Origin of the sequence: Pseudoxanthomonas sp. SE1 (assembly GCF_029542205.1) — a bacterium.
Taxonomy (GTDB): Bacteria; Pseudomonadota; Gammaproteobacteria; order Xanthomonadales; family Xanthomonadaceae; genus Pseudoxanthomonas_A.
The window spans coordinates 540,344-598,014 of record NZ_CP113783.1 but is presented as its reverse complement, the minus strand read 5'-3'; the positions used below and the strand labels follow the sequence as shown (position 1 = coordinate 598,014).

43 protein-coding genes, 2 pseudogenes and 1 riboswitch (1 of these 46 cut by a window edge) are annotated in these 57,671 nt (G+C 67.8%); of the genes and pseudogenes, 16 read left to right on the top strand and 29 right to left on the bottom strand.

Annotation, left to right across the window (positions count from 1 at the left end; all coding sequences use genetic code 11):
• Positions 1-27, top strand: partial view of an inorganic diphosphatase gene (ppa, locus tag OY559_RS02730; RefSeq protein WP_055937232.1) — the final stretch only. It extends 528 nt beyond the left edge of the window; 27 of the gene's 555 nt are visible here — the last part of the coding sequence; its start codon lies off the left edge, out of view; it ends in the stop codon at positions 25-27.
• 61 nt (positions 28-88) lie between these two features.
• Here the strand turns inward: ppa and OY559_RS02725 are convergent, their stop codons facing one another.
• The 8 genes and pseudogenes from OY559_RS02725 to thiC form a co-directional block, all read right to left on the bottom strand.
• Positions 89-1,939: a sulfotransferase gene (locus OY559_RS02725; RefSeq protein ID WP_277728593.1), complete on the bottom strand. Its 1,851-nt coding sequence runs from the start codon at positions 1,937-1,939 to the stop codon at positions 89-91.
• A gap of 148 nt (positions 1,940-2,087) precedes the next feature.
• Positions 2,088-4,946 (bottom strand): TonB-dependent receptor plug domain-containing protein, encoded by a 2,859-nt coding sequence (locus tag OY559_RS02720; RefSeq protein ID WP_277728592.1) that lies wholly within the window; start codon positions 4,944-4,946, stop codon positions 2,088-2,090.
• Positions 4,947-5,004: 58 nt separating this feature from the next.
• The gene (locus OY559_RS02715; RefSeq protein WP_277728591.1) at positions 5,005-5,913 is read right to left on the bottom strand and encodes an AraC family transcriptional regulator; all 909 of its coding nucleotides are present in this window, start codon (positions 5,911-5,913) and stop codon (positions 5,005-5,007) included.
• A 150-nt stretch (positions 5,914-6,063) separates the two neighbouring features.
• A pseudogene (locus tag OY559_RS02710) lies at positions 6,064-8,406 on the bottom strand (winged helix-turn-helix domain-containing protein); the annotation flags it as partial.
• A 265-nt stretch (positions 8,407-8,671) separates the two neighbouring features.
• Positions 8,672-9,358: an ion channel gene (locus tag OY559_RS02705; RefSeq protein WP_277729897.1), complete on the bottom strand. Its 687-nt coding sequence runs from the start codon at positions 9,356-9,358 to the stop codon at positions 8,672-8,674.
• Positions 9,359-9,374: 16 nt separating this feature from the next.
• Complete coding sequence (locus OY559_RS02700; protein ID WP_277728590.1) at positions 9,375-9,542, bottom strand: hypothetical protein; 168 nt, start codon at positions 9,540-9,542, stop codon at positions 9,375-9,377.
• Positions 9,539-10,138, bottom strand: a complete 600-nt coding sequence (locus OY559_RS02695) for a DUF4136 domain-containing protein (protein ID WP_277728589.1) — start codon at positions 10,136-10,138, stop codon at positions 9,539-9,541. Before OY559_RS02695 ends, OY559_RS02700 begins: the two co-directional genes overlap by 4 nt.
• A gap of 93 nt (positions 10,139-10,231) precedes the next feature.
• Positions 10,232-12,118, bottom strand: a complete 1,887-nt coding sequence (thiC, locus tag OY559_RS02690) for a phosphomethylpyrimidine synthase ThiC (protein WP_277728588.1) — start codon at positions 12,116-12,118, stop codon at positions 10,232-10,234.
• 148 nt (positions 12,119-12,266) lie between these two features.
• A riboswitch (TPP riboswitch) is annotated at positions 12,267-12,367 on the bottom strand.
• A gap of 100 nt (positions 12,368-12,467) precedes the next feature.
• Between thiC and OY559_RS02685 the strand changes: the two genes are divergently transcribed.
• On the top strand, positions 12,468-14,414 hold the full coding sequence (locus OY559_RS02685) for an alpha/beta hydrolase family protein (RefSeq protein WP_277728587.1): 1,947 nt from the start codon (positions 12,468-12,470) through the stop codon (positions 14,412-14,414).
• Here the strand turns inward: OY559_RS02685 and OY559_RS02680 are convergent, their stop codons facing one another.
• Positions 14,415-15,266: a phosphate/phosphite/phosphonate ABC transporter substrate-binding protein gene (locus OY559_RS02680; RefSeq protein WP_277728586.1), complete on the bottom strand. Its 852-nt coding sequence runs from the start codon at positions 15,264-15,266 to the stop codon at positions 14,415-14,417.
• A 7-nt stretch (positions 15,267-15,273) separates the two neighbouring features.
• Positions 15,274-17,115 (bottom strand): dihydroxy-acid dehydratase, encoded by a 1,842-nt coding sequence (ilvD, locus tag OY559_RS02675; RefSeq protein WP_277729896.1) that lies wholly within the window; start codon positions 17,113-17,115, stop codon positions 15,274-15,276.
• 367 nt (positions 17,116-17,482) lie between these two features.
• On the opposite strand from ilvD, the gene ilvC reads away from it, so the two are divergent.
• The 8 genes from ilvC (at position 17,483) to leuB (ending at position 26,499) form a co-directional block, all read left to right on the top strand.
• A complete protein-coding gene (ilvC, locus tag OY559_RS02670) occupies positions 17,483-18,490 on the top strand; it encodes a ketol-acid reductoisomerase (protein WP_277728585.1) in 1,008 nt (335 codons plus the stop codon).
• Positions 18,487-20,235, top strand: a complete 1,749-nt coding sequence (gene ilvG / locus OY559_RS02665) for an acetolactate synthase 2 catalytic subunit (RefSeq protein WP_277728584.1) — start codon at positions 18,487-18,489, stop codon at positions 20,233-20,235. Before ilvC ends, ilvG begins: the two co-directional genes overlap by 4 nt.
• Positions 20,219-20,491, top strand: coding sequence for an ACT domain-containing protein (locus tag OY559_RS02660; protein WP_277728583.1), 273 nt, complete (start codon positions 20,219-20,221; stop codon positions 20,489-20,491). The genes ilvG and OY559_RS02660 overlap by 17 nt, the downstream gene beginning before the upstream one ends.
• Before the next feature lie 72 nt (positions 20,492-20,563).
• Positions 20,564-21,700: a threonine dehydratase gene (locus tag OY559_RS02655; RefSeq protein ID WP_277728582.1), complete on the top strand. Its 1,137-nt coding sequence runs from the start codon at positions 20,564-20,566 to the stop codon at positions 21,698-21,700.
• Complete coding sequence (locus tag OY559_RS02650) at positions 21,697-23,250, top strand: 2-isopropylmalate synthase (protein ID WP_277728581.1); 1,554 nt, start codon at positions 21,697-21,699, stop codon at positions 23,248-23,250. The genes OY559_RS02655 and OY559_RS02650 overlap by 4 nt, the downstream gene beginning before the upstream one ends.
• A 168-nt stretch (positions 23,251-23,418) precedes the next feature.
• Positions 23,419-24,840, top strand: a complete 1,422-nt coding sequence (gene leuC, locus OY559_RS02645; protein ID WP_277728580.1) for a 3-isopropylmalate dehydratase large subunit — start codon at positions 23,419-23,421, stop codon at positions 24,838-24,840.
• On the top strand, positions 24,840-25,421 hold the full coding sequence (gene leuD, locus OY559_RS02640; protein ID WP_277728579.1) for a 3-isopropylmalate dehydratase small subunit: 582 nt from the start codon (positions 24,840-24,842) through the stop codon (positions 25,419-25,421). Before leuC ends, leuD begins: the two co-directional genes overlap by 1 nt.
• Positions 25,411-26,499, top strand: a complete 1,089-nt coding sequence (gene leuB, locus OY559_RS02635) for a 3-isopropylmalate dehydrogenase (RefSeq protein WP_277728578.1) — start codon at positions 25,411-25,413, stop codon at positions 26,497-26,499. The genes leuD and leuB overlap by 11 nt, the downstream gene beginning before the upstream one ends.
• Before the next feature lie 20 nt (positions 26,500-26,519).
• Here the strand turns inward: leuB and OY559_RS02630 are convergent, their stop codons facing one another.
• From OY559_RS02630 to OY559_RS02620, 3 genes are all read right to left on the bottom strand, one after another.
• On the bottom strand, positions 26,520-29,486 hold the full coding sequence (locus OY559_RS02630) for a ligand-binding sensor domain-containing diguanylate cyclase (protein ID WP_277728577.1): 2,967 nt from the start codon (positions 29,484-29,486) through the stop codon (positions 26,520-26,522).
• Positions 29,487-29,567: 81 nt separating this feature from the next.
• Entirely contained in the window at positions 29,568-32,738 is a 3,171-nt protein-coding gene (locus tag OY559_RS02625; RefSeq protein ID WP_277728576.1) for an efflux RND transporter permease subunit, read from the bottom strand.
• 4 nt (positions 32,739-32,742) lie between these two features.
• Positions 32,743-33,882: an efflux RND transporter periplasmic adaptor subunit gene (locus OY559_RS02620; protein WP_277728575.1), complete on the bottom strand. Its 1,140-nt coding sequence runs from the start codon at positions 33,880-33,882 to the stop codon at positions 32,743-32,745.
• 79 nt (positions 33,883-33,961) lie between these two features.
• Here OY559_RS02620 and OY559_RS02615 point away from each other — a divergent pair, with 79 nt between their 5' ends.
• From OY559_RS02615 to OY559_RS02605, 3 genes are all read left to right on the top strand, one after another.
• The gene (locus OY559_RS02615; protein ID WP_277728574.1) at positions 33,962-34,633 is read left to right on the top strand and encodes a TetR/AcrR family transcriptional regulator; all 672 of its coding nucleotides are present in this window, start codon (positions 33,962-33,964) and stop codon (positions 34,631-34,633) included.
• Between the two features lie 147 nt (positions 34,634-34,780).
• Complete coding sequence (locus tag OY559_RS02610) at positions 34,781-35,437, top strand: protein-L-isoaspartate O-methyltransferase family protein (RefSeq protein ID WP_277728573.1); 657 nt, start codon at positions 34,781-34,783, stop codon at positions 35,435-35,437.
• Between the two features lie 20 nt (positions 35,438-35,457).
• Positions 35,458-36,804: a TolC family outer membrane protein gene (locus tag OY559_RS02605; protein ID WP_277728572.1), complete on the top strand. Its 1,347-nt coding sequence runs from the start codon at positions 35,458-35,460 to the stop codon at positions 36,802-36,804.
• 176 nt (positions 36,805-36,980) lie between these two features.
• On the opposite strand, the gene OY559_RS02600 is transcribed toward OY559_RS02605, so the two are convergent.
• Both OY559_RS02600 and waaA read right to left on the bottom strand, forming a co-directional pair.
• Positions 36,981-38,201, bottom strand: a complete 1,221-nt coding sequence (locus tag OY559_RS02600) for a CaiB/BaiF CoA transferase family protein (RefSeq protein WP_277728571.1) — start codon at positions 38,199-38,201, stop codon at positions 36,981-36,983.
• Positions 38,198-39,499, bottom strand: a complete 1,302-nt coding sequence (gene waaA / locus OY559_RS02595) for a lipid IV(A) 3-deoxy-D-manno-octulosonic acid transferase (protein ID WP_277728570.1) — start codon at positions 39,497-39,499, stop codon at positions 38,198-38,200. Before waaA ends, OY559_RS02600 begins: the two co-directional genes overlap by 4 nt.
• 39 nt (positions 39,500-39,538) lie before the next feature.
• Here waaA and lpxL point away from each other — a divergent pair, with 39 nt between their 5' ends.
• The gene (gene lpxL, locus OY559_RS02590) at positions 39,539-40,471 is read left to right on the top strand and encodes an LpxL/LpxP family Kdo(2)-lipid IV(A) lauroyl/palmitoleoyl acyltransferase (RefSeq protein WP_277728569.1); all 933 of its coding nucleotides are present in this window, start codon (positions 39,539-39,541) and stop codon (positions 40,469-40,471) included.
• On the opposite strand, the gene OY559_RS02585 is transcribed toward lpxL, so the two are convergent.
• The 6 genes from OY559_RS02585 to OY559_RS02560 all read right to left on the bottom strand — a co-directional run bounded on the left by OY559_RS02585 (position 40,462) and on the right by OY559_RS02560 (position 45,373).
• A complete protein-coding gene (locus tag OY559_RS02585) occupies positions 40,462-41,367 on the bottom strand; it encodes a lysophospholipid acyltransferase family protein (RefSeq protein ID WP_277728568.1) in 906 nt (301 codons plus the stop codon). The two genes, lpxL and OY559_RS02585, sit on opposite strands and share 10 nt — an antisense overlap.
• A complete protein-coding gene (locus OY559_RS02580; RefSeq protein ID WP_277728567.1) occupies positions 41,357-42,679 on the bottom strand; it encodes an O-antigen ligase family protein in 1,323 nt (440 codons plus the stop codon). The genes OY559_RS02585 and OY559_RS02580 overlap by 11 nt, the downstream gene beginning before the upstream one ends.
• On the bottom strand, positions 42,651-43,790 hold the full coding sequence (locus tag OY559_RS02575) for a glycosyltransferase (protein ID WP_277728566.1): 1,140 nt from the start codon (positions 43,788-43,790) through the stop codon (positions 42,651-42,653). The genes OY559_RS02580 and OY559_RS02575 overlap by 29 nt, the downstream gene beginning before the upstream one ends.
• 36 nt (positions 43,791-43,826) lie before the next feature.
• The gene (locus OY559_RS02570; protein WP_192200053.1) at positions 43,827-44,024 is read right to left on the bottom strand and encodes a zinc-finger domain-containing protein; all 198 of its coding nucleotides are present in this window, start codon (positions 44,022-44,024) and stop codon (positions 43,827-43,829) included.
• Positions 44,025-44,182: 158 nt separating this feature from the next.
• Complete coding sequence (locus tag OY559_RS02565; protein ID WP_277728565.1) at positions 44,183-44,761, bottom strand: YceI family protein; 579 nt, start codon at positions 44,759-44,761, stop codon at positions 44,183-44,185.
• A 24-nt stretch (positions 44,762-44,785) separates the two neighbouring features.
• Positions 44,786-45,373, bottom strand: coding sequence for a malonic semialdehyde reductase (locus OY559_RS02560; protein ID WP_277728564.1), 588 nt, complete (start codon positions 45,371-45,373; stop codon positions 44,786-44,788).
• A 117-nt stretch (positions 45,374-45,490) separates the two neighbouring features.
• Between OY559_RS02560 and OY559_RS02555 the strand changes: the two genes are divergently transcribed.
• Positions 45,491-46,471, top strand: coding sequence for a mitochondrial fission ELM1 family protein (locus tag OY559_RS02555; protein WP_277728563.1), 981 nt, complete (start codon positions 45,491-45,493; stop codon positions 46,469-46,471).
• Between the two features lie 18 nt (positions 46,472-46,489).
• Here OY559_RS02555 and glnE read toward each other — a convergent pair whose 3' ends face one another.
• From glnE to OY559_RS02535, 4 genes are all read right to left on the bottom strand, one after another.
• Positions 46,490-49,303 carry a bifunctional [glutamate--ammonia ligase]-adenylyl-L-tyrosine phosphorylase/[glutamate--ammonia-ligase] adenylyltransferase gene (gene glnE, locus OY559_RS02550; RefSeq protein ID WP_277728562.1) on the bottom strand — a complete coding sequence of 938 codons (2,814 nt, stop codon included), beginning with the start codon at positions 49,301-49,303 and terminating at the stop codon, positions 46,490-46,492.
• Between the two features lie 188 nt (positions 49,304-49,491).
• Positions 49,492-50,160, bottom strand: coding sequence for a lipoyl(octanoyl) transferase LipB (lipB, locus tag OY559_RS02545; protein WP_277728561.1), 669 nt, complete (start codon positions 50,158-50,160; stop codon positions 49,492-49,494).
• Positions 50,148-50,426: a DUF493 family protein gene (locus OY559_RS02540; RefSeq protein WP_277728560.1), complete on the bottom strand. Its 279-nt coding sequence runs from the start codon at positions 50,424-50,426 to the stop codon at positions 50,148-50,150. Before OY559_RS02540 ends, lipB begins: the two co-directional genes overlap by 13 nt.
• A gap of 100 nt (positions 50,427-50,526) precedes the next feature.
• On the bottom strand, positions 50,527-51,444 hold the full coding sequence (locus tag OY559_RS02535; protein ID WP_277729895.1) for a CsgG/HfaB family protein: 918 nt from the start codon (positions 51,442-51,444) through the stop codon (positions 50,527-50,529).
• Between the two features lie 260 nt (positions 51,445-51,704).
• Between OY559_RS02535 and OY559_RS02530 the strand changes: the two genes are divergently transcribed.
• Positions 51,705-52,577: an EamA family transporter gene (locus OY559_RS02530; RefSeq protein WP_277728559.1), complete on the top strand. Its 873-nt coding sequence runs from the start codon at positions 51,705-51,707 to the stop codon at positions 52,575-52,577.
• A gap of 58 nt (positions 52,578-52,635) precedes the next feature.
• Here the strand turns inward: OY559_RS02530 and OY559_RS02525 are convergent.
• From OY559_RS02525 to rodA, 4 genes and pseudogenes are all read right to left on the bottom strand, one after another.
• Positions 52,636-53,830: pseudogene (locus tag OY559_RS02525) on the bottom strand (D-alanyl-D-alanine carboxypeptidase family protein).
• 113 nt (positions 53,831-53,943) lie between these two features.
• The gene (locus tag OY559_RS02520; protein WP_277728558.1) at positions 53,944-55,101 is read right to left on the bottom strand and encodes a septal ring lytic transglycosylase RlpA family protein; all 1,158 of its coding nucleotides are present in this window, start codon (positions 55,099-55,101) and stop codon (positions 53,944-53,946) included.
• A complete protein-coding gene (mltB, locus tag OY559_RS02515; protein WP_277728557.1) occupies positions 55,098-56,237 on the bottom strand; it encodes a lytic murein transglycosylase B in 1,140 nt (379 codons plus the stop codon). Before mltB ends, OY559_RS02520 begins: the two co-directional genes overlap by 4 nt.
• A gap of 61 nt (positions 56,238-56,298) precedes the next feature.
• Positions 56,299-57,435, bottom strand: a complete 1,137-nt coding sequence (rodA, locus tag OY559_RS02510) for a rod shape-determining protein RodA (RefSeq protein ID WP_277728556.1) — start codon at positions 57,433-57,435, stop codon at positions 56,299-56,301.
• Between the last annotated feature and the right edge of the window lie 236 nt (positions 57,436-57,671).

Here is a 57,671-nt window from a genome sequence, read left to right as displayed (position 1 = left end):
CCGGAAGACGAGAAGCACAAGTTCTGAGTGCTCCCGCGCGCATCGACAAGAAAGGCCGCCCCAGGGGCGGCCTTTTTTCTTCCTGCGATCAGAGACCCGCGGCGCGTGCCGCGCGTTCGATCGTGGCCTTCCACTGCACGAGGCGCGGCTCGATGTCGGCCGCATGCCGTCGCCACTTGCCCGGATCGGGTTTCGTCAGCGTGTAGCGCGACAGGGGCAGCTGTCCGCCGAGTTCGCGGTCCCACGACCAGCCGGCCCATTCGCTCAGGCGCAGCACCTCCCGCTGTGGGTCCTGCACGAAGCATCCGTAGTCGACCGACACCCAGTCGGCAGGCGACAGCGCATCCAGATCGTCCAGCATGAGGCGCGTCGCGGTTTCCCACTGGCTCGCCACGATCTCCCCGAGCTCCTTTCCGTCCAACGCCTGCCAGCCGGGCGTCAGCAGGAACGACCATGCCGGCCCCTGCCAGCCGGGCAGGTTGTACATGCGGAACCTGCCGGACTGCCATCCGTCGATCATGCTGCCCCAGACCTGCCGCGGATCGCGATGCAGGTAGATGAACTTCGCGTCGGGGAACACCGCCTTCAGGAACGGAATGCGCAGCGCGTTCTTCGGCGTCTTCTCCAGCATCCGGATCGTCGCGCCTTCATCCGGTACGTTGCCCTCGCGATCACGCAGCGCGTCGAGGAACCGGGTACGCAACACTTGCACGACCGTCGGCGTGGCATCGACACGCCCCAACTGGTTGGAGTGGAACCCGCGTTGCGCGGGTGCCAGGCCCTCGACACCCTCGATCAGCTGATGGCTTTCATCGCCGATCGTGTATACGTCGCGCGCACCGGACAGTGTCTCGAACAGCAGCGTGGAACCGGAACGCGGCGGACTGACGATGAAAACCGGCTGATCGAGCTTCCGTGCGTTCATCCGGGTGCCGCTGCCCGCCTGCCTGTCCGTTGCCGCAGGCTTGGCGCCATGCGGATCGCGACGCGCGGACTCATCGACATCGGCAGCCAGGGCCATGCTGAAGATGTGCGCCTTCAACGCCGCCAGCAGTCCCAGTCCGTTCTGCAGCCGGACCTGTGCAACGCCCGCCTGCAGGAGCTTTTCCTGGGTGTCCTTCAGCAGCGCCCTGAAATGCGGGAGTCCCGACACCTGGTTGCCGTGGCAGGCCCACACGCCGTGCCAGTGGCGCGCGAAACGCATCAGCAGCGCATGGATCGCTGGCACCTGTGGGGTGCGCTCAGCGTCGTTGACCAGGAAGCCGATGCACTCGCGAAGCTCCCACGGCGTCATCACGTCGGATGCGTTGAACGATTCATAGTCCAGCGTCGCCTGGTGGCCCTGCATCGGTGCGATCCGTCGTGGCGCCCAACCCGGCTCGCGCCGCTCCGGGGTCCTGCCCTGCTCCAGCAGGTCCCAGAACGCGACGCCGCCCACCGTATCGGCCACCAGGTGGATGCGCGTTTCGCTGCTTTCGTTCAGGACCCGGTGGTGACGCCACGTGTCGAAGATCCAGCACTCGCCCGCCGCCATGTTCACTTCACTGTCGCCGCACTGGAAACGTACCGAGGGCGTGGTGATGATCGGCACGTGTACACGCATGTGTTCACGCCAGTAGTAATTGATGTCGACATGCCCGGTGACCTCGGACTGCCCCGAGAGACGCATGAGCCGGGAACGCCCCCACGTGGCGCCGAGCGATTCCAGTACCTGCATGAGGTATGGCAACCGCGCCAGCGAAGGCGTGGGCCGCATCCGTCCCGTGACCTGGTCGCTGTCGGGATCGCCTTCCGTGGTGATCAGCGCGAGCGCGCTGTTGCCGGGGATCCCGCCCGGATGGGACCGCCAGCATGCCTCGTCGATCGCCAGCACCTCGCGCGCCAACGCCTCGGCGTCGAAGGCAACGGGCAGCTGGATGAAGGGGGCGGGCAGCTTCATGGGGTCGTGCGGATCTCGGCAAGGCCCCGGGAACGGGACGGTGATCGGTACGCCGGATGATACCAACCGCCGCCACGCTGCCGTGCCCGCAAAGAACGACGGCCCCTTGCGGGGCCGTCGTGGTGAAGCAGACGCGTCGATCCGGAGATCAGAAGCGCTGGGTGTACTTGACGTACAGGTAACGATCGAAATCGAAGCCACCGTAGTACGCGAAGTCGCTGTGGCGGTACGCCGAGTTCGAGAACATCAGCGGACCCTTGTGGTCGAACACGTTGTTGGCGCCGATGGCGATCGTGGCATCCCACGGCGCCTTGTAGCTGACCTGCAGGTCGTGGAACGTGTTGGATCCCACGCGGCGGATCGCATCCTCTTCGCCATTGGCGATGTGGTCGGGATCCGTGCAGGGACGGGCCGGCACGCAGCTTTCCTTCATGCCCGAGTAGTAACGGGCCGTCCAGTTGACCGCGAAGTCGCCCAGCGACCAGTCCACGCCCAGGTTCGAGCGCAGGCGGAAGATACCGGAGTTGCCCACGTTGCCCACGATGATCTTCTCGCCGGCCGAGTTCTCGCTTTCCTCGTCGTAGACGCTCGTGTAGGACGAGGTCCAGTCGAACGCGATCTTGCCGAACGACTGCTCCGGCAGGGCGTACTTCACGCCCAGGTCGAAGCCTTCGGTTTCCATCGAACCCAGGTTGGCCAGGCCATAGAACAGGCTGGTGATATGGCCATCGTCCGCACGCACGATGCCTTCGCAACGGGCACTGTTGCCCAGCACGTAGCAGTCACGCAGGATGCGGTCCACGCTGTCCGAGATGATCATGTCCGTCAGCTCGTAGCGGTACCAGTCCAGCGAGATGTCCAGACCTTCCACCCAGCGCGGCGACCATACCAGGCCCATGGTCTTGCTCTTGGACGTTTCCGGCACGAGCGAAGGATTGGAGCCCGTGATGAACTGGTCCGGCGTGGCGCACGGATACGTCGTGCAGGGCACCAGGCCCTGGCCCAGCTGCACGTAGCCGAGCGGAACGCCCGCGCCTGTGCATGCCGCGTTGCCGTTGACGCTGTTCACCGCACCGACGCCGCAGGGGTCGGTGTAGTTCTCGAAGCTGGTGCCGATGCCGCCGTACAGGTTGTCGATCGTCGGCGCGCGGAAGCCCTCGGCATAGGTGCCGCGGACCAGCAGTTCGTCGATCGGACGCCAGGTGAAGCCGAACTTGCTGTTGATCGTGTCGCCGAAGTTGCTGTAGTCGGAATAGCGGCTGGCGACGTTGAAGGTCAGTTCCTTCGCGAACGCCATGTCGGCCAGCACCGGGATGTTCAGCTCGACGTAGAACTCATCGACCGAATAGTCGCCCTCGGTGGTGGTCGCACCCAGACCCGTGCTCTGGCCCGACTGCGCGAACGCGTCCGGCACGAAGCGGCCCTGCTCCTTGCGGTGCTCGACGCCCACCGCGATGCCCAGATCGCCGGCCGGCAACTCGAACAACGTACCCGCCAGGTTGGCGGTGTAGCTGGTGGTGCGGGTCAGGCCGGTATCGGTGAACCACGGGAACAGGAACTTCTGCAGGTCCGGATCGGACAGCGAGCCCGGGCCGGCGACGCCGTAAGGCAGCAGCGGGTTCCACGGACGGCAATCGGAGAGCGGGGTCGGATCGGCCGCGCTGCCGCACTGGGCGACGCCGTCGGCGTTGATGAACGACGGACCCAGCGCCTGGCGCGACGCGATCAGGCTCATGTCGCCGCGCGCGCGCTTGGTCGACTGGTTGCGGTTGATCAGCGCACCGACATCCCAATCCCAGGTCTTGCCACCCAGGTCGAAGAAGCCGGCGAAGCCACCGGCGAAGCGATAGGTTTCCAGCTCGCTGTCGGTGGTGCGCGGCATCTCCCACAGGCGACGGCGGAACGTGGTGTCGCCCGCCATCGGGTTGAACGCACTGTCGGCGGACAGCGGCGTGTCGAACGCGGCGGACTGGTACGGATAGCCGGCGATCTGCTGCTGCGTGGAGCGGTGGTTGTACAGCACGTCGGCGTTGAACGTGATGTTGTCGGTCACGTCGTAGTTCGCGTTGACGAACACCGAACGACGCTCGATGCCCGTGGACAGGAACATCTGCTGGTTGGCGTTCGCGTTGTCATCCGCCGTGTGCACACGGTAGTCGGCACGGTTGGCCGGATCGCCACCCTCGCTCAGCGTCCACCACACGGCGGATGCCGCGGGCGAGCAGGGATCGCAGAACGAGCCGTTCTGGCTGATCGGGCTCCAGCCCGAACCCGGATAGGCCGGACCCGCGTTGCCGTCCTTGGAGAACCAGCGGTCGGCGGCGGAGATCGGATCTTCCTTCGAGTACTCGACCGACAGGGTGACGCCGCCACGGTCGCTGGCCGAGCCCACGGTAAACGAGTACTGCTTGGTGTCGCCGTCGCCTTCACCGGTCTGACCGATGTAGGCCGATGCTTCGGCACCTTCGAAACGCTTGCGGGTGATGACGTTTACCACGCCGGCGATCGCGTCGGAACCGTAGATGGCGGACGCGCCGTCCTTCAGCACTTCGATGCGGTCGATCGCCGACATCGGGATCTGGCTCAGATCCTGGTAACCACCGGTGGTGGCGCCCAGGCGACGGCCGTTGACCAGCACCAGGGTACGGGTCGCGCCCAGGTTGCGGATGTCGACGTAGTAACCACCCACGTTCTCGCCCGAGGCCAGCGCTTCGGAACGCGCGATCGCGGGGGAACCGGCGGAGGTCAGGTTCTGCAGCACGTCGGCCACCGAGGTGAAGCCCTGCTTCTCGATGTCCTCACGCGCGATGGTGATGATCGGCTGCTGCGTTTCCATGTCGGCGCCGCGGATGCGGGAGCCGGTGACTTCGAGGCGATCGAGCGTGGTGGTGCTCGAGGGCGCATCGGTGGTTTCCTGCGCCATGGCGAACGCCGGGACCAGTGCGATGGCAATGCCGGCCGGCAGCAAGCCGACCCGCATCGCGCGACGCGGACTACGATGGTTCATTGAATCTCTCCTCAGGGGAACGTGTTGCGTTATGGGCGTGTTAAAACGCCTTGCAAACTTACGTTCCAGTCTTCACGGCCGCTTTGCGCACGAGGGCCGATGACTTTGCCGAGTCTGTCCTCGACGCAGTCGATGCGATGCGATACCGACTCGCCGAGGTTCCGAAGCGCGCACGGAAAGCCCGGGCGAAGCTGCAGCAATTGTCGAAACCCGATGCCGCGGCGACTTCGCCCACCATCATCGAGGTGTTGCGCAGCAGTTCGGCCGCATGCTCCAGCCGCATCCGTGCCGCGGCCGCCTGTGGGCTTTCGTCGTACAGGCTGTAGAAGGTGCGCGAGAAGTACCAGCTGGAGAAGCTAGTCAGTTCGGCCAGTTCGCTGATCCGCACCACGCGGTCGCAATTGCCTTCCAGATAGAGACGGGCGCGCTGCAGGCGACCGAAGACCTGACGCTTGCGGCTGCGTGAACGCCCCGGGCAACGCTGGATGTAGTCGGAGAACTCCTGCTGGATGGCCACCACATGCAGCAGCAAGGGACGCAGCGCGAGGAAATCCGGACCTTGCGGTGCGTGCCGGGACACTGCGCGCCACAGGCGCAGCAGCGTCAACGCATCGCGCCGGGACAACCGCCCACGGCCGGCATACAGGGGGCTGTCGGCGAATCGCGCCATCGCGCGCAGCGCGTCCGCGCTCAGCGCCACCCCCAGGCACAGGCCGTAGCGGTCGCTCTGCACCAGCGGCTTGGAATCGCGCTCCAGCGCGATCCAGTGGCCCCGGCGCAGCCGGAAACGCCCTTCCTTGGCTTCCACCCATGAGGTGCCGCGCAACTGCACCCACACGCTGAATACGTCAGCGCCCGCCTGCACGGCGCCCAGCCGCGAGACCGCGACGCAGCCGTTCGGATCCTGGCCATCGGCGGCATCGGCACGGACCACTTGTCCGCGATCCCCCCACAAGGTTTGCTCCATCGGTCGTTCCACTTTGCACAACAGGAGCAGTGGATGTGCCGGAACACGACCGATGCGGCAGGAAATTGCGCGGAAAACCCGCCGAAATCTCCACGAATCCGCTTCCGAAGAACTTGCGAAAGTGTTTTCTTTTTCCGGATCAGCGACTTACCAGAACCGCGCAGGGGGCGTCGCCGCCGTGCGCCGCAACGAAAGCAGGCCGATGTCGGACCCGTCGTTGATCGCCATTGAGACGTACGCCACACGCGTGCGCGCATGTGCGCTGAAGCCATTGATCGTGGAGAGGTGGTTCGGCTCCAGGCATCGGGGGGAGGGATGCGAACGTCCCGCGCCGATATGGCGCAGGCTGACATAGCACCCGGCCCGCTGTTCGAGGTACTCGACCTGGCCGTCCTCGGTGACCGTCCAGGTGCGGTAACGCTGGCTCACCGGGTGATTGCCATCGATCTGGCGAATGCTGCCGGGCGACAACGACAGGTCTGCCTGCCACAACCCGTCCCGACCCAGCCGGGTGAACAGCATCCGTCCCTGTGCTCCATCGGGACGCGCGAACGACACCCCCTCGATGGTGGCGACCTGTCGCCACGGCGTGCTGCTCCGGTCGAACAGCACCAGTTGCTGGCTGTCCCCGCGTCCGGCGACCACGAAGATCCGCGCCGGGTCCGGCGAATAGGCCGCAAACAGCAGGTCCTCCAGTGCCACCGGCACCGCCAGCGACTGCAGTTGCCCGCTGGCGGGGACCAGTTCGTGCAGACCATAGTGCCCGGCGCCGTCGGTCCCGACGACAAGCACCCGCTTGCCGTCCGGCGACCATGCAGGCAGGTGGCGGGACTCTGGATGGATACCCTCGATCAGGCGCAACGACGCGGGGCGTTCCATGTCGGCCCACCACAGGGCGTAGTCGCCGGAGCGGTCGGAGGTGAACACGATCTGGCGACCATCCGGCGCCACCGACGGCAGCGTGTCGCGACCGGTGGAAGGGAACAGCCGTTCCGGCACGGGCAGCTTCCCGTCCATCGCCGGCGCACTGCTGATGCGGTACACGCCGAACTGCGGCTTGCGCTGCACGAACGCCAACTGGTCCGCGCGCGCTGCGATGGCCGGCGTCTGCGCATCCTCGATGCCGAGATCCTCGATGCGGCCATCCTGCAGCGTCAGGCGATACAGGCGCGTGTGACTGTCGACACGGCGCCCGAACACGATGGCCTCGCCGTCCGGGGTCCAGTCCCAGCCGCGCAACTCCGCGCGCTGGTGGGTGAGGCGCTCTGCCCGGCCCCCTTCCGCGGGAATGCGCCACAGGTCGCCCAGCGGCGTGTTGCGGACAAAGGCGATCCACTTCCCGTCCGGCGAATAGCGCGGCGCGGTATCGACATCCTCGTCGTTCGCGCCGTAATCCAGCGCACGCCAACGCCCCGTGGCGAGCTCCAGCAGGCGCAGGCCCGGTTCGCCCGCGCCCGTCAGCGGACTGCTGAACACCAGCCCGTCCCCGCCGGGCATCCAGTCGAAACTGGGCCGGTTGTTCGGATCGCAGATCCCGAGTGTGCGCGGCTCTCCACCACTGGCCTGGACCGCCATGATCCGGCAGTCCTTGCCGGGGAAGCGGCGCAGGAAGGCGACCTCACGGCCGCTGGGCGACCACTCCGGATTGCTGTCCCATGCACCTTCAGGTGGCGATGTCAGGGCGCGCGGCTGGGCCGGCTCGGTGGTCTGCACCATGATCGCGGTGCCTGCGAGTTCCTCCGTCAGGCTGGAGAGATAGGCGACCTGCGAACCGTCCGGCGACAGCGCCGGTGACAGTTCGAATCCGGGCGCCGAGGTGATCAGGCGATACGGACGCGGTGCGGGTACCAGTGTCTGCACGCCGGACTCTGCCGGAACCGGTCCACCGCGCGTCACCATCATCCACAGCCCCCACGCTGCGACACCCAACGCCAGTACGCCCAGCCCGATACCCCAGGCCCATCGACGGAACAAGCGGGCGTCCGGGACCTGTCCTGCGCTGGCCGTGACCGTAACCGGCGCGACCGCGTGTCGGGCTGCATCATCTGGCGGCGCGACGACAGGTGCAGCGGCTGGCGCGGAAGAAGCAGGAACAGCTTCACCGGCATCGTGCGATGGAGCGTCCCCGCCCGCAGCCGGCAACCACTCCACCGACGCAAGCAGGCGATACCCGCTCTTGGCGATGGTCTCGATGTAGCGCGGGCCATCGCCGCGTTCACCGAATGCCTTGCGCAACTGGGTGATGGCCTGCGTGACCACGTCGTTGGTCGGCAGCGTGTCGGGCCAGACCACGGCCAGCAGCGTGTCGCGGGTGACGACCCTTCCAGGCGCATCGGCCAGCGCCAGCAATACGCCCATCGATTTGGGCGTGATGCGCGCGGGCTTGCGGGCACCCGGCGCACGGATCTCGCGCAGGGCGATATCGACGAAGCACTCGCCCACCTTCAGGTGTTCGGCAGGGGGCACGATGGGGGGCTCGGCAGGTAGGGGCATGTTGGGGGCGGATGCTGCGCCGGCACCCTCATCCCGTCATGTGCCTGAATACCTGTCTCCGACCGGATCGTTCAATCCGGCAAATTCGGCAAAGTGCAGGAACAGCATGGGGAAAGCGCGCCGTCGCGGTGCATTTTACAGTGACCGCCGTGTTCCCCCTGAACGGGAACATCACAGGCAATCTCTCTCTCCCGCCGACGTCCTATTACAACCTGTTCCAGCATTCGCGCCCCCGGGCGCGAATTTTTTTGCCTGCCTGGAACACTCAGCCTTCCCTGCGCACCGGCTGCTTGAGGATCGTCAGGCCGATCAGCCGCGAGACCACCACGGCGATGTACATCACGCCCGCGAACTGCTCCAGCATCACCAGCGCGCGCGCCTGGGGCTGGATCGGCACCACGTCGCTCAGGCCGACCCCGGAAAGCAGGCTGAAGCTCAGAAATAGCAACTCCATCCAGCTGCGGGCCGACGTGGGATCCACCGCCGCCGTGAAGCTGCCCGGATACCACTGCTGGCAGACCGAGAACGCGAAGGCGAAGGCCCATGCGAGCAGCGTGAACGTCGCGCCCGCGGCGAACAGTTCATCGCTGGTGACCTTGTGGTCCTGCAGCATGTAGGCGATCAAGCTGCCCGCGGTGTAGAAATACAGTCCGCATTCCAGCAGGTGGGCGTAGATGCCGAGCGTGGGCTGGTCGAAGATGGCCGACGACACCGACAGCAGCACCGCAGGCACCGCGAGCGACCAGGCGATCCAGTTCACCGCCGCGCTGCGGTTGACCACCCACAACGCGAGCGCGAGCACCAGGATGCCGAAGGCGCCGAACAGCGCGCGGCCGGCCTGCGTGTCCTCCATCACGGGATACAGGAGTATCCCCGCCAGTTGCACGATCAACAGGAACGCCGAAGGATGGCGACGCAGCGTCACCATCCAGCGCAGCCACGCCCAGGGCATCGTCATGCGGCGACCGTCACTTGAAGTGATGGACCAGCGCGTAGTAGACCACGTAGATCCACGACAGCACGCCATGGATCACCGCCCACAACAGCGATTTGTTCGCGCTCCACGAGATGGTGATGGCCAGCGCGGTGCCGAAGCCTATGCCCGCCTTTGCGAGGCCTGCACCATTCCCCTTCATGGCGACACCGCGGGCGTGCCACTGCCCGCGCGGTACGGGTAGCGCAGGAAGATATCGGCCACGGCGGCATCGATCTTCGCAGCCCGCTCTTCCGGCGTGGCACGGCCCACGCGGCCGACCGCCACGCCCGTCCATACCAGCCGGTTCTGCGCCGCGTCCACCAGATCCACGTTCATCGTGCCCTCGGTGTACTGGTAGACCTCGGTGCGGTCGCGCCAGTAGGGCACGGACACATAACGACGGGCGCGGTAGCTGTAGTAGTAGTCGTAGTCGACTTCCGGCATCGACACGACATCGGTCTTTTCCTGCATGTAGGCATTGAGGTTCACCCACAGGTCGGGCGAGGTCTCGTCGTAGACGTAGCCGCGCGCTTCCATCTGCGCCCGCGCCGCGTTCTTGATACGGCCGCTGGTCAGGGTGGCGTAGCCCTGCGCCTCGATCGCCAACGGCGAATAGAAGGCGAAGCTGCGGTACTGCGCGAAGTTCGCGGACGGGTCCACGTCGCTGGTGATGCGCGGGCCGGTGGCGCAGGCCGCGAGCAGCAGGACACAGGCGGCCATCATCCAGCGACCAGCATGAGAGGCGAAACCGACCATGTTCGTTCTCCTGTCGGGACGCCGCCAGGATGGCGGACGCCCGGTGAACATTACGCGTGAGTGTGCCGGATGGATGCCCGCCACCCGGACCTGTCAGCCCTGACGATACACCTGCGCGCCCTGGGCCAGGAACTCGGCCGACTTCTCCGCCATCCCCGCTTCCAGCGCCGCCTGCTCTTCCACGCCATGCTCGGCCGCGTAGTCGCGCACGTCCTGGGTGATCTTCATCGAACAGAAATGCGGACCGCACATGGAACAGAAGTGCGCCAGCTTGTGCGCATCCTTCGGCAGGGTTTCGTCGTGGAATTCCTTGGCCTTCTCCGGATCGAGGCCAAGGTGGAACTGGTCCTCCCAGCGGAACTCGAAGCGCGCCTTGCTCAGCGCGTTGTCGCGCACCTGCGCGCCAGGATGGCCCTTGGCCAGGTCGGCGGCATGCGCGGCGATCTTGTACGCCATGATGCCGTCGCGCACGTCCTGGCGATTGGGCAGGCCCAGGTGCTCCTTCGGTGTCACGTAGCAGAGCATCGCCGTGCCGTACCAGCCGATCATCGCCGCACCGATCGCACTGGTGATGTGGTCGTAGCCCGGCGCGATGTCGGTGGTCAGCGGCCCCAGCGTGTAGAACGGCGCCTCGCCGCACTCGCGCAGCTGCTTGTCCATGTTCTCCTTGATCAGCTGCATCGGCACGTGGCCCGGGCCTTCGATCATGCACTGCACGTCGTGCTTCCACGCGATCTTGGTCAGCTCGCCCAACGCTTCCAACTCACCGAACTGCGCGGCATCGTTGGCATCGGCGATGCAACCCGGGCGCAGGCCGTCACCCAGCGAGAAGGCTACGTCGTAGGCCTTCATGATCTCGCAGATGTCCTCGAAGTGCGTGTAGAGGAAGTTCTCCTTGTGGTGCGCCAGACACCACTTGGCCATGATCGAGCCGCCACGCGAGACGATGCCGGTCACCCGCTTGGCCGTCAGCGGCACGTGGCGCAGCAGCACGCCGGCGTGGATGGTGAAGTAGTCCACGCCCTGCTCGGCCTGTTCGATCAGCGTGTCGCGGAAGATCTCCCACGTCAGCGCCTCGGCGCGGCCGTCGACCTTCTCCAGCGCCTGGTAGATCGGTACTGTACCGATCGGCACCGGCGAGTTGCGGATGATCCACTCGCGCGTCTCGTGGATGTGCTTGCCGGTGGACAGGTCCATCACCGTGTCACCGCCCCAGCGGATCGACCACACCAGCTTCTCCACTTCCTCGGCGATACCGGAGGAGACGGCGCTGTTGCCGATGTTGGCGTTGATCTTGGTCAGGAAGTTGCGGCCGATGATCATCGGCTCGCTTTCCGGGTGGTTGATGTTGTTCGGCAGGATGGCGCGGCCGCGGGCGATCTCGTCGCGCACGAACTCCGGGGTGATGAACGTCTGGATGCTGGCACCGAAGGATTCGCCCGGGTGCTGCTTCAACAGCATCGCATCGCGCACCGCATCGAGTCGTTGGTTCTCGCGGATGGCGACGTATTCCATCTCCGGCGTGATGATGCCGCGCCTGGCGTAATGCATCTGGCTGACGTTGGCGCCCGCCTTCGCACGGCGCGGCAGGATGCGGCCGGGGAAGCGCACGCTGTCCAGCTTCGCATTGGTTTCGCGCGAACGGCCGAACTCCGAGCTGAGCGCCGGCAGCTGTTCCGTATCCCCACGCTCCTCGATCCACTTCGCGCGCAGCGCGGGCAGGCCGGCGGCCAGGTCGATGGTCGCATTGGAGTCGGTGTAGGGACCGGAAGTGTCGTAGACGGTGACCGGCGGATTCTCTTCGCCCCCGAAGATGGTCGGCGTCTGCGTCAGTGTGATCTCCCGCATCGGCACCTGGATATCCGGGCGCGAGCCTTCGACGAAGATCTTGCGAGACCCGGGAATGGGACGCGTGACGGATTCGGAAAGTTGCCCGGTCTGCTGCAACAGGTCGGTGGCGGGCTTGGGAATGGCATTCATCGGCTTCGTCCTTTTTGAATCCCCGCACCTGGATGTGCGGGCTCTTGCGAGGGATTCGCATAATGCGACGCGAGGGAATCGCATCACGGACGAAGCGGCGGCGCGGCGGCGGACGGATGGCGGGCCCAGGGGGACGACACGGCAACACGGCGCAGCCTGCGAAGCTTCCCTACGCCGGTCTCAACCGGATCAGGTTCGAAGGGTCTGTCTCAATCACCGGCCAGGCCGGCGATACCCCCGCTTCGGGGCGAATTAGACCACAAGCCGGCCCGCGACGCCGCAGGCTCCCTTCAGCACTCCGACGACCGGGATATCCTTGGCATCAGTGCCACCGGACAGGAACGAGAGGATGATGGGATTCACCATGTGGGCCGCCATTGGGGTTTTGCTGACCGCATGCATCGCGCCAGCCGGCGCCGAGGCCCTCGTACCGATAGAGACGTTCGCCGCCGCCAACCGGCTCCACTCACCACGACTTTCGCCGGATGGCACTCACCTGGCGATCACGGCCGACTTGGGCGACGGTCATCATGCATTGATGGTCCACCGCACCGACGACATGCAGCGCACTGCCCTGCTCCGGTTGCCGCGATACGAACTTCCGACCCAAGTCGCGTGGGTCAGCGACAACCGGCTGGTGTTGGCAAAAGGGCGACAAGTGGGATCACGAGAGGCCCCCGTCCCCATGGGCGACATCATCGCGACCGACGCCGACGGCAAGAACCAGAAGTACCTGTTCGGCTATCAGCAGACTTTACGGACGGCGGGCATCGAAGCCGGCTTCGGCTACATCGAGGGCCTGCTCGCGACGCCCAATGGCCGCTTCTACATGCGACGGTTGTCGCGCGGCACGCAACGCTCCCAGCTTTACGACGTAGATGCCGGCAACGCCACGGGGCGCCTGGTCGCCGACATCGACGTCAAGGACCTGCGTTTCACGCTGGATCGGCAGGGCGTGCCCAGGTTCGCTGCGGGCGTGGACGACAACGACCGGCAGGTGCTGTTCATCGCCGATGCGCAGGGCCGAAACTGGACTCCCGCCGCCTCCGATTCGGCGGATACCGTGTGGACGCCTTACGCCTTCAACGCTGATGGCTCGCAGCTATACGCGCTGCAGTCCGTGAATAGCGGCCCGTCGACGCTGGTCGTGTCCACGCCGGACGGTCGCGACCGCCGCGTGCTGGCCCAGCACCCGCTCCGCAGCGTCTCCGACATCGAATGGGGCGCGACCCCCATGCAGCCCTTCGCCGCCGTGATCGCCGACGGAAAACCGCGCGCGATCTACTTCGACGCCCAGTCGCCAGATGCGCAACTGCACGACGCGCTGTCCAACAGCTTTCCCGATCACTACGTCGCCTACGTGGACCACAGCCGCGACGGCAATCGTTCGTTGCTGTACGCCTTCAGCGACCGCGACCCGGGCAGCTGGTACCTCTTCGACCGCGCGCAAGGCAAGGCGTCGCTGCTGCTCTCAAGCCGCGAAGGCCTGGATGCCGCCCGGATGGGCGAGCGTCGCGCTATCCGCTTCCGCGCGAGCGATGGCATGGAACTGGAAGGGTTCATGACCCTGCCGGCCGGCGTCGCCACGCCTGCCGGCCTGCCGACCGTGGTGATGCCGCACGGCGGCCCGCATGCGATCCGCGACGACTGGGCGTTCGACCAGGATGCGCAGTTCCTCGCGAGCCGTGGTTACCTGGTCCTGCAGGTGAACTATCGCGGCTCGGGCGGACGTGGGCGCGCTTTCGAGGAGGCCGGCTACCTGAAGTGGGGCACGCGGGTGCAGGACGACCTGCTGGATGGCCTGCGCTGGACCATTGGACAGGGATACGCGGATGGAAGCCGAGTCTGTGCGTACGGTGCCAGCTTCGGTGCTTATTCGGCCCTGATGCTGGCGGCGCGGGCGCCGGACCTGATCAAGTGCACGGCCGGCTTGGCTGGCGTGTACGACCTGAAGATGATGTACGCCAAGGGCGACATCCGCAGCACGCAATCCGGCAACAACTACCTCGTGCGGACTATCGGTCGCGATGAAGCGGCACTTGTGGCGGCTTCACCCACGACGCTGGCCGCACAGATCACAGCACCGGTGCTGTTGGTGCATGGAGAGCTGGACGAGCGCGCCCCCATATCCCAAGCCCGAGCCATGCAGACGGCGCTGGAACGCGCCGGGCGCGCGCCGGAATGGATGGCGGTGCCCGGTGAGGGCCACGGCTTCCATGCCGACGCCAACAACATCGCGTTCTACCGGACGCTAGAGACCTTCCTGGCGCGGCACATCGGTCCGGCTGCGCACTGACTAGGGTTTGACCTGCATCATCAAGGCATCCAGGAGTTCCCGCACCGGCATGGTGAAGCGTTGCGCATCGCCAAACTCGGGCCAGCCCACCCGCAGCGCGGCCATCACGGCGGGAGCTTCGTCGTGGGCCTCGAGCAGCCAGACCGTGAACTGCTGGCACGGCACATCGGCCGCGGGCCGGCACAGCAGCGGGCCAGGCGGAATGGGATCGGAGCGCCAGAGCTCGACCACGCCGGCCGGGCGACCTGCGTCGTAGACATCGGCCGCGAGCGCAGCCACGTCGGCTTCGCCGGACGCCACTGCCCCCAGTGCCGCCGCGTGCGAACCGACGTAAGTGAGATGGGCGAAGGCGGTCGTCGGTTCCAGACCCCGGCGGCGCAGTTCACGCACCGGCACGAAGCCGCCCGAGGCCGAATCGCGACCGACCAGAACCAGACGCAACGTCTGCGCCTGCCGTTCCAGTTCACCCGGCGCTTCCAGTCCCTGCCGGGCAATCAGCACGGCGCGGTAGCGGTCCGCCTGCAGCGCGGGCACCTGCGGTACCGGCAGGACCGTCAGGGGTTCGCTCGCACGCCGCGCCTGCAGATACCCGTGCAGATTGGGCACGGCCACATCGACATCGCCACGCCGCAGCGCATCGACCAGCGCCGTGGGCGAGTCGAACAGGCGGATCCGCACCGGATGCCGGGCGCGCAGGCCCAGATAGTCCGCCAGCGGTTGGATCGCGGCAGCGCGGTCACGCTGCGGATACGCGTAGGTGGCAATCACCCAGGCGCGCGGTGGCGCCTGCTGGGCCCACGCAGGCACGACGGACAACAGCGACAGGACGATGACGAAGAGGGCGCGGGTCATCCCGCTATCAGACACCATCCAGCAGTTGCTTGTCGCGTACCGCGCCCTTGTCGGCGCTGGTGGCGAGCAAGGCGTAAGCCTTCAATGCCGTGCTGACCTTGCGCGCGCGCAGCTGCGCGGGCTTCCAGCCCTTCGCGTCCTGCTCGGCTCGGCGCGTCGCCAGTTCGTCGTCGGAGACCAGCAGCGAGATCGAACGCTGCGGGATATCGATGCGGATGCGGTCGCCTTCGCGCACCAGGCCGATCGCACCACCCGCCGCCGCTTCCGGCGACGCATGCCCGATCGACAGCCCGGAGGTGCCGCCGGAAAAACGCCCGTCGGTCAGCAGCGCGCATTGCTTCCCGAGTCCTTTCGATTTCAGGTAGCTGGTCGGGTACAGCATTTCCTGCATGCCAGGCCCGCCCTTGGGGCCTTCATAGCGGATCACGACGACATCGCCGGACTTCACCTCATCGCCGAGGATGCCGGCCACCGCTGCGTCCTGGCTTTCGAACACGCGCGCCGTGCCTTCGAAGACATGGATCGACTCGTCCACGCCGGCCGTCTTCACCACGCAGCCGTCGACCGCGATATTGCCGTAGAGCACGGCCAAGCCGCCTTCCTGAGAGAACGCATGTTCGACGCTGCGGATGCAGCCTTCCGCGCGGTCGGTATCCAGCGATGGCCAGCGCGTGGCCTGGCTGAAGGCGACCTGGGTGGGGATGCCGGCCGGCCCGGCCTTGTAGAACGTGGCGACGGATTCGTCCTGGTTGGTGGCGACGTCCCACTTCGCGATCGCGTCGCCCAGTGTCTTCGCGTGCACGGTCGGGACCTCGGTGTGCAGCAAGCCGCCGCGTGCGAGTTCGCCGAGGATCGCCATGATGCCGCCGGCGCGGTGCACGTCTTCGATGTGGTACTTCTGCGTGTTCGGCGCCACCTTGCACAGCTGCGGCACGCGTCGCGACAGGCGGTCGATGTCGCGCATGTCGAACGGCACCTCGCCTTCCTGCGCGGCGGCGAGTAGATGCAGGATGGTGTTGGTGGAACCGCCCATCGCAATGTCCAGCGTCATCGCGTTCTCGAACGCTTCGAACGTGGCGATGCCGCGCGGCAAAGCGCTGGGATCTTCCGCACCGTACCAGCGGTGGCAGAGTTCGACCGCCACGCGCCCGGCGCGGAGGAACAGCTGTTCGCGATCCGCATGCGTGGCCACCACCGTGCCGTTGCCCGGCAGCGACAGGCCCAGCGCTTCGGTCAGGCAGTTCATCGAGTTGGCGGTGAACATGCCGGAGCACGAGCCACACGTGGGGCATGCGCTTCGCTCGACCGCGGCGACCTCCTCGTCGGATACGTTCGGGTCCGCCGCCATGACCATCGCGTCGACCAGGTCGAGCTTGTGCTCGGACAGCCGCGTCTTGCCGGCCTCCATCGGCCCGCCCGACACGAACACGGTGGGGATGTTCAGCCGCAGCGCGGCCATCAGCATCCCGGGCGTGATCTTGTCGCAGTTGGAGATGCACACCAGCGCGTCGGCGCAATGCGCGTTGACCATGTACTCGACGGAGTCGGCGATGACCTCGCGCGACGGCAGCGAATACAGCATGCCGTCGTGGCCCATCGCGATGCCGTCGTCCACCGCGATAGTGTCGAACTCCTTGGCCACGCCGCCGACGCGCTCGATCTCGCGCGCCACCAACTGGCCCAGGTCCTTGAGGTGCACATGGCCCGGGACGAACTGGGTGAAGGAGTTGGCGATGGCGACGATGGGCTTGTGGAAGTCGGCGTCCTGCATGCCGGTGGCGCGCCACAATGCGCGGGCACCGGCCATGTTGCGACCGTGGGTGGACGTTCTGGAGCGGTACTCGGGCATGAAATCCAGCAGTGCGGCGATGACGTGGGAAGCCTTGATTCTGCTGCGTTTCCACGGTTTCAGTTGCAACCATATCGACTGAAATCATCCGATCGTCGCAAAGGAGGGAAAACCGCTTGACACGCTTCGCAGCGGCATGTTTCCCTTGCCGCATGTTGCAGCGCCACACGCCCACGATGACCGACCCGACCGCACCCGCTGCGGCTTCCGTCCTCGTACTCGTCCTTATTACCTCGCCCACAACTGCGGGACGGACCGGCGCGTAAGCAACAGACAACGCCAGATTCGCAAAACCCCGCACTGAGAAGTGCGGGGTTTTTTGTTTAAGAGCCTTTCCCTTCACCTCAACCTCCAGGAATCCCGCTCCATGACCACCGCCAACGCTCTCCCGCAACCCAAGATCACCGTCGTCGGCTACGGCAGCCAGGGCCGTGCGCACGCGCTGAACCTGCGCGATTCCGGCTTCGACGTGACCGTCGGCCTGCGCCCGGGCGGCCCGACCGAAGCGAAGGCCGAAGCCGATGGCTTCGTGGTGAAGGCACCGGCCGATGCGGTGAAGGACGCCGACCTGGTCGCCGTGCTGACGCCGGACATGGTGCAGAAGAAGCTCTACGCCGACGTGCTGGCGCCCAACATGAAGCAGGGCGCCGTGCTGCTGTTCGCGCACGGCCTCAACGTGCACTTCGGCATGATCGAACCGCGCGCCGACCTGGACGTGGTGCTGGTCGCGCCGAAGGGCCCGGGCGCGCTGGTGCGCCGCGAGTACGAGATCGGTCGCGGCGTGCCCTGCATCTACGCCGTCTACCAGGACAGGAGCGGCAAGGCCGAGCAGTTCGCGCTGGCCTATGCCGGCGGCCTGGGCGGCGCACGCGCCAACATCATCAAGACCACCTTCAAGGAAGAAACCGAGACCGACCTGTTCGGCGAGCAGGCCGTGCTGTGCGGCGGCGCCTCGTCGCTGGTGCAGGCCGGCTTCGAGACGCTGGTGGAAGCCGGCTACCAGCCGGAGATCGCCTACTACGAAGTGCTGCACGAACTGAAGCTGATCGTCGACCTGTTCTACGAAGGCGGCATCACCCGCATGCTGGAATTCATTTCCGAGACCGCGCAGTACGGCGACTTCGTCAGCGGCCCGCGCGTCATCGACGCCTCGGTGAAAGCGCGCATGAAGGACGTGCTGACCGACATCCAGAACGGCACCTTCACCCGCAACTGGCAGGCCGAATACGACGCCGGCCTGCCGAACTACAAGAAGTTCCAGCAGGCGGACAAGGACCACCCGATCGAGAAGGTCGGCAAGGAGCTGCGCGCGAAGATGGTGTGGCTGCAGGCCAACGCCGCGCAACCCGATACAGACGAGCAGGCCGCCGCATGAACGCCGCCGCGGCCACTGCCCCACGCAATGGCGCCCGCTGGCTGGCCCACGCCCTGGAAGCCGAGGGCGTGGACACGCTGTTCGGCTATCCCGGCGGCACCATCATGCCGTTCTACGACGCGCTGGTGGATTCCAACCTCAAGCACATTCTGGTGCGGCACGAGCAGGGCGCCGCGTTGGCGGCGAACGGCTATGCGCGCGCGAGCGGCAAGGTCGGCGTGTGCGTGGCCACCTCCGGCCCCGGCGCGTCCAACCTGGTCACCGGCATCGCCGACGCGATGCTGGATTCGGTGCCGATGGTCTGCCTGACCGGCCAGGTCGCCACCACGCTGATGGGCACCGACGCGTTCCAGGAACTGGACGTGTTCGGCCTGACCCTGCCGATCGTGAAGCACAGCTTCGTCGCCAGGCGCGTGGACGACCTGCCGACCATGGTGCGCGAAGCCTTCCGCATCGCGCGCGAAGGTCGTCCCGGCCCGGTGCTGATCGACCTGCCGAAGGACGTGCAGATGTCCGACGCCTCGCACCTGCCCGACCATGTGCCAGCCAGCGTCGATCCGCTGCCGGCACCGGACGACGCGAAGCTGGCCGATGCGCTGGCGGCCATCGCAGGCGCCGAGAAGCCGTTGATCTACGGCGGCGGCGGCATCGGCATCGCCGACGCGGTCGATGCGTTCCGCCAGTTCGTCGACGCCACGAAGATCCCCACCGTGCTGACGCTGCGTGGCCTGGGTGCCCTGCCCGCGAACCACCCGCATTACCTGGGCATGCTGGGCATGCACGGCACGCGCGCGGCCAACATGGCCACGCAGGAATGCGACCTGCTGATCGTGGTCGGCGCGCGCTTCGACGACCGCGCCACCGGCAAGCTGGCCGAGTTCGCGCCGTTCGCCCGCGTGCTGCACGTGGATGCCGATGCCTACGAGATCGGCAAACTGCGGACCGCCGACATCGCGGTGCCGGGCGACATCGCCGCCAGCCTGAAGGCGCTGAAGGCGGCACGCAGCACGTGCGACGAGTGGCGCAGGCACTGCCTGGGCAACCGTGAGCGCTTCGGCTTCCGCTACGACGCCCCGGGTACCGACATCTACGCGCCCGGCCTTCTGAAACGGCTGAGCGAGGTGGCACCGGCTGACGCGATCGTCGCGTGCGACGTGGGCCAGCACCAGATGTGGGTGGCGCAGCACTGCAAGTTCACCCATCCGCGCAACCACCTGACCAGCGGTGCGCTGGGCACGATGGGCTTCGGCCTGCCCGCGGCGATGGGCGCGCAGTTCGCCTGTCCCGACCGCACCGTCATCCTGGTCAACGGCGATGGCGGCTTCATGATGAACGTGCAGGAGCTGGCGACCATCGCCCGCTGCAAGCTGCCGGTGAAGATCGTGCTGATCGACAACAGCGCGCTGGGCATGGTGCGGCAGTGGCAGGAGCTGTTCTTCTCCGAGCGCTACAGCGAGATCGACCTGTCCGACAACCCGGACTTCGCCGCGCTGGCCCGCGTGTTCGGCATTCCCGCGCACCACATCAGCCTGCGCGATGAAGTCGAAGGCGCCTTGGCCAACCTGCTGGCCCAGCCCGGACCGGCTCTGCTGCACGTCACCATCGACATCAAGGCCAACGTCTGGCCGCTGGTGCCGCCGAACCACGCCAACAGCTCGATGCTGGACGCCAATCCCGCAAAGGTCGCCGCCGAGCCTGCCGTCGCGGCCGACGGACCGGAGAAGAAGAATGCGTTACCGGCTTGAACTGAAGCTCAAACCTGCCGAGGGCGCACTGGTGCGCGTGCTGGGCATGATCGAGCGCCGCGGTTTCCCGCCCCATGCGGTGCACGCCACCCACGACGGCGAAGGCTACTGGGCGCTGGCGCTGGTGATCGACAGCACCCGCGCACCTGAAACCCTGCGCCAGCAGCTGCTGAAGATCTACGACGTCGAGGAACTGTCCTTCAGTGCCGTGCAGGAACTGAGCAGGGATCGTCGCCACCAGGACCGCGCCGCATGAAGGCCACGCCCGCCAACGCGGACGTCGTGGTCCGGAGGCGTCTTCTTCGACATCAGCCGCACCCGTGCCGCGATGCCTGACGCCGGCCGCGCCACCGCCAGCACCGACCCCGACGTAGGCGACGTCGTCGTCACCGTGGCCGACGTGCTGGCGGCGCAGGCGCGGCTGCGCCGTTACCTGCCGCCGACCCCGATGCACCACGCCGAACGCTTCGGCGTGATGCTGAAACTGGAAAACCTGCAGCGCACCGGGTCGTACAAGGTCCGCGGCGCGCTGAATGCGCTGCTGGCAGCGCGCGAGCGTGGCGACCAGCGTCCGGTCATCGCCGCGTCCGCCGGCAATCATGCGCAAGGCCTGGCCTGGGCCGCTTACCGCCTGGGCGTGCAGGCCATCACGGTGATGCCACATGGCGCACCGGCCACCAAGATCGCCGGCGTGGCGCACTGGGGCGCCACGGTTAGGCAACACGGCAACAGCTACGACGAAGCCTTCGCCTTCGCCAAGGAACTCGCGGAACAGAACGGCTACCGCTTCCTGTCCGCCTTCGACGACCCCGACGTGATCGCCGGCCAGGGCACGGTCGGCATCGAGATCGCCCCCTTCACGCCCGACGTCGTCATCGTCCCGATCGGCGGCGGCGGCCTGGCCTCGGGCGTGGCGCTGGCGTTGAAGTCGCAAGGCGTGCGCGTGGTCGGCGCGCAGGTCGAGGGCGTGGATTCGATGATCCGCGCGATGAAGGGCGACGTCTCGCTGGTCGACCCGGTCGCCTCGTTGGCCGACGGCGTGCGGGTGAAGGTGCCGGGCTTCATCACCCGCCGCCTGTGCACGCAGCTGCTCGACGACGTGGTCACCGTGCGCGAAGCCGAACTGCGCGAAACGCTGGTGCGGCTGGCGCTGGAAGAGCACCTGATCGCCGAAGGTGCCGGTGCGCTTGCGCTGGCCGCCGGTCGTCGCGTGGCCGGCAAGCGCAAGTGCGCCGTCGTCTCGGGCGGTAACATCGACGCCACGGTACTCGCGCAACTGCTGTCCGACGTGCGCCCCCGACCGCCGCGCAAGCCGCGCCGGCGCACCGTGGAGGGCGAACCCTCGCTTGCCCACGGCCGCGCCACGCCACGCGCGGCCACGCCCAGATCCCCCATCAAGACCGGCGCGCGCCGTACTCCGGCCGCCGCCCTGGAAACAGAAGTACACGAGGAAACCATCTGGTGAACACACCAACCGCATCCGCTCCCGCGCAGATCCGCATCTTCGACACCACCCTGCGCGACGGCGAACAATCCCCGGGTTGCAGCATGACGCCGCAACAGAAGGTGGTGATGGCCCGTGGCCTCGCCGACCTTGGCGTCGATGCCATCGAAACCGGCTTCCCCGCCAGTTCGCAGTCCGACCGCGAGGCGCATGCGCTGATCGCGCGCGAACTGCGCGAGACCACGCTGGTCGTGCTGTCGCGCTGCCTGCCCGGCGACATCGAGACCTCGCTGCGGACGCTGTCGGCCTCCGCGAAGCCGCGCCTGCACCTGTTCCTGTCGACCAGCCCGCTGCACCGCGAGCACAAGCTGCGCATGAGCCGCGAGCAGGTGCTGCAGTCCATCGACACGCACGTGCGCCTGGCGCGCGGCCACGTCGATGAGATCGAGTTCTCGGCCGAGGACGCGACCCGCACCGAGGAAGACTTCCTGCACGAGGCCATCGCGGCCGCCATCGCCGCCGGTGCGACCACCATCAACCTGCCGGACACCGTCGGCTTCACCACGCCGGAGGAAATCCGCGGCATGTTCGAACGCGCGATCGCCAGCGTGCCGGGCGCCGACAAGGTCGTGTTCAGCGCACACTGCCACAACGACCTGGGCCTGGCCGTCGCCAATTCACTGGCCGCCATCGAGGGTGGCGCACGCCAGGTGGAAGGCTCGATCAACGGCATCGGCGAACGCGCCGGCAACTGCGCGATCGAGGAACTGGTGATGGCGCTGAAGGTCCGCAACGCCTTCTACAACCTGGACACGCGCATCGATACGCGCCGCATCGTGCCGACCTCGCAGCTGCTGTCGCGCCTGGTGGGCATGCCGGTCCAGCGCAACAAGGCCATCGTCGGCGCGAATGCGTTCGCGCACGAATCCGGCATCCACCAGCACGGCATGCTGCGCCACCGCGGCACCTACGAGATCATGCAGCCGCAGGACGTGGGTTGGCCGTCGTCGCAGATGGTGCTGGGCCGCCACAGCGGCCGTGCCGCCGTCGAGCAACGCCTGCGCGCGCTGGGCTACTGGCTGGAGGAGGACGAACTGAAGCTGGTGTTCGAACAGTTCAAGGCGCTGTGCGAGAAGCAGCGCGTGGTCGGCGACGCCGATCTGCAGGCGCTGATGCAGGATGCGGCGGTCAGCGATGGCTACCGGCTGTCTTCGATGACGATCAGCGACGTCGGCAGCCGCGCCAACGCGCTGGTCGAGCTGTCGGATCCGGACGGCAACCGCATCTCCGAAACCGCACAGGGCAATGGCCCGGTCGATGCGTTGTTCAGCGCTCTCGCCGCCGCGACCGGCGTGCAACTGCAGCTGGAGAGCTACCAGGTGCACAGCGTCGGCATCGGCGCCGATGCACGCGGCGAAGCCAGCCTGTCGGTGCGCTGCGACGGCGAAGAGTACGAGGGCACCGGCACCAGCAAGGACATCATTGAGGCCAGTGCGCTGGCCTGGCTGGACGTGGCCAACCGGCTGCTGCGCCAGCGCCGCATAGAGAAGCAGGAAGCAGCGGCCGCCTAGGGAGTTTGAACCGTCATTCCGGCGAAAGCCGGAATCCATTGTGCTCTTTGCTTCTTGCTCAGCGAGTCAGGCAACAGCAACTTGGATCCCGGCTTTCGCCGGGATGACGACGAGAGAGTGAGGCGTCGCATTGATCGATACATCACCATGAACCACCGGAACCCCCGCATGACCGCACCCCGCACCCTGTTCGACAAACTCTGGGACGCCCACGTCGTCGTCCCCGAGACCGATGCGGCGCCCGCCGTGCTGTACATCGACCTGCACCTGATCCACGAAGTCACCTCGCCGCAGGCCTTCACCGAGCTGGCCGCGCGCGGGCTCTCACCGCGTCGCCCGGACCGCACCAAGGCGACGATGGACCACTCCACGCCGACCCTGCCGGCTGGGCCGGACGGGAAGCTGCCGTACTACACGCAGGCCGCCGAAACGCAGGTGGAGACGCTGGCGCGCAACTGCGCCGAACACGGCATCGAGTTGTTCGACATGGCTTCGCCCAACCGCGGCATCGTGCATGTCATCGCGCCGGAACAGGGCTTCACCCTGCCCGGCATGACCATCGTCTGCGGCGACAGCCACACCAGTACGCATGGCGCCTTCGGCGCGCTGGCGTTCGGCATCGGCACCAGTGAAGTCGGCCATGTGCTGGCCACGCAATGCCTGCTGCAGCGCAAGCCCAAGACCATGGCCATCACCGTGGACGGCGCGCTTGCACCGGGCGTCGGCGCGAAGGACATCGTGCTGCACGTGATCGGCGTGATCGGCGTCAACGGCGGCACCGGCCATGTCATCGAGTTCCGTGGCAGTGCCATCGAGGCGCTGGACATGGAGCAGCGCATGACCCTGTGCAACATGTCGATCGAAGCCGGCGCCCGCGCCGGCATGGTGGCGCCGGACCGGACCACGTTCGACTGGGTAGCGAAGACGCCGCGCGGCCCGAAGGGCGACGCGTTCGACGCCGCCGTGGCGTACTGGACCACGCTGCGTAGCGAGGACGGCGCCACGTTCGATGCCGAGGTGCGCATCGACGCCGCCGACATCCGCCCGACGTTGACCTGGGGCACGCATCCGGGCACCGCGATCGCGGTGGATGCGCTGATTCCGGCGCCCGCGGATGCGGCCGCGCAGAAAGGCCTGGACTACATGCACCTGAGTGCAGGCCACACGCTGGAAGGCACGCCGGTCGACGTGGTGTTCGTCGGTTCGTGCACCAACGGCCGCCTGCGCGACATGCGCGAAGTGGCGCAGGTGCTGCGCGGCCGCAAGGTCGCCGCGGGCGTGCGCATGCTGGTCGTGCCGGGCTCGGAAATCGTCAAGCGCGACGCGGAAGCCGAAGGCATCGACCAGGTCGTGCGCGACGCGGGGGCCGAATGGCGTGAGCCGGGCTGCTCGATGTGCATCGCGATGAACGGCGACCTGGTCGCGCCGGGCCAGTTGGCCGTCAGCACCAGCAACCGCAACTTCGAGGGCCGCCAGGGGCCGGGTGCGCGCACGCTGCTGGCATCGCCATTGACGGCCGCATGGGCGGCGGTGAACGGGCGCGTCAGCGATCCGCGCGCGCTGTTCGATGCGCGGAAGGAGGTGGCGTGATGCCCGGCTTCCGCGAACTGCGCTCGAAGAGCGTGGTGTTGGCGCAGACCAACATCGATACCGACCAGATCATCCCGGCACGCTTCCTGTCCACGACCGAGCGCGCCGGTCTGGGCAAGAACGCCTTCAACGACTGGCGCTGGCAGGCGGATGGTTCGCCGAACCCGGCGTTCCCGTTCAACCAGCCGGAGAACACCGGGCGCAGCATCCTGCTGGCAGGCCGCAACTTCGGCTGCGGTTCGTCGCGCGAACATGCGCCCTGGGCGCTGACCGACCTCGGCCTGCGCGCCATCGTCAGCAGCGAGATCGCCGACATCTTCCGCAACAACAGCCTGAAGAACGGCCTGGTGCCGGTCGTGCTGCCGGAGGAAATCGTGCAGTCGCTGATGCAGAGGCCGGACGATGAGCTGGTGGTCGACATCGCGAGCAAGGCGTTGCGCGCGCCCGACGGCTCGGTCTTCACGTTCCCGCTGGATGCCTTCGCGCAGACCTGCCTGCTGGAAGGCGTGGACGAACTGGGCTACCTGCTGGCCCGCCACCCCGACATCGAACACTACGAGGCCACCCGCCATGCACGCTGACATCGCTCTCCTGCCGGGTGACGGCATCGGCCCGGAAGTCACCGCCGCCGCCGTCACCGTGCTGCGCGCACTGGCGCGCCGCCACGGCCACACGTTCGACTTCCACGAATACGACATCGGCGGCATCGCCATCGATCGCCACGGTGAACCGCTGCCGCAGGCCACGCTGCAGGGCTGCCAGCAGGCGAATGCCGTGCTGCTGGGCGCCGTGGGCGGCCCGAAGTGGTCGGACCCGAACGCGAAGGTGCGCCCCGAGCAGGGTCTGCTGGCGCTGCGCAAGGGCCTGGGCCTGTTCGCCAACCTGCGCCCGGTGCGCCCGCATCCGGCCGCGCTGAACGCCTCGCCGATCAAGCCGCACCTGCTGACCGGCGTGGACATCGTGGTGGTGCGCGAACTGACCGGCGGCATCTATTTCGGCGAGAAGACCCGCGACGCGCGCGGTGCCAGCGACCTGTGCAGCTACAGCGTGACCGAGATCGAGCGCGTGGTGCGCAGCGCCTTCAAGCTGGCGCGCCAGCGCCGCAGCCAGCTGGTATCGGTGGACAAGGCCAACGTGCTGGAAACCTCGCGCCTGTGGCGCGACGTGGCCACGCGGATCGGCCAGGAGGAATTCCCGGACGTGAAGCTGGAGCACCAGCTGGTCGACTCGATGGCGATGCACCTGCTCGCGAAGCCGCGCGAGTACGACGTGATCGTCACCGAGAACATGTTCGGTGACATCCTGACCGACGAGGCTTCGATGCTGGCGGGTTCGCTGGGCCTGCTGCCCTCCGCCTCGCTGGGCGACGGCAAGGTCGGCCTGTACGAACCCATCCACGGGTCCGCGCCCGACATCGCCGGCAAGGGCGTCGCCAATCCCTACGCGACCATCCTGAGCTGCGCGCTGCTGTTGCGGCATTCCCTGGGCCTGCACGAGGAAGCCGACTGCATCGAACGGGCCGTGGATGGCGCGCTCAACGCACAGGTCTTCACGAACGACCTGGCCACCGGCGGCCGTGGCGTGTCCACCCAGGCGGCGACGCAGGCCGTGCTCGATCAGATGCAGGCGCAGTGTTACGTGGCGGAACTGCGCGACTGAGCCATGCGGCGCGACGCCCGTCAGTTCGACACCAGGCGGTCGCGCCCCCGTTCCTTGGCGCGATAGAGGCGCTCGTCGGCCTCGCGCAGCAGATCGCGCAGGTCCTGGCCCGGCTGCAGTTCGGCCATTCCGATACTGACGGTGCAGCGCAGCGCGCTGCCGTCCGGCGCATCGATGCGGGCCTGCGCGATGCCTTCGCGCAGCGCTTCCAGTCGCGCGCGCGCAACGGTCCACGGCAGTTGCTGGCACACCAGGAACTCCTCGCCGCCGTAGCGCGCGATCAGTACGCCTTCCTGGGCGCCGGCCAGTCGCTGGGCCAGCGCCGCCACCTGTGAAAGCACGTCGTCACCGAATGCGTGTCCGTAACGGTCGTTGACCGACTTGAAGTGGTCGATGTCCAACAAGGCGACGCAGAGCGGACGGCCTTCGCGACGGCTGGCTTCCAGCGCCTCGGCCAGGAACGCATCGCCCGCGCGCCGGTTGGCCAGGCGGGTCAACGGGTCATGCCCGGCCTGGTAGGCCAGTTGTTCCAGCAGGTGGGCATGGGCCTCGCTTGCGCGCTCCAGCTGCGCGTTCTTGTCGCTCAGCTCCGAGGTGCGCGCCTCCACCAGCGCCTCAAGCCGGCGCTGCCGGCGCCGCTGGCGCCGCATCGCCAGCAGCAGGATGGCCCAACCCGCAAGTGCCAGCAGCAGCGCGTAGGCCACCATCGCCCATGCGCGCAGCCACCATGGCGCCGCCTTGTCGAACGCCACCGCCTGGGTCACCACCGTGTCCTGCTTGCTCCAGTCCGCGGGCGCATTCATCACCTGGACCTCGAAGCGCAACTGTCCGGGGGGCAGGTTGGTGTAGACGGCCGCGTGGGTGATGCCGTTGTCGGTCTCGATCCAGTCGCGATCGAAGCCCAGCATGCGGTAGCGGTACCGCAGGCGCTCCGGTGCGCGCTGGTTGAGGCCGGTGAAGCGGATCACCACGCGTCGCGTGTCCGCGGCCAGTTCATGGCGCGGTTGCATCGGCAGCACGCGGCCGTCGGCCTCCACGGATTCCATCACCAGCGTGACGCCCTGCGCGCGCTGGCGCCTTGCATCGTCGGGATCGATCACGCCAATGCCGTTCGCCGTCGCGAACCACAATTTTCCGTCGCGCATGCGCCATCCCGCCGGTGCGCTCGCGCCGTTGGCCTGGCTGCTGGGCAAGCCGTCGGCGTGGGTGAATGCCTCCACCGGCAAGCGGACGAGATGATGGTTTTCCACTGCCGTCAGCGCCGGTCGGGAGATCCGGAATACGCCCCGGTTGCTCGACGCCCAGAAATCGCCGTTGTCGTCCTCCAGCAACCGGAACAGGCGGTTGTTGGGCAGGCCCTGACGATGATCGAACTGCATGAATCGCCCGTCCCGCCAGTGCAGCAGGCCGCGGTCGGTCGCGATCCACAGGCTGCCGTCGGGATCGGCCAGGAAATCGAATGCGGCCACGGCGGGAAAGCCCGAGTCCGGTGTCCATGCCCGCAGCGATCCATCGCGTTGCATCATCGCCATGCCGTTGCTGGTGCCGATCCACAACCGGCCCTCGCCGGTTTCGTAGAGGACGTAGACATTGCCGTCGGGCAGGCCATCGGCGGCACTGTAATGCCGCACGATGCGTCCCTCCCGATACACGCTGAGGCCCTCGTTGCTGCCGATCCACAGCGAACCGTCTGCGCGCTCAAGCAGGGCGCGCACATGGTTGGACGGCAGGCCACGTGATTCGTCGATGCGCCAGGGCAGTGCCTGCGGGCTGTCCGCAGCGACAGGCAGGTGGATCACGCCCTGATCGTAGGTGCCCACCCAGAGGCCACCGTCGCGCGCGTTGGCCATCGACAGGACGGAGGGATCGGGCTTGCCATCGAATGCCAGCGACACCGCGCGGCTGCGGCCGTTCTCCCATGCATCCACGCCCATCGGATGACCTATCCAGATGCCCTGGTCCGGCCGTTCGATGATCGCGCGCACATAGATGTCGCGCAGGCCGTTGCTGCGGCCCAGTCCGAAGACGGGCCCGTCCGAGATGCGGAACAACCCGTTCGTGGTGCCCACCCACAGCAGGCCGTCGCGATCTTCGAACAGGGCCGGAGCCAGGCGACCCATCAACCCGTTGCGTTCTCCCAAGGTCTCGTATCGTCCCTGGACATACCGGCGCAGCCCATCCAGGGTGGAGATCCAGAGGTTGCCGTTGCGGTCCTCCAGCATGGCCTCGGCGCGTGCCCCGGTGATCTGCTGCGCGCGGCCCTGCTCGATCCGCCATGCCCCTCCGCTTCCGCCCACCAGGATGCCGCCCCAGCGCGAAGGCTGGATGGCCAGCACGGATGTCCCGGGCAGGCCCACCCTGCGGCCCCAGTCGATGGCACGGCCCTGGGTGATCCGGAACAGGCCGTGCCGGTTCCCCACCAGTACCTGCCCGTCGGACAACGGCAGGATCGCGAGCACGCGCTCGTTGGCCAGGCGCGCGTGCGCGCTACCGACGTCGTGCAGGCGACCATCGCGGTCGAGGCGGAACAGCGAATGATCGGTGCCGATCCACAGCACGCCGTCCGGCGCGAACCGCAGCACCGAGACGTCCGGCAGGGTACCGGCCCGCCCGGGCAAGCGTTGCCAGCGGCCCTGGTGGAACCGCAGCAAACCCGGCCCCACACGCCCCAGGCTGAGCACCATGCCGCCCTGCGGATGCGGCGTGATGGCCCGCACGCCCTCGATTTCCAGGCCCTGCACGGTGCCCGCGTCGTACTGCGTGAAGCGGCGGCCGTCGAACCGTGCGGCCCCCTCCCACGTGCCCGCCCACAGGTAGCCATCGGCATCCTGGCTGAGGGCGTGCACCAGGTTGTGCGGCAGCCCGTCCTCCATGGTCCAGCGCGCCAGCGTGTATTCCTCGACCTTGCGCGCAGGGTCGAGCGCCCAAGAGGGCGTGCTGGCGAGCAGGGCCAACAGGCAGAGGCCGGAGGTCAACAGGCAGCGCACGGCACGGGGTCCGGAGGGTCTTCGACCTGTGCAGTATCGGCTGCGGCGGGGGTCTTCTTGAAGCCCGCCGCGTGCCGGATGTTACGAATCGGCGCCCTGCTCCGGTTTGACCTTGAACCAGGCGGCATACAACGCCGGCAGGAAGAACAGCGTCAGCACCGTCGCCACCGTCAGGCCGCCCATGATGGCGACGGCCATCGGGCCGAAGAAGGCGCTGCGCGACAGCGGAATCATCGCCAGCACCGCGGCCAGCGCGGTCAGCACGATGGGACGGAAGCGGCGCACGGTGGCGTCGATGATCGCGTGCCAGCGATCGTGGCCGGCCTGGATGTCCTGGTCGATCTGATCCACCAGGATCACCGAGTTGCGCATGATCATGCCGGCCAGCGCGATGGTGCCCAGCATGGCGACGAAGCCGAACGGTACCCGGAACACCAGCAGCGCCAACGTCACGCCGATCAGGCCCAGCGGCGCCGTCAGCAGCACCAGCGCCACGCGCGAGAAGCTGCGCAACTGCAGCATCAGCAGCGTGGTCACCGCCAGCAGGAACAGCGGCATGCCGGCCGCGATCGACTTCTGGCCACGCCCGGAGTCCTCCACCGTACCACCGGTCTCCAGCAGATAGCCCTGCGGCAGATCGGCACGGATGCCATCCAGCGTCGGCAGGATCTGCTGCACCACCGTGGGCGGTGTCACATCGTCATTGCGGATGTCGGCGCGCACGGTGACCGTCGGCAGGCGGTCACGATGCCAGATGATGCCGTCCTCGAACGCATACTCCAGGTTGGCGACCTGCGACAGCGGCACGCTGCCGCCATTGCTGGTCGGCACGGCCAGGCTGCCCAGCAGGTCCAGGCGGGCGCGCTCTTCGTCAGGTCCCCGCAACAGGATCTCGACCAGCTCGTTGCCTTCACGATAGGTGCTCACGCTCAGGCCCGACAGCGAACCCGACAGGAAATGCGAAACCTGCGCCGTGCTGACGCCCAGCGCGCGCGCGCGATCCTGGTCGATTTCCAGACGCACGATCTTGCTGGGCTCGCTCCAGTCCAGGTTGACGTTGGTGACGTGCGGGTTTGCCCGCACCTTCTCCGCCACCTGTCGCGCGATGGCCTGCGCGCGGTCGACGTGTTCGCCGGAGACGCGGAACTGCACCGGATAACCCACCGGCGGCCCGTTCTCCAGCCGGGTCACGCGGAACTGCAGTTCGGGGAACTGCGGGCCGACCTCGTCGATCAGCCAGCGGCGCACGTCCTCGCGCGCTTCCGCATCATCCGTCAGCACGACGAACTGCGAGAAGTTCGCCTGCGGCAATTGCTGGTCCAGCGGCAGGTAGAAGCGCGGCGAACCGGTGCCGATGTAGGCCACGTAGTTCTGGATGCCCTCGCGCGTGGCCAGCAGTTTTTCCAGCTTGCGCGCCTGCGCATCGGTGGACTTCAGCGAACTGCCCTCGGCCAGTTCCAGGTCCACCATCAGCTCCGGGCGCACCGAATCCGGGAAGAACTGCTGCGGCACGAAGCGGAACAGCGCGATCGACGCGACGAACGCCGCGACGGTGATGCCGATCACCAGCCAGCGACGACGCAGGCAGAACGCCAGCCAGCCACGGAACCGCTGGTAGAACGGCGTCTGGTACGGATTGTGGTCGTGCGCGTCGTGCGGCTTCGGCGCCAGCATCGCAGCGTACTGCGGCCAGCGATCGGCCAGTCGCGCGCGGAACCCATGCCAACGCGCTGCGAGCGAACCCGGTTTCGGCGGTTGCGGATTGCCAAGGTCGGGCAGCATCTTGTCGCCCAGGTAGGGGATGAACAGCACGGCGGCGATCCACGACACCACCAGCGCGATGGTCACCACCTGGAACAGCGAACGCGTGTACTCGCCCGTGCTCGATGCGGCCGTGGCGATCGGGAGGAAGCCGGCCGCAGTCACCAGCGTGCCGGTGAGCATCGGGAACGCCGTCGATTCATAGGCGAAGCTGGCCGCCTTCAAGCGGTCGAAGCCCTGCTCCATCTTGATGGCCATCATCTCCACCGCGATGATCGCATCGTCCACCAGCAGGCCCAGCGCCAGCACCAGCGCGCCCAGCGAGATCTTGTGCAGGCCGATGCCGAAGTAGTGCATCACCGCGAACGTCATCGCCAGCACCAGCGGAATCGACACCGCCACCACCAGGCCGGTACGCATGCCCAGCGAAAAGAAGCTCACCAGCAGCACGATGATCACCGCTTCAGCGAGCACGCGCACGAATTCGCCGACGGACTCTTCCACCGCGGCCGGCTGGTCCGACACCTTGCGCAGTTCCATGCCCAGAGGCAGAGTCTTCTGCAGGCGCTGGAATTCGGTCTCGAGCGTTTCCCCGAGCTTGAGGATGTCGCCGCCGTCCTTCATCGCCACCGCGATGCCGATGCCGGGCTGGCCCATGAAACGCATGCGCGGCGCGGCGGGATCGGCGAAGCCGCGCTTGATCTCCGCGATGTCGCCCAGCTTCACCGTGCGGCCACCGGCGTGGATCGGGAATTCCCGTATCTCGTCCACCGAACTGAATTCGCCGCTCACCCGCAACTGCACGCGATCGCTCGCCGTTTCGAAGAAGCCTGCCGGCGTCATCGCATTCTGTTCTTCCAGCGCCTGCTGGACCGCGCTCAACGGAATCCCGAGCGTGGCCAGCTTGGTGTTGGACAGCTCGATCCAGATCTTCTCGTCCTGCAGGCCGACCAGTTCGACCTTGCCGACGTCGTCCACCCGCTGCAGTTCCAGCTGGATCCGGTCGGCATAGTCCTTCATCACCGCGTAGTCGAAGCCATCGCCGGTGAGCGCATAGATGTTGCCGAACGTATCGCCGAATTCGTCGTTGAAGAACGGACCGATCACGCCGCTCGGCAGCGTGGCGCGAATGTCGCCGACCTTCTTGCGCACCTGGTACCAGAGATCGGGAATTTCCTTCGACTTCATGGAATCGCGCGCCATGAAGATCACCTGCGATTCACCGGGACGCGAGTACGAGCGGATGAACTCGTAGTTGCCGGTGGTCATCAGCGCCTTCTCGATGCGCTCGGTCACCTGCTGCGAGACTTCCTCGGCGGTCGCGCCCGGCCATACCGTTCGCACGACCATCGCCTTGAAGGTGAACGGTGGATCCTCGGACTGGCCCAGGTGCTTGTAGGACCACGCGCCGATGATGCCCAGCAGGATCATCAGGAACAGCACCAGGCTGCGGTTGGTCAGTGCCCACTCGGAAAGGTTGAAGCGGCGCATGCCGTTACTCCGGGCGCGATGCGATATTGGCCGCATCGCCACCCGCGGCGACCCGGAGCGGGCGGTTGTTGCGGTCCACCGGCACCACGGTCTGGCCTTCGCGCAGGAGATGTCCGCCGGCCGCAACGACCCAGTCGCTGGCCTTCACCCCGCCCAGTACCGGCACCGAGGCTTCGCCATACCGCCCCAGTTGCACCGCCTGCGCCCGCACCTTGCCGGTCGCAGGATCGACGATCCACACCGTGGTCCTGCCCTCATTCCCGCGCTGGATGGCAGACAACGGCAGCTTCAATGCGGCCTTGCTGCCGTTCTCCTGCACATACACGCGCGCGCTCTGTCCCAGTTCGACCTGTTGCTGCGCGTCGCCCACCAGGCTGACGCGCGCGGCATAGGTGCGCGTCTGCGCGTCGGCCGCAGGCGCGATCTCACGGAGGGTGCCGGGCAGGCGCTGGCCGGGCGCATTCCACAGTTCGACCATCACCGGCTGGCCCACGCTGAACTCACGGATGCGGTTCTCCGGCAGGCCTATGGCTACTTCGCGGCCGCCGTCGGCGGCCAGGGTGAAGACGGTCTGCCCCGCCGCGACCACCTGCCCGGCTTCGGCCTGGCGACTGGCGATCACGCCGTCGCGCGGCGCGCGCAATTGCGAATAGCCTTCCTGGTTGCGCATCACGTCCATCTGCGCACGTGCGGCACGCGCCTGGCCTTCGGCTGCCTTGTACGCGGCCACCTGCGCGTCGTACGCCGACTGGCTGATCAACCTGTCGCCGACCAGCTTGGCGTAGCGGTCGCGGTCGCCGCGCGCGCGGACGAGGTCGGCCTCGGCCGCGGCAAGCTGCGCCTGCGCAGCCTGTGCCTGCAGCGCGAAGTCGCCCGGATCCAGCAGCGCGAGCACTTCGCCCTTCTGCACGCGGGCGCCGGCATCGACGTTGCGTCGCACGAGGTTGCCGCCGACACGGAACGACAGCGGACTCTCCTCACGTGCGCGCACTTCGCCGGCGTACGCCGACAGCGCGGCCTCGGCGCCACCGCCGGGGTGGACCACCAGCGCGGGACGCGGCGACTCCACAGGCTGCTCCGCACTGCACGCGGCAAGACCGAGCAGCACGACTCCGAACACTCCGTTCCAGCGCATATGGCGCATACACCGCTCCATGACGACTTCAATTAGTAGACTTGGCGGTATAGTATAAATATCGAACCGAGTAGTCTAGTATTACGACATGGTCAGTCCGCCCCCTTCCGCCAGCCGTCGCAAGTCCCCCGCCAAGGCCGCCACCAGCGGTCCCGGCCGCCCGAAGGATCTCGGCAAGCGCGCCGCGATCCTGGAGGCCGCCAAGCAATTGTTCGCGCGCGAGGGTTTCAACGGCGTCAGCATGGACCAGATCGCCGCCGAGGCGGGGGTCTCCAAACTGACGGTCTACAGTCATTTCGGCGACAAGGACGCCCTGTTCGCCGCAGCCGTGCAGGCCAAGTGCGAGGAAATGCTCCCTGACACGCTGTTCCAGATCGAGCTGAAGGGCTCGCTGCGCGACCAGCTGAAGGCGATCGCGCAGGCTTTCTTCGCGTTGATCACCAGCGAAGAGGCCATCAGCACGCATCGCATGATGATGGTCCCCGGCAACATCGACGACAAACTCAAGCAGACCTTCTGGGAAGCCGGCCCACAGCGCACCCATGACGCCTTTGCGGCGCTGCTGCAGGCACAGGTGGCCAAGGGCGAGCTGGACATCCCCGATGTGGCGACCGCGTCCATCCAGTTCTTCACCCTGATCAAGGGCGAAGTGCATGCCCGCATGACATGCGGCCTGTGCAGCCAGCCCGGCCAGACCGACACCCGGCGGCACATCGATGCCACCGTGGACATGTTCCTGAGGGCCTATGGCCGGCGCTGAAGCTGAAGGCCAGCCCTGCGCGTCGGAGGTCGCGATGACTTCCGGCACTGCGTCGGCCATGGCGGCTGCCCCGATCCTTGCCCAGCGCGGACCGAGCCAGCCCGGTAAAATGCCGGGCCCAGCCCCCTGCGTCGGATGACCACCCCCATGACGATCAACTACACCCAGGCCCGCGAAAACATGGTCGAGCAGCAGGTACGTCCCTGGGACGTGCTGGACGCACGCGTGCTGGAAGCGCTGGCCACGTTGCCGCGCGAGGCCTTCGTGGCGGACTCGCACCGCGCGCTGGCGTATGCGGACCTGGAGCTGCCGCTGGGCCACGGCCAGTCGATGATGAAGCCCGTCGTCGAGGGCCGCACCCTGCAGGCGCTGAAGCCGCAGTCCGATGAGGACGTGCTGGAAATCGGCACCGGCAGCGGGTACCTGACCGCCTGCCTGGGCCACCTGGCGCGCGAGGTGGTCAGTCTGGAAATCCACCCCGAATTCGCCGAAGCCGCGCGCGCCCGTCTCGACGCTGCCGGCCTGGGCAGCAACATCCGCATCGACACCGTCGACGCGCTGACGTGGGACACCGACCGCCGCTTCGACGTGATCTGCGTGACCGGTGCCATGGCCAGCGTGCCTGCCCGCTTCGTGCAATGGCTGCGCCCCGGTGGCCGCCTGTTCGTCGTGCGCGGCACGTCGCCGGTGATGGAAGCCGTGCTGCACGTCAACGATGTCAACGGCCCACGCATCGAATCGTTGTTCGAAACCGACCTCCCCTACCTGGTCGGCGCCGCGCCGGCGCCCCAGTTCGTCTTCTGAAGATTAAAAAAGGAACCCGCATGAGCCGTCGCCCCCTCGCACTAGCGCTCGCCCTGGCCCTGCCGTCCGCGGCCGGCGCCACCGACCTGATGCAGACCTATGAGCTGGCGCGCACAGGCGACCCTCAGCTGTCCATCGCCGAATCCACCCGCCTGTTCGACAAGGAAGGCGCGGTGCAGGCACGTGCGGCGCTGCTGCCTCAGGTCACCGGCAGCGCGGGTTACGAGCTTACCCATAGCAGCCGTCCGGGCAGCCCGACGGGCGACGGCAAGAGCCGCAGCTACGGCGCCTCGGTCAGCCAGACGATCTTCGACTGGAGCCGCATCGCCAACCTGCGTGGCCAGCGCGCCATCAGCCAGGCCGCCGACTACGACCTGGCCTCGGCGAACAACGAGCTGATCACCCGCACCTCGGCCGCGTATTTCAACGTGCTGATCGGCATCGAGTCGCTGGCGGCCGCCGAAACCAACGAAGCCGCGTCGAAGAAGCAGTTCGATTACGCGCAGAAGCGCCTCGACGTGGGCCTGGCGCCGATCACCGACGTGCATGAAGCCCGGGCCCAGTACGACAGCGCGCGCGCCAACACCATCCTGGCCCGCAACTCCCTGGACGACAGCTACCGTGCGCTGGCCGAGATCACCGGTCAGCCGATCAGCGGACTGAAGGGTCTGCCGGACGACTTCCGCCCGGAACTGCCGGCCGAGCAGAACGCCCAGTCCTGGGTCGATCGCGCGCTGGAACAGAACCCCGATCTCAAGTCGGCGGAATACTCGCTGGAGTCCGCACAGCATGGTGTCTCCAGCGCCCGCGCGGGCCACTATCCCACGTTGGACTTCCGCGGCGCCTACAACAACGGCACCGACTGGGACAGCGTGCCGGGCACGTTGTCGCAGGATGGCGAGGGCTATAGCTGGGGCGTGACCCTGACCGTGCCGATCTTCTCGGGTGGCGCCACCCAGTCCGGCGTGCGCCAGGCGCTGGCCCAGCGTGATCGCGCGTCGGATGGCCTGGAGCAGACCCGCCGCGCACTGATCCGCAACACCAGCAATGCCTACCAGGCACTGGTCGCCGGCGTCAGCGAAGTGGAAGCCCGTCGCCTGGCGGTGGTCTCCGCGCAGAGCGCGCTGGATGCCTCGCAGGTCGGTCTGGAAGTCGGCACCCGCACCGTGCTGGACGTGCTGCAGAACCAGCGCACGCTGTTCCAGGCGCAGGTGGAGTACGCGCAGGCGCGCTACAACTTCCTGCAGAACCGCCTGCTGCTGGAGCAGGCCGCCGGCACGCTGGACGGCGCCGACGTGCAGGACGTGAACCGCCTGCTGACCGCCGACGCCGAAGCGCGCCTCTCGTCGCAGCCCGTTTCGCAGTAATCCCCCGCGCCCCTGGCGCAACGACAACGGCGGGCTTCGGCTCGCCGTTGTCGTTTCAGGCCTCAGATTTCCTGTAGGAGCGACGTAAGTCGCGACCGGGAATCATCCGTCTCCATGCAGATTCCGATGTCGTTCGGGCGTGCGGTCGCGACTTACGTCGCTCCTACAATCGAAACTCAGACTGCGCCGCGAGACCGCAGCGCCGCGATCTCGCCTTCGCTGAAGCCGGCTTCGCGCAATACGCTGTCGGTATGCTGCCCGAGCATCGGCGGCGCGCGCGGCGGTTGCACCGCCGTCACCGACAACTTGATCGGACTGCCCACCAGCGGCACCGCGCCGGCCAACGGATGCGCGGCTTCGACGACCATGCCACGCATCTGCACCTGCGGATCGGCGAACACGTCGGCAAGGTCATTGACCGGGCCACACGGAATGCCGGCGGCTTCAAGCAACGACAGCCATGCATGCCGGTCGCGCTGCAGAAAGCACGCCTGCAGCATCGGCACGAGCATATGACGATGCCGCACGCGTTGCGCATTCGTCGTGAATCGCGCGTCATCGGCGAGTGCAGGTTCATCCAGCAGGTCGCACAGGCGCGCGAACTGGCGATCATTGCCGACGGCGACGATGATGTGACCGTCGGCCACCGAGAATACCTGGTACGGCACGATGTTGGCGTGCGCGTTGCCCTGCCGTGGCGGCACTTCGCCACCGACCAGGTAGTGGCTGCCCAGATTGGCCAGCATCGCGACCTGTGCGTCCAGCAAGGCCATGTCTATCACCTGCCCTTCGCCCGTGGCATCGCGATGGCGCAGCGCGGCGAGGATGGCGACGGTGGCGTACAGACCGGTGAACAGGTCCGCCACCGCCACGCCGACCTTCTGGGGCTCGCCCTCCGCGGCGCCGGTGACGCCCATCAGGCCACCGAGCCCCTGCACGGCAAAGTCGTAACCCGCGCGCTGCGCATAGGGACCGTCCTGGCCGAAGCCGGTGATCGAGCAGTACACCAGGCGCGGATTGGCGGCGCGCAGCGTCGCGGCATCCAGCCCGTATCGCGCCATGTCGCCGACCTTGAAGTTCTCCACCAGCACATCGCTTTGCATCGCAAGCCGCCGGATGATGGCCTGGCCATCGTCGGTGGAGATGTCCACCGTCAGCGAGCGCTTGTTGCGATTCGCGCACAGGAAATACGCGGACTCTGCGGTTTCGTTCCCCGCTGCGTCGCGCAGGAAGGGCGGCCCCCATCCACGCGTATCGTCGCCACTGCCCGGCCGTTCAACCTTGATGACATCTGCGCCGAGGTCCGCGAGCACCTGCGTGCTCCATGGCCCGGCAAGCACGCGCGTCAGATCCAGTACGCGAACGCCGGCCAGCGCGCGCGGCGCAACGCCGTTCATGCCACCGGGGCCGGCAGGTGCGGCGCGATCATCGCCAGCGTGCGTGCCAGTGCGCCGCGACCGTGTTCGACCAGGGCGCGACCACGGCCCGCCATGTCGTGGCGCCGCGCGTCATCGGCAAGCAGGTCTTCGATGGCGACCGCTACCCCCGCCGCGTCCGGCGCGATCACCAGGGCTTCGGCTTCCTTCAGGCGGCGGGAGATCTCGCTGAAGTTGTGCAGGTGCGGGCCGGTGACCGCAGGCGTGCCGACGGCAGCCGGCTCCAGCATGTTGTGTCCCCCGATGGCTTGCAGGCTTCCGCCGACGAAGGCGACGTCGGCGCAGGCGTAGAACGCCATCAGTTCGCCCAGCGTGTCGAGCACGAAGACATCGTCGCCGGCGGACGGCCAGCGGTCCGCGCGACGCGTTCCCGCCGTCCACCCGGCGTCGCGCGCGGCGTCCACCACGCGCGGGAAGCGTTCCGGGTGGCGTGGCGCCCACAGCAGCAGCAGGTCGGGCCAGCGCTTGCGCAAGCGCGCATGGATGGCGAGCACCGGCGCCTCTTCATCCTCGTGCGTGCTCGCGGCGATCCAGACGCGCCGCTGCGCGGACAGGTGTTTGCGGAAACCGGCGACGATGTCGGCCACGGTGTCCGGTACGGGGATGTCGAACTTCAGATTGCCGACGTCGCGTACCTGTTCGGGCGCGGCGCCCAGCTGCACGAAGCGGGCGGCATCGTCACCGGACTGCGCGGCCACGCGGCGCACCGTGCGCAGCATGCGTGCGATCAGCGGACGCAACACGCTGTAGCCGCGCAGGGAACGCGCTGAAAGACGCGCGTTGAGGATGTACACCGGCACCTTCCGGTCATGGCAGCCGAACAACAGGCTGGGCCACAGTTCGGTCTCCATGATCAGCGCCAGCCGCGGCGGGAAATGACGCAGGAACCGCGCGACCGCGCCGGGAAGATCGTAGGGCGAGTACACATGCAGCACGCGATCGCCCCACAGCGCCTGCACGCGCTCCGAGCCGGTGGGCGTGATGGTGGTGATCAGCAGGCGCAGGCCGCGATGGCGCCTGAGCAATGCATTCACCACGGGTGCGGCGGCGTTCACTTCGCCCACCGATACTGCATGCAGCCAGACGTCCACCGGACTGCCCGGCATGTCGTAACTGCCGTAGCGCTCGTTCCAGCGCTGGAAGTATTCCGGGTAGCGGAAGCCGCGCCAGATCAGGTGGTACAGGGTGACCGGCGTCAACACGTACAGCACCGCCGAATAGAGGGCGCGCAACAGGCGTTCGGCGGTTCGGTTCGGCATTGCGACAAGGATACCCGGGGCCGCCGTTACAATGGGGCCATGGCCGAACCCGAGAAGCGATCCGCCGACGCCCGCGAGCGTCCACCCATGGGACCCGCGCAATGGCCGGCCTGGATCGGCATCGGGCTGGCATGGCTGGTGGCGCGCCTGCCGTGGGCGCTGCAGCGGGTGCTGGGCCGCCTCATCGGCGCGCTGCTGTTTGCGGCGATGCGCGAGCGCAGGAACATCGCCCGCCGCAACATCGCGCTGTGTTTTCCGGAACTGGACGCCGAGGCCCGGGACGCGATGGCGCGGGCCAGTTTCGGCGAGCTTGGCATCGGGCTGTTCGAATTCGCGCGCGCCTGGTGGGGCAGCGTGGCGCCGATGCGGCCGGGATTGCGCTTCGAGGGCCTGGAGCACCTGGCGGCGGCGCGTTCCGGTGGCCGCGGGGTGATCGTGGTGTCCGGACACTTCACCACGCTGGAGATCTCGGCGCGGCTGATGTGCGACCACGCACCGCTGGCCGGCATGTATCGCCCGCACAACCAGGGCGCGATGGAGTGGGCGGTGAAGCGCGGCCGCCTGCGTTACGCCACCGCGATGTTCACCCGTGAAGAGCTGCGCCCCGCGCTGAAGCACCTCAAGCAGGGGGGCCTGCTCTGGTTCGCGCCCGACCAGGATACGCGGCGCGGCGAGAGCGTATTCGTTCCGTTCTTCGGCCACCCGGCCTACAGCCTCACCTCCACCCATCAACTGGCACGTCTGTCGGGCGCGGCGGTGATCGCGTTCTCGCACGTGCGTCGCGAAGACGGCGGCTACACGCTGAGGCTGTCGCCCGCGCTGGAGGATTTCCCGTCACCGGACGCCACGGCGGACACGGCGCGCGTGATCGCCGCGATCGAGTCCATGGTGCGCGAAGCTCCCACGCAGTACCTGTGGATCCACCGCCGCTTCAAGCGTCAGCCCGACGGCCGCGGCGAACTCTACCGGTAGAGGCCGGGTTCGCCCTGGGGCCGCGTCTTGAAACGCCGGTGCACCCACAGGTATTGCTCGGGATGCCGGCGCACGACGGCTTCCAGTTCCGCCATGTAACGTGCCGCATCCTGCACCGGATCGCCGCTCGGCCATCCTTCCCACGTCGGCTCGACGCGCAACTGGTAGCGCCCCGCCGCGTCACGATGGAACCAGAACGGCAGCACGACGGCATTGCTCCGGCGCGCGAGATCGGGCGTGGCGGTCAGGGTCGCGGCCTGAACGCCGAAGAACGGCACGAAGGCATTCTGGTAGTTGAAATCCTGGTCCGCGGAGTACGCGACGATGCCGCCGCGCGACAGCGTGCGCAGCAGGCCGCGCACGTCCTTCTTGCCGATGACATCGGCGAAGACGCGGCGACGGGCGGTGTCGAGCAGGTGCTCGATGCAGGGATTGTTGTTGCGCCGCGCGACGATGGTCACCCGCTCGCCCAGCGCGTCGCCGAGCAGGCGCGCGCACAGTTCGGAGTGCGGAATGTGGCCGCCGAACAGCAGGATGCCACGCCCCTGTGCGCGTGCGGCGCGCACGTGTTCCAGCCCCTGCACGTCGGCCAGCCCGCGCAGCGCCCACGTGGGCGCGTACCAGCCCCGCACGAGTTCGAACATGCCGGTCACCGTGGCGCGGAGGGTGTCGCGCAGCAGGCGGGCGCGGGCACGGTCATCCAGTGCGGGGAAACACAGCGCGATGTTGGTCGCCGCGTAGCGGCGGCGCTTGCCGAGCAGCGGCCACAGCAACCACGTCGTGAGGCTCCCGAGCCGCAGCAGCGATGGCTGCGGCAACCGCGCGATCGCCGATGCGATCAGGTTGGCGGGCGCCACGAACCAGCAGCGCACGCCCGCCGCGCGCTCATTCGTCATCGCGCGCCAGCAGGCTGCCCGCGTACAGCGCCGCCAGCATCAGCGTCAGCCCGCCCCAGAACGTGGAATAGAACGCCAGGTGCGTGTTGAACGGGAAGACCGTCACCGCCAGCGCCAGCATCGCCGGCCGCGCGCGCTCCTTCGCCTGCGGCGTGGCATAACGCCACGCCCGCCATGCCAGCGCGGCGCCCGCCAGCCACAGCAACAGGCCGATGATGCCGGTTTCGCTGAGTACTTCCAGCACGATCTGGTGTGCGTGGAACGCAGGCCCCTGGCCCCAAGCGGGCCGCTCGCCGGCCCCTGCATCGCACTCGGGGAACGCCTCGCGGAATCCGCGCGCGCCCACGCCGTTGATGGGGTGCCCGGCGATCATGCAGCCGGCCGCGGACCAGATCTGCCCACGGCCCGACAACGCGGTGTCCACACCGGATTCGCTGGCGGTCAATGCATGCGTGGTGCGCAGGATGCGCTCGCGCACCTGCGTGGAAGACATGGCAAGCAACGTCAGCGTCAGCAGCCCCGCCGCCAACACGCCGAGCAGCCTGCGCAGGCCGAGCAACCGCCAACCGGATGCCACCAGGACCAAGGTGTAGGTGATCCACGACGCACGCGCGCCCGCAAGCAGGATGACCAGACCGATGGCGCCCGCGGCCACTATCCATCCGAGGGAATCCATCCGCCGCGCCGCTGCAAACAACAGGAACGGCGACAGGCTCGCCATCACCACGCCCAGCTTCCGGTTGCAGGGGCCGAGGAAACCGCTGAGCCTGTCGATGCCGGCCATCTGTTCCGCGGTGCACATCGGGCGTCCGCTGACCAGTTGCTTGAGCTGGTCCAGGCCCCAGAACAATGGACTGGTACCGAACACGACCTGCGCCAGCGCGTCCAGCGTCCACACCGCGACGATGATGGCGAGACCGTTGAAGGTGGTGCGCCGCGCTTCCCTGTTCGCCACGGCGGCCGCCACCAGCCACAGGAACGGCAGGTAGCGAAGGTCCACCGCGGCCTCGCGAAATGCCCGCGGTGCGTCGACGGCATCCACGGCCGAGATGACTTCGGGCAGCCAATAGGCGGCGAACAGGGCGCTGGTCAGCGCCCATGCCGCGCCGCTCAGCAGGCGCGTGCCGCCACGGAACCTGTCCAGCAGCAACCGGATGACGGCCGCCAGTGCGCCCAGCACCATCACGCCTTCGGCATAGCCCGGTGCCGGCCAGAGGGCGACGAACGTCAGCACCCACGCGGGTGCCCAGCGCCAGCCGTGGGTACGGCCACGGACAGGCATGTCAGGGATCGATGGCGAGTCGGCGGTCATCGGCAAGATCGTGGTAAAGGGCGAGCGTGGCATCCTGCATCGCGCGCAGGGTGTAGGCGTCCATCGTAGCCAATGGCGGCGGCGGATGGGCGAGCATCGAACGCACCGCGTCGAACAGGCGGTCTCCATCGAATGCCGGCACTGCGCCCGCGGGCTGCAGTTCGCGCAGCAACTCGCCGACACCGCCGTGCGCCCAGCCGGCGACGGGACGCCCCACGGACAGCGCTTCGACCACGGTCCGGCCGAACGCTTCGGGCTTGCGCGACAGCTGCAACACCAGGTCGCTGGCGGCGTAGGCGCGAGCGATGGCGGTTGTCGGTGGCGTGATCGCGAGCGCATCGGCGCATCCGCCACGTCGCGCTTCTGCTTCCAGGTCGAGGACATAGTGCCCGCGCCCCGCCTCGCGCGTGCCCGGCATCCAGAGGCGCGCATCGATGCCGGTGCCGCGCAGGCGGGCCAGCAGCGCGATGGCATCCTGATGGCCCTTGAGGCGAGTGCCGCGCCCCGGCAGCAGCAGCAGCGGGCCTTCGCCCACCAGCGCAGGATGCTGGGTGGCAGCCCACGCGCGCGCCTCAGGATCGCGCGCGGATGCGCGCGGGAACTGCGCCGGATCGATGCCGCGCGGAATCACGACCAGCTTGCACGGATCGGTCTGCGGATAGTGCTGCCGCAAGTACGCGCGTACCGTATCGGACACGCAGATCACGCGCTCGCCGTACGTCATCACCGCGCTGTAGCGCCCGGGCGAATTGAGCCCGTGCATGGTCGTGACGAATCGTGGTCGCGCGGCCTCAGGCATCGCGCGGATCGCCCACAGCCCAAGCCACGCAGGAAGCCGCGAGCGCGCGTGCACAATGTCGGCGCCGACATCGGCGAACAGCCGGCGCAGGGTGACCACGTGGCGGAGCGTCAGCAGCGATTTGCGACCGATGTCGAGCGTGATGTGCTCCGCGCCGGTCGCCTGCAACGCCCGCTCCAGCCGCCCGCCCGCCGACACCACCACGGCACGGTGGCCTGCGCGCACCAGCGCGTCCGCGATCTCGAGGGTGGAACGTTCGACACCGCCGGATTCCAGCGCCGGCAGCAGCTGGACGACGGTCAGGCGGCGCATGGGCGATGGGCCGCGCGCTTCGGCCGCATCAGGCGATCAGTCGGCCAGGACGAAATGCGAACCGCAGTACGGGCACTGCACATCCCCGCCCGGCGCGTCTTCGATGGGCAGGTAGACGCGCGGGTGCGAATTCCACAGCGCCATCGACGGCAGCGGGCAGCTCAGCGGCAGGTCGGCGCGCGAGACGGTGTAGCGCTTCTCGGCGTTGGCGGGCGCAGTGGCGGTCTGGGTCATGGCGGTGCGGGACGTGCTGGAACGAGGCGGCCAGTCTAGCAGCCGCTACCGTGGCGGCCCAAGAAAGGGGTTCCCCTGACGGAAAACGCCGCCCGGCGCGAGCGGGGCGGCGTTTCCGGCAACATCCGGCCGGCGCGCGAAGGCCGGGGAAGGCGTGCTTACTTCTTGGCGTCGGCCGTGGCTTCGGTGGTGATCTTCAGCGTCACTTCGTCGCTGACCATCGGGGCGTACGCGCCCACGCCGAAGTCGCTGCGCTTGACGGTGGCGGTGGCATCGAAGCCGATCGCCGGCACCTTCTTCATCGGGTGCTCGCCGGCCTTGTTGAGGGTCACGTCCAGCACCACCGGCTTGGTGATGCCCTTGATGGTCAGGTCACCGGTGACCTTCAGCTTGCCTTCGCCGGCCGCTTCCACCTGGGTGCTCTTGAAAGTGGCGGCCGGGTACTTGGCGGCGTCGAACCACTTGTCGCTGGTCAGGTGCTCATAGAACTGGTCGGCCAGCGCGCTCAGGCCGCTCAGCGGCAGGGTGACCTGGACGCTGGACGCGGAGACCTTGTCGGCGTCGTACACCAGGGTGCCGTCGGCCTGGCCGAAGTTGGCGCTGGGGTTGGAGAAACCGAAATGGTTCCAGGTCGCCAGCACGTTGGTGTGGCCGGGGTCGATCCTGTAGGTGACCGGCGCGGCGAAGGCGGAGCCGGCGAAGGCGAACAGGGCGGCAACGAGCAGGGTCTTGCGCATGGGGAATCTCCGGGTGGTGGGGTGTCAGAGGATGCGCGCGGCTTCGTCGAAGCCCAGGCGCGGGGAACGCGGGAAGATGCTGGACGGATCGCCATGGCCCAGGTTGACCAGGATGTCCGACTTGATGGCCGTGCCGGCGAAGAAGGCTTCGTCGACCTTGGCGGCGTTGAAACCGGTCATCGGACCGGCATCCAGGCCCAGCGCGCGCGCGGCGACGATCAGGTACCCCGCCTGCAGGCTGGCGTTGCGCAGCGCGGGCTTGAAGCGGTTCTCGCGCGGGCCGTCGAACCAGGCCTTGGCATCGGTATGCGGGAACAGGAACGGCAGCTTCTCGTGGAAGTCCTCATCGCGTCCGATGATGACGGTCACCGGTGCGGCCATGGTCTTGGCATAGTTGCCCTCGTCCAGCGCCGGACCCAGCTTGGCCTTGGCTTCGGCGGACTTCACGAACACGAAGCGTGCCGGCGTGGTGTTGGCCTGGGTGGGACCGAACTTCAGCAGGTCGTACAGCTGGCGCAGCGTGTCGTCGCTGACGTCACCGCTGAACGCGTTGTACGTACGGGCGGTGCGGAACAACTGGTCGAGCGAAGCGGCGTCGAGAACGTGGGGCATGGGTTACCTGTCGCAAGGAAGGGAGCCGCAGCGGCAGGGCCGGCAGCGCGAAGGGGCAGTGTAGGGTGTCCTGACTATGGCAACATCCAACCGACCCGGAACGGATTGTTTTAACTGGTGGAACGAACAAGCCCCGCCCAGGCCGATTCCCGCGGCCTCTGCACACTGACCGACGGCCACGCCGGCAACGTACGCCAAGCCCAGTCGCTGGCGTGTGCACTCGGTGGCGACGCGGGAAACGTGGTGCTCGAACCCCATGCACCGTGGCGCTGGACGGCGCCCCGGATATTGCCTGGCGCGGCGCACGCCTTCGGTACGGCGTTCCATGCCTTGCAGATGCAGCCGCCCGCACTCGTGATCGGCTGCGGTCGCCAGGCCGCGCTGGCCACGCGCCTGCTGCGCATGCATGGCAGCCGCGCCGTCCAGATCCTCCACCCGCGGATCGACCCGGTGCACTGGGACCTCGTCATCACGCCCGAACACGACGGCCTCGCCGGGCCGAACGTCCTCACGCTGCTGGGCAGCCTGAATCCGGTCGACGATGCCTGGCTGGCGGACGCGCGCGCCGCGTTCCCAACCTTCGCCGCCCTGCCCTCGCCCCGCACCGCGGTGCTGCTGGGCGGCGACAGCAAGCACTACCGTTTCGACGCCGCGGCGTTCGGGCGACTGGCAACCCGGCTGGATGAGGCGTCGGCCACGCAGAGCCTGATGGTCACCACGTCGCGTCGCACGCCGCCCGGGGTGGTCGATGCGGCGCGCCAGCGATGGTCGGGGCGCGCGAACACCTTGCTCTGGTGCGGCTCCGCCGATGGCCCGAACCCGTATGCAGGCCTGTTGGCCTGGGCCGACCGCATCGTGTGCACGCCGGAGTCGGTCAACATGGTGTCGGAGGCCTGCGGTACGCGCGTGCCGGTGCAGGTGTTCGAACCCGATCGCGTCAACGGCCGTCTCCGTCGCTTCATCGATGCGCTGCTGCAGCGTGGTCGCATCCGCGATCTCGCCGACGGACCGGTGCCGTTCGGTGGCGACCCCTTGCGCGAGACCGCCCGCATCGCCGCGGAAGTGCGGACCCGCCTGGGCCTGCTGCCCCTCCCGTAAAGCGGGCCATGCCCGCCGCTATCGGAGATCGAACCCGAGCCCGTGCGCGGCCGTCGTCCGCATCACCACCGCGCGCGCCGTCGCCAGCGCCGCGTTCTCGACGACCAGCCGCGGACGCCGGTCCAGCGTGCAGGCCAGACCCTCGGCGACGAAGGTCGCGTGGACCGCATCCAGCGCGTCCGATTCGTCTGCCGACAAGGCACCTTCGGCCAGCAGGGCAGCGATCAGCCCCGGCGTGTCGCGTGGCTGCAGCAGCGCCGGCTGCTCTGCTGCGTCGCGCAGCACCAGGTACTGCAGCAGGAATTCCAGGTCGACCAGGCCGCCGGCGCCCTGCTTCAGGTCGAAGCGCGCCACGTCACTGCGATCGAGCTCGTTGCGCATGCGGGTCCGCATCTTCACCACCTCGTCCCGCAACATGCCGCCATCGCGCAAGCGCGCCAGCGTCGCGATGCGGGTGTCCTCGAACGCCTGCAGCAGCGTGGCGTCGCCGGCAACGCCGCGCGCGCGCACCAGCGCCTGGTGCTCCCATGTCCACGCGCGCTCGCGCTGGTATTCGGTGAAGCTGGCCAGCGACGAGACCAGTAGACCCTTGGCACCGTCCGGGCGCAGGCGCACATCCACATCATAGAGCCGTCCCGCCGCCGTCACCGCGCCAAGCAGCGCGACGATCTTCTGCGCGAGTCGCGCATACCAGCGACCGGCTTCCATCGGGCGTGCGCCGTCGGACTCCGACCCGGCCGGCGCATCGAACAGGAAGACGAGGTCCAGGTCCGAACCGAAGCCGAGTTCCTCGCCGCCGAGGCTGCCGTAGCCGATCACCGCGAACCGCCCGCCTGCGACAACGCCATGTGCCGGCGCGACATCGCGCGTGGCGACCTGCACGACCACGCGGACCACCTCGTCGGCCAGCCACGCCAACTGGCGCACGCTGTCGCGCGCGGCCTGGCGGCCATCCAGCGCAGCCAACGCCACCCGGAAACTCAACGCGAGCCGGCGCTCGTTCAACACGCGCAGGCAGGTCTCCGGATCATCCTCCAGCAACGCGGCCTCGCACTCGGCGCGCAACTCGCCGCGGTCTGGCATGGGACCGGAGACCCGTGTGTCCAGCAGCTCGTCGAGCAGCAGGGGATACTGCGCCAACCGCTCGGACAGCAGCGCACTGCGCGCCAGCACGTTGACCAACCGCGCCAGTGCGCTGGGCTGTTCGTCGAGCAGCGCGAGATAGCTGGCACGGCGCAGGATCGCCTGCAACAGCGACAAAACGCGCCGCAATGCCGCATCCGGTTGCGACGAGCGTGCGCAGGCGTCGAGCAAGGCCGGCAGCACGCGGTCGAGCCGCGCGCGCGAACCATCGGACAGCGCGCGCACGCCACTGAACTGGGCGAACTCGCGCAGCGCACCGTCGGCACTGCCTGCATCGGCGAATCCGGACGCGGCCAACGTCTCCACATCGCCGCCATCGGGCAGCGCGCGCCAGTACAGTGCCAGCGCATCCGGCGCGGCATCGCGCTGGCGCGGTGCGAGCAGTTCGGCGAACTCGGCCGACACCCGCGCACGCTGCAGGTCCAGCGCGGCGCGCAGCGCATCCCAGTCCGGATAGTCCAGCCCCCGCGCGATGCGGTGACGGTCCATCGCAGCCTCCGGCAGCGCATGCGTCTGCGCATCGCGCAGCATCTGCAGGCGATTCTCCAGCCGGCGCAGGAACCGGTAGGCCTGCGCCAGCGCATCGCCCTCCTCTTCGGACATCTGTCGCGTGGCGACCAGCGCGGCCAAGGCCATGCGCAGCCTCCGCTCGCGCAGCGCGGCTTCGCGTCCGCCGCGGATCAGCTGCAAGGCCTGCACCAGGAATTCGATCTCGCGGATGCCTCCCGGCCCGCGCTTGATGTCGTCGGCCAGTTCACGCCGCGCGACCTCGGCGGCGATGGCGGCCTTCATCTCGCGCAGGCCATCGAGCGCGGTGTAGTCCAGGTAGCGCCGGTAGACGAAGGGACGCAGCGACTCCAGCCACTGCTCGCCCGCTTCGATGTCGCCCGCCACCGCGCGCGCCTTCAGCCAGGCATAACGCTCCCAGTCGCGGCCTTCGCGCTGGAAGTACTGGTCCATGCCCGCGAACGACAACGCCACGCGGCCGGCATTGCCGAAGGGGCGCAGGCGCAGGTCGACACGGTGGCAGAAGCCGTCGACGGTCGGCTCATCCAGCAGTTTCGCCAGCCGCTGGCCCAGCCGCATGAAATAATCCTCCGCCGCGAGCGATCGCGCGTCATCGGACTCGCCGCCTTGCGGGTACGCATAGACCAGGTCGATGTCCGACGAGAAGTTCAGTTCGCCACCGCCCAGCTTGCCAAGACCGAATACGACCAGGCGTTGCACGCTGCCGTCGGGCGCTCGCACCACACCATGACGCTGTGCGAACTCCGCTTCCAATGCATCCAGCGCGGTCTGCAGGCAGACCTCGGCCAATCGCGTGGTGCCTGCAAGCGTGTCGTCGACGGTATCGAGGCCATGCACATCGCGCCACACCAGGCGCGTGGATTCGGCGGTGCGGTAGCGACGCAGCAACTCGGGCCATTGCACGGTGTTGTCCGCCACCAGCGCAGGCACCGGCCACGGGGCGGCGCCATCATCGTGCAGCAGGGCGCTCAGCAGGTCGGGCTGGCGGCGCAGTGTTTCCAGGGCGAAATCGCTGGCCGCGATCACGCGCGATACGAGATCGACATTGCGCGCGTCGCCGAGCAGGGCATCCAGATCCGGCGACGCGGTGCGCAGGCGCGCCAACCCGCGTTCGGTCAGCGCATCAAGCTCGGTGTCGAGGGAGAGGGTCGCGTCGTTCATGCCGGCGGATTGTGGCATGGGCCAACGGCTGTTGTAGGAGCGACGTGAGTCGCGACCGCGGACCACGACTCGGCGTTGAGGCCTGGTCAGGACGCTTCATGTCAGGGGGCATGCTTTTGCACTCCCTCCACGCTCGCTGGCAGGCCAGCCGTGCGGTCGCGACTGACGTCTCTCCTACAACAAGCGGATTACGCCGCCTGCGACAGATCCGGCAACGCCGCTTCGTGCTGCAGCGACAGGCCGAACTGGTCCGCCATGTGCTTCAGCAATACCGACTTCACCTGGTCCATGCTGCTCGGACCGCCGAGGTCGGCCAGCGAAACCACCTGCAGGCCCTGGTAGCCGCAGGGGTTGATGCGGTGGAACGGTTCCAGGTCCATCGCGATGTTGAACGCCAGGCCATGGAACGTGCAGCCGCGCCGCACGCGGATGCCGAGCGCCCCGATCTTGGCGCCGGCCACGTACACGCCGGGGGCGCCCTCCTTGCGTTCGGCATGGATGTTCCATTCCTCAAGCGTGTCGATCATCGCCTGCTCGATCTTGCAGACGTAGTCCCGCACGCCGACTCTCAGGCGCTTCAGGTCGAACAGCGGATACGCGACGATCTGACCGGGGCCGTGATAGGTCACCTGCCCGCCGCGGTCGACGTGGATGACCGGGATGTCGCCCGGCGCCAGCACGTGTTCGTCCTTGCCGGCCTGGCCGAGGGTGAACACCGGATCGTGCTCGACCACCCACAGTTCATCGCCGGTGGTATCGGTGCGCGCGTCGGTGAAGCGCTGCATGGCGCGCCACACCGGCTCATACGGTTGCCGTCCCAGTTCGCGGACGATGCAGGGCGACGTCACAGCGTCCACTTCACTTCCGGATGGTCGCGCAACGCAACGTGGGCGGCGTCGTACTGGGCGCGGTCGTTGGCCTGGAAGCGGATGCGGACGGACACGTACTTGCCGTTGGCTGAGTGCTTCCACGTGATGTCTTCATGCACCACCGCGACGCCGGAGGCTTCCAGCAGGCGGGGAAGTTCGGTTTCCAGCCCGGTGCCGGCCGTGCCCATGGCACTGAGCTCGAAGGTGCCGGGAAACTGGAAGCCGTGTTCGGGGTTGTCGGATTTGATTTCCATGCGGGAATTATTGGGATGGCGGGCGGGAAAGCCAAGCCGTGGGCATCCCGGAACGAGGAAGGGCCGCTTTCGCGGCCCTTCGTGCACACCAGCAGGCGGCTCAGCGCGCCAGCTGCACCAGGCTGGACGACACCCAGCCCTTGTTGCCCAACTCATCCTCGACTTCCCACATCATTCCGTCCTTGTTGCCGGTGGGGTACAGCAGCATGCCCGGGTCGAGGTCGCGCACGGCCTTGCCGGTGCCCTTGGGATTGGCGAACAGGCGACCCGGCTTGGTCATTTCCACTGCCTGCTGGGCGTTGGAAGCGGACGCGTTGCCGGACAGGCCGCCCAGCTCGGTCACCAGGTTGGTGTACGCCTGCAGGTAGGCCAGCGTGATGACCTGGCCGATCTCGGTGTTGGCGTAGCCGCTGGCGCCGCCGCCGCCCCAGTGGCTGCCCGTGAACAGACTGCCACCCGCGCCCCAGCCGATGTCGGTCTTCTTCGCGCTGCCCTCGGCCATCGCGACCTGTTCGGAGGAACGCACGTCGGTGACCGTCAGCACCACGTCGGCGGTCTTCTTCTTGAAGTCGAGGCCGCCCACGGCGCGGCCGAGGTTGCCACCCACCAGCCCCCCCAGCAGGCCACTGATCGCATTGCCGCCGGCATTGCTGTTCTGCGAGATCAGGTCCGGCACCAGCACGTAGTCGGCGGCGCGGATCTGGCCCTTGCCGATGTTGGAGCGGTTGCGCAGCTCGCCGCTGGCGGCCAGGTCGCGCTCGGCCATCGCCGCGCCCATGCCCACGCCGCGATCAACGAGGGTGAAGCAACGCGACTTGTTGACGAAGACCTTGATCAGTTTCGATGGCGCCGGCAGCTGCTGGCCGCTCCACCAGTTCACGCCGTCCTCCGGCTCGATCACCGAGATCGCGCCCAGCGGCTTGGTGCAGGTCGGGATCTCGGCCATCTGCTGCTTGCGCTGGTCCTGCGCGCTCTGGCGCTGCGCGAAGGCAGGCAGCGTGGCGGCGATCGCCAGCATGCCCACTGCGATGCGGAGCGTGTTGTTCATTCCCCTGTTCACTTGTATATCTCCTTGAAAGGTTGTCGCCCCCTGTGGGGCATTCCATCGATGCGGAGGCGTCACGGCACATGCGCCGACGTCCCCGCCCTCGATGATAGGCCATGGCAGCCGTATACCCCGCTAGGCACGATAAATGTGACGGGCTCCGGCCAGCAATGCGGCGCGATGGCCTGCCCGCGCCTTGCGCGATAATCCGCTCCCCTCCCGCGAGTCCTGCCGTGCCCTACCTGCTCGTCAGCGTCGTCTGCAGCGTCCTGGTCTCGGTGCTGCTCAAGCTGATGCAGCGGCGCGGCATCGATATCGCCCAGGGCATCACCTGGAACTACCTGGCCGCGTCGTTGCTGTGCTTCGCGCTGCTGGACCCCCCGCTGGCAGCCCTCTCGCGCGCCGACGCGCCGCACCTGGAGCTGGCCCTGCTGGCCCTGTTGCTGCCCGGCATTTTCCTGGCACTGTCGGCGTCGGTGCGCGCAGCCGGCATCGTGCGCACCGACGTGGCGCAACGGATGTCGCTGGTGCTGTCGCTGCTGGCGGCGTTCCTGTGGTTCGGCGAACGCGTGGACAGCCTGAGGATCACCGGCCTCGTCCTCGGCGTGGTGGCCATCGTCATGCTGGTGCTGCGCCCGCGATCAGGGCCGGCCCGCGATGCGGACGCGGACTGGACCGGCTGGGCGCTGCCGCTGCTCGTGCTGGTGGGCTACGCGAGCGTCGACGTGCTGTTGAAGCGTCTTTCCGCAGCGGGCACGCCGTTTGCCGCTTCGCTGCAGGTGGCCTTCGTCTCGGCCTTCGTGGTGATGCTGGTCGTACAGATGCTGCGGGCCTGGCGTGCGCGGATCGCGTTGACCGGCGCCGCGCTTGCCAGTGGCCTTCTGCTGGGCACGCTGAATTTCGCCAACATCCTGTTCTACGTGAAGGCCCACCGCGCACTGCCGGAGAATCCGGCGGTGGTGTTCTCGATGATGAACATCGGCGTGGTGCTGCTGGGCACGCTGGTGGGCGTGTCCGGTTTCGGCGAACGGCTGAGCCGCCTCAATCTGCTGGCCATCCCCATTGCGATTCTGGCGATCGGCTTGATTGCCGCGGGCATGCGCTGAGAAGGAAATGAAGAAGCCGGCTTTCGCCGGCTTCTTCGTCATCATGGTGCGCGCCGGATCACTCCGACTCCCACCACATCCAGAAGGCATCCCACAGGCGCTTGAAGAAGCCGGCTTCCTCGATGGCGGTGATCGCCACCAGCGGGGATTCGGCCACGACCTTGCCGTCCAGCGTGACCTTCACCGTGCCGATGGCCTGGCCTGCGGTGATCGGCGCGACCAGCGTCTTCGGCACGTCCATGGTCGGCTTCAGGTCCTCGTAGCGGCCGCGCGGGACGCTGACCAGCATCGGCTGCGCGACGCCCAGCTGGACTTCCTTGGCCTTGCCCTTCCACACGCGCTGGGTGGCGATGGCCTTGCCAGGCTCGTACAGGCGGTGCGTTTCATAGAAGCGGAAGCCCCAGTTCAGCAGCGCCAGGCTGTCGTCGGCGCGCTGCTTCTCGGACGTGGACCCCATCACCACGGCGATCAGGCGCTGGTCGCCGCGCTTGGCCGAACTCATCAGGCAATAGCCGGCCGCGGAATGGTGGCCGGTCTTGATGCCGTCGACACTGGGGTCGCGCCACAACAGCAGGTTGCGGTTCGGCTGGGTGATGGCGCCAACCGTGAATTCCTTGATCTTGTTGAAGGCGTACTGCTCGGGATGTTCGCGGATCATCGCGCGCCCCAGCAGGGCCAGGTCGTAGGCGGTGGAGTAGTGCTCCGGCGCCGACAGGCCATGCGCGTTGACGAAGTGCGAACCCTTCATGCCGATCTGCGCGGCGTAGTTGTTCATCAGCGACGCGAACGCTTCCTGGCTGCCGGCGGCATGCTCGGCCAGCGCGATTGCGGCGTCGTTGCCGGACTGCACGGCCATGCCGGTTTCCATGTCCAGCAGCGAAGCGGTCTTGTTGACGGCAAACCCGCTGTAACTGCCATCGGTGCCGGCGCCACCTTCGCGCCACGCGCGTTCGCTCATCATCACCTGGTCGGTGGGCTTGATCTTGCCGTTCTTCTGCTCGGCCGCCAGCACGTACGAGGTCATGACCTTGGTGATGCTGGCCGGTTCGACGCGCTCGTTGTAGTTCTCACCCGCCAGCACCTGGCCGGTGATGTAGTCCATCAACACCCAGGCAGTGGCGGTGGGCGTGGGGGCGGGCGGGATGGCCACGGCGGCAGTCGGGGCGGCGGCAGGCGTCAGGGGCGCGGGGGGTCTGGGCGATGGCCCCCATGGCGGTGGTCGCAAGCGCGGCGAGAACGAAACGGAACTTCATCGGCGGAAAACTCCTGGCGAGGCCGTGGGCCTGACGGTTCAAGGCGAATATTGTAGGGAGGCCGGCCGTGGCACGGGTTGGAAAAGCGAAAAAAACGGCGGACGGTATCGAGCCTAGTCGCGGACGATCTGCGGACGACCGAAGCCCAGGCCGGCGATCCGGCCCGCCAGCGCCTCCGCCGACGCGGCGTCCGTCGCGCCCACGCGCAACCGCCACAGCGGGCGTTCCGCACCGGGCACGTCGCTGAGCCGCGCATCGGCGATGCCCGCGGCGAGCAGGCGCGCGAGCGCGCGATCGGCATTGTCGCGGCTGGAGAAGCTGGCGACCTGCAGCTGCAGGACTGGCGAGAGGGGCGGCATGGGCGACACGGCCGCCGCCTGCGGAACCGCGGGCGTCGAAGCCACCGTCGCGGCCGCCACCGGCACACCGGGCTTGCCGGACGCCACGCGCACGCCGTTGGCCTTCATCCAGGCCTCGAAACCGGCCGCACTCGGCGCATCACCCGGCTTGGCGGGCACGTGGTAGCGCGCGGCATCCTTCGGCAATTGCCCTACCAACTGGTCGATCGCCGAAGGCGACGGTGCGGGCGCGGCGGCAAGCGCGCTGCCGTCCGGCGTCAGCGCGCGCACTTCGACGCGCCCGGTGCCGCGATGGGTGATGCCAAGGCGCACGGCAGCGGCATAACTCAGATCGATCACGCGGCCTTCGTGGAACGGCCCGCGGTCGTTCACCCGCACGACCACCGACTTGCCGTTGTCCAGGTTGGTGACGCGCGCGAAGCTGGGCAGTGGCAGCGACTTGTGCGCGGCGCTGTAGGCGTACATGTCGTACACCTCCTGGTTGGAGGTGCGACGGCCATGGAACTTGTTGCCGTAGTACGACGCCGTACCCTGCTCCACATAGCCATCGACGCGGTCGAGCACGCGATACTGCTTGCCCAGCACCGAGTACGGCGACTTGTTGCCCACGCGCGAGCGCGGCTCGGCGGTGACGACCGGCTCACGGATGCAGTCCAGGTCCGGCACGTGGTCAGGCGTGGTGTCCGACACGCCCGGCTTGTAGAGACCGCCTGCGGTGTAATTGCCGCGCGTGGACACATCTTCCTGCGCCGGCGCATAGCGCGAGCAGTCCCTGCCTGCGATCCCGGACGATGGCGTGGCCGGTGCCGGCGTTGCCGCGCCGCCCAGCGTGGAAGGCGAAGGCGGCTTCCTGGGCGCCGTGCCGCATGCGGCCAAGGCCACTGCCAGCACGGGCAATGCCAGCCACTTCATGCCGACGGGATCTCTCGGCCCGCGATGGCCTGCGACAGCTGATGCACCGCCATCGCGTACATCTTCGAATTGTTGTAGCGGGTGATGGCGTAGTAGTTCTGGAAGCCCAGCCAGTACTGCTTGCCGTCGGCGCCATCCAGCTGCACCAGCGTGGCGGTCGCATCGGGCGCCACCGGATCCAGCGGGCGGTAGCCTTTCTCGGCCAGCTGCGCCAGCGTGTAGTCCGGCGTCCAGGTTTCCGGGTTGAACTCGGCGAAGCCGTCCTGCAACTGCGCGCGCGCGACCACCGGGCCGCCCGGCACCCAGCCACCGCGCTCGCCGCCCTTCTTGCGGAAGTAGTTGGCGATGGACGCGAAAATGTCCGGATAGGTGGTGAACAGGTCGCGACGACCGTCGCCGTTGCCGTCCACTGCGAACTCGCGGTAACTGGACGGCATGAACTGGCCCAGCCCCATCGCGCCGGCGTAGCTGCCGGTCAGCGAGGCGATGTCGAGCTTCTCCTCACGACCCAGCGCGAACAGCTGCGCCAGTTCGTCGCGGAAAAACTGCTCGCGACGGTGTTCGTAAGCGGCACGTTCCGGATTGCCCGTGCGCGGGTAGCGGAACGCCAGCGTGTACAGCGCGTCCAGCACCTTGTGCCGACCAGTGAAACCACCGTAGTTGGTTTCCACACCGATGATCGAGACGATCACTTCGGCGGGCACGCCGTACTGCTGTTCGACGCGGGTGAGTTCATCGCGGTGTTGGGTGATGAACGTGCGGCCGCCATCGATGCGCGCCTGCGTAAGGAAGCCGACGCGGTATTCGCTCCACGGCTTCACCCGCTCGGCGGGACGCGACATCGCCGCGACCACGCTGTCGAGGAACTGCGCCTTGGCCAGTGTGGCTTCGATCTCGACCGGGGCGATGCCGTATTTCGCCGCCGTGTCCTGCACGAACTGCGCGCGCGCGGTGGGGAAATCGACCGGCTTCAGCGCTTCCGGCGGCACCTCGGCCACGCGCTCGACCGATGTCTCGGCCGGCGTCGCCGGGGCAGGAGCGGGAGGCGTCGCCGAAGCAGCGGGCGGCGGCGGTTGCGGTGTGGCACAGGACGCCAGGCCCAGCACCAGCAGACAGGAAAGTGCGTGTCGCATCATCGGCGCGAGAGTAGCACGCGACTTTGCGTGCAGGGTGAACAGAGCGCGTCGTGATGCGGCATCAATATCCATGCACGGGCCGGTGCGCACGCACCGCCATCACCAGGCCCAGACCCGCGAGCAGCGAGACCGCGGACGTGCCGCCGTAACTCAGCAACGGCATCGGCACACCGACCACCGGAAGCAGGCCGGACACCATGCCGCCATTGACGATGACGTACACGAACAGCGCCATGCCCAGCGTGCCGGCAAGCAGGCGCGAATAGGTGTCGCGCGCATCCATCGCGATCCACAGGCAACGACCGACGACGAACAGGTACAGCGACAGCGCCACCGCCACGCCAGCCCAGCCGAATTCCTCCGACAGCACCGAGAAGATGAAGTCGGTGGTGTGCTCCGGCAGGTAGTCCAGGTGCGACTGCGAACCTTGCCCCCACCCCTTGCCGGTCCATCCGCCGCCGCCGATCGCGATCTTCGACTGCAGGATGTTCCAGCCCGCGCCGAGCGGATCGTTCTCGGGATCACGGAAGGTCAGGATGCGGTTCTGCTGGTATTCGCGCAGGAAGGAGAACCACGAGATCGGCGCGAACATCACCAGGCTCACCGCGGTGCCGCCCAGCACGCCCGCCGTCATGAACCACCACCACGACAACCCCGCCAGATACAGCCCGAACACGCCACTGGCGGCGACCAGCATCGCCGTGCCGAAATCCGGCTGCATCAGGATCAGGCCGGTCGGCAGCCCGATCAGCAGCGCCGACACGAAGATCGTGCGCCAGCCGGGCGGCAGCGGCTCGCGATGCAGGTACCACGCCAGCATCATCGGCAGCGCGATCTTCAGCAGTTCCGACGGCTGCAGGTAGAAGAACTTCAGGTCGATCCAGTGCGCGCCGTGCTTGCCGGTGCCGATGAACAGCACCAGCACCAACGGCACCAGCGCCACCGCGAACACACCCGGTGTCCAGGCGCGCAGCCGCACCGGCGAGACGCGCGACAGCGCCCACATCGCCACCAGGCCCACGCCGAAGCGCACGCCCTGCGCCAGTACCAGACGCGAACCCAGCGCTTCGCCACCGGCGCTGTACAGCACCGCCAGGCCGATCGCCATCAAGGCGACCAGCGCACCCAGCAATGGCCAGTCCAGCGTGCGCAACAGATGGCGCAGCAGATCGAAACCCCAGCGCAGCAGGTCGGTCATGCCGATGTCCTCAACGCGCACGCGCCTGCAAGCCCCTCTCCCCTCGGGAGAGGGGTTGAGGTGAGGGTCGGGACAGGCGCGATGGCGACCATGTCATGCGAATGCGGTGCGAGCGCGGCCATGCCATGAACGCCTCCACCCATCCGATCTCCGCCAACCCTCACCCCAACCCCTCTCCCGGCGGGAGAGGGGCTTTGAGCGGGTGCTCCCGACGGTGGCGACACCGACGGAGTGGG

Coding starts and splice junctions, on each gene's coding strand:
- OY559_RS02540 (WP_277728560.1), bottom strand. CDS start 50,426: ATGGAAATCAAATCCGACAACCCCGAACACGGCTTCCAGTTTCCCGGC.
- glnE (WP_277728562.1), bottom strand. CDS start 49,303: ATGAACGACGCGACCCTCTCCCTCGACACCGAGCTTGATGCGCTGACC.
- OY559_RS02700 (WP_277728590.1), bottom strand. CDS start 9,542: ATGAAGGGGAATGGTGCAGGCCTCGCAAAGGCGGGCATAGGCTTCGGC.
- OY559_RS02655 (WP_277728582.1), top strand. CDS start 20,564: ATGCCTGACGCCGGCCGCGCCACCGCCAGCACCGACCCCGACGTAGGC.
- ilvD (WP_277729896.1), bottom strand. CDS start 17,115: ATGCCCGAGTACCGCTCCAGAACGTCCACCCACGGTCGCAACATGGCC.
- OY559_RS02685 (WP_277728587.1), top strand. CDS start 12,468: ATGATGGGATTCACCATGTGGGCCGCCATTGGGGTTTTGCTGACCGCA.
- leuD (WP_277728579.1), top strand. CDS start 24,840: ATGCCCGGCTTCCGCGAACTGCGCTCGAAGAGCGTGGTGTTGGCGCAG.
- OY559_RS02715 (WP_277728591.1), bottom strand. CDS start 5,913: ATGGAGCAAACCTTGTGGGGGGATCGCGGACAAGTGGTCCGTGCCGAT.
- leuB (WP_277728578.1), top strand. CDS start 25,411: ATGCACGCTGACATCGCTCTCCTGCCGGGTGACGGCATCGGCCCGGAA.
- ilvC (WP_277728585.1), top strand. CDS start 17,483: ATGACCACCGCCAACGCTCTCCCGCAACCCAAGATCACCGTCGTCGGC.
- OY559_RS02660 (WP_277728583.1), top strand. CDS start 20,219: ATGCGTTACCGGCTTGAACTGAAGCTCAAACCTGCCGAGGGCGCACTG.
- OY559_RS02720 (WP_277728592.1), bottom strand. CDS start 4,946: ATGAACCATCGTAGTCCGCGTCGCGCGATGCGGGTCGGCTTGCTGCCG.
- OY559_RS02625 (WP_277728576.1), bottom strand. CDS start 32,738: ATGCGCCGCTTCAACCTTTCCGAGTGGGCACTGACCAACCGCAGCCTG.
- OY559_RS02535 (WP_277729895.1), bottom strand. CDS start 51,444: ATGCTGGCGATCGCCGCCACGCTGCCTGCCTTCGCGCAGCGCCAGAGC.
- OY559_RS02705 (WP_277729897.1), bottom strand. CDS start 9,358: ATGCCCTGGGCGTGGCTGCGCTGGATGGTGACGCTGCGTCGCCATCCT.
- thiC (WP_277728588.1), bottom strand. CDS start 12,118: ATGAATGCCATTCCCAAGCCCGCCACCGACCTGTTGCAGCAGACCGGG.
- OY559_RS02580 (WP_277728567.1), bottom strand. CDS start 42,679: ATGACCGCCGACTCGCCATCGATCCCTGACATGCCTGTCCGTGGCCGT.
- OY559_RS02605 (WP_277728572.1), top strand. CDS start 35,458: ATGAGCCGTCGCCCCCTCGCACTAGCGCTCGCCCTGGCCCTGCCGTCC.
- OY559_RS02610 (WP_277728573.1), top strand. CDS start 34,781: ATGACGATCAACTACACCCAGGCCCGCGAAAACATGGTCGAGCAGCAG.
- leuC (WP_277728580.1), top strand. CDS start 23,419: ATGACCGCACCCCGCACCCTGTTCGACAAACTCTGGGACGCCCACGTC.
- OY559_RS02570 (WP_192200053.1), bottom strand. CDS start 44,024: ATGACCCAGACCGCCACTGCGCCCGCCAACGCCGAGAAGCGCTACACC.
- mltB (WP_277728557.1), bottom strand. CDS start 56,237: ATGATGCGACACGCACTTTCCTGTCTGCTGGTGCTGGGCCTGGCGTCC.
- OY559_RS02695 (WP_277728589.1), bottom strand. CDS start 10,138: ATGGTCGGTTTCGCCTCTCATGCTGGTCGCTGGATGATGGCCGCCTGT.
- OY559_RS02520 (WP_277728558.1), bottom strand. CDS start 55,101: ATGAAGTGGCTGGCATTGCCCGTGCTGGCAGTGGCCTTGGCCGCATGC.
- OY559_RS02565 (WP_277728565.1), bottom strand. CDS start 44,761: ATGCGCAAGACCCTGCTCGTTGCCGCCCTGTTCGCCTTCGCCGGCTCC.
- OY559_RS02560 (WP_277728564.1), bottom strand. CDS start 45,373: ATGCCCCACGTTCTCGACGCCGCTTCGCTCGACCAGTTGTTCCGCACC.
- waaA (WP_277728570.1), bottom strand. CDS start 39,499: ATGCCGAACCGAACCGCCGAACGCCTGTTGCGCGCCCTCTATTCGGCG.
- rodA (WP_277728556.1), bottom strand. CDS start 57,435: ATGACCGACCTGCTGCGCTGGGGTTTCGATCTGCTGCGCCATCTGTTG.
- OY559_RS02680 (WP_277728586.1), bottom strand. CDS start 15,266: ATGACCCGCGCCCTCTTCGTCATCGTCCTGTCGCTGTTGTCCGTCGTG.
- lpxL (WP_277728569.1), top strand. CDS start 39,539: ATGGCCGAACCCGAGAAGCGATCCGCCGACGCCCGCGAGCGTCCACCC.
- OY559_RS02575 (WP_277728566.1), bottom strand. CDS start 43,790: ATGCGCCGCCTGACCGTCGTCCAGCTGCTGCCGGCGCTGGAATCCGGC.
- OY559_RS02615 (WP_277728574.1), top strand. CDS start 33,962: ATGGTCAGTCCGCCCCCTTCCGCCAGCCGTCGCAAGTCCCCCGCCAAG.
- OY559_RS02725 (WP_277728593.1), bottom strand. CDS start 1,939: ATGAAGCTGCCCGCCCCCTTCATCCAGCTGCCCGTTGCCTTCGACGCC.
- OY559_RS02620 (WP_277728575.1), bottom strand. CDS start 33,882: ATGCGCCATATGCGCTGGAACGGAGTGTTCGGAGTCGTGCTGCTCGGT.
- OY559_RS02585 (WP_277728568.1), bottom strand. CDS start 41,367: ATGACGAATGAGCGCGCGGCGGGCGTGCGCTGCTGGTTCGTGGCGCCC.
- ilvG (WP_277728584.1), top strand. CDS start 18,487: ATGAACGCCGCCGCGGCCACTGCCCCACGCAATGGCGCCCGCTGGCTG.
- OY559_RS02600 (WP_277728571.1), bottom strand. CDS start 38,201: ATGAACGGCGTTGCGCCGCGCGCGCTGGCCGGCGTTCGCGTACTGGAT.